This is a genomic window from Gordonia sp. NPDC003585 (assembly GCF_040610755.1).
In the GTDB taxonomy this organism is placed as follows: domain Bacteria; phylum Actinomycetota; class Actinomycetes; order Mycobacteriales; family Mycobacteriaceae; genus Gordonia.
The window spans coordinates 1-57671 of sequence record NZ_JBEXMX010000002.1 but is presented as its reverse complement, the minus strand read 5'-3'; the positions used below and the strand labels follow the sequence as shown (position 1 = coordinate 57671).

The 57671-nt window shown below is 66.6% G+C and carries 46 protein-coding genes, 1 pseudogene and 1 riboswitch (1 of these 48 running past the window's edge); of the genes and pseudogenes, 27 read left to right on the top strand and 20 right to left on the bottom strand.

What is annotated here, in order from left to right; genetic code table 11:
* Positions 1-1129 carry the 5' portion of an FAD-binding oxidoreductase gene (locus ABZW74_RS00800; RefSeq protein ID WP_355272917.1) on the bottom strand. It extends 302 nt beyond the left edge of the window, so only the first 1129 of its 1431 coding nucleotides appear in the window; the start codon lies at positions 1127-1129; its stop codon lies beyond the left edge, outside the window.
* A gap of 277 nt (positions 1130-1406) precedes the next feature.
* Positions 1407-4583: an AAA family ATPase gene (locus ABZW74_RS00795; protein ID WP_355272914.1), complete on the bottom strand. Its 3177-nt coding sequence runs from the start codon at positions 4581-4583 to the stop codon at positions 1407-1409.
* A 126-nt stretch (positions 4584-4709) separates the two neighbouring features.
* Between ABZW74_RS00795 and mug the strand changes: the two genes are divergently transcribed.
* A complete protein-coding gene (gene mug / locus ABZW74_RS00790; protein WP_240857173.1) occupies positions 4710-5288 on the top strand; it encodes a G/U mismatch-specific DNA glycosylase in 579 nt (192 codons plus the stop codon).
* Between the two features lie 65 nt (positions 5289-5353).
* Here the strand turns inward: mug and ABZW74_RS00785 are convergent, their stop codons facing one another.
* Genes ABZW74_RS00785 through ABZW74_RS00770 form a run of 4 tightly spaced genes read right to left on the bottom strand, consistent with a single transcriptional unit; the run spans position 5354 to position 7965 of the window.
* Positions 5354-5650, bottom strand: a complete 297-nt coding sequence (locus tag ABZW74_RS00785) for a DUF503 domain-containing protein (protein WP_240857202.1) — start codon at positions 5648-5650, stop codon at positions 5354-5356.
* A gap of 28 nt (positions 5651-5678) precedes the next feature.
* Positions 5679-6527, bottom strand: coding sequence for a polyphosphate kinase 2 (ppk2, locus tag ABZW74_RS00780; protein WP_240857172.1), 849 nt, complete (start codon positions 6525-6527; stop codon positions 5679-5681).
* Positions 6528-6568: 41 nt separating this feature from the next.
* The gene (locus tag ABZW74_RS00775) at positions 6569-7558 is read right to left on the bottom strand and encodes a malate dehydrogenase (RefSeq protein ID WP_240857171.1); all 990 of its coding nucleotides are present in this window, start codon (positions 7556-7558) and stop codon (positions 6569-6571) included.
* On the bottom strand, positions 7555-7965 hold the full coding sequence (locus tag ABZW74_RS00770; protein ID WP_240857170.1) for an META domain-containing protein: 411 nt from the start codon (positions 7963-7965) through the stop codon (positions 7555-7557). The genes ABZW74_RS00775 and ABZW74_RS00770 overlap by 4 nt, the downstream gene beginning before the upstream one ends.
* A gap of 146 nt (positions 7966-8111) precedes the next feature.
* Between ABZW74_RS00770 and ABZW74_RS00765 the strand changes: the two genes are divergently transcribed.
* The gene (locus ABZW74_RS00765; protein WP_240857169.1) at positions 8112-9242 is read left to right on the top strand and encodes a hypothetical protein; all 1131 of its coding nucleotides are present in this window, start codon (positions 8112-8114) and stop codon (positions 9240-9242) included.
* A gap of 10 nt (positions 9243-9252) precedes the next feature.
* Here the strand turns inward: ABZW74_RS00765 and ABZW74_RS00760 are convergent, their stop codons facing one another.
* On the bottom strand, positions 9253-10824 hold the full coding sequence (locus tag ABZW74_RS00760; protein WP_355272909.1) for a hypothetical protein: 1572 nt from the start codon (positions 10822-10824) through the stop codon (positions 9253-9255).
* Between the two features lie 212 nt (positions 10825-11036).
* On the opposite strand from ABZW74_RS00760, the gene secA2 reads away from it, so the two are divergent.
* From secA2 to gcvP, 9 genes are all read left to right on the top strand, one after another.
* Positions 11037-13580 (top strand): accessory Sec system translocase SecA2, encoded by a 2544-nt coding sequence (gene secA2 / locus ABZW74_RS00755; RefSeq protein WP_240857167.1) that lies wholly within the window; start codon positions 11037-11039, stop codon positions 13578-13580.
* A 75-nt stretch (positions 13581-13655) separates the two neighbouring features.
* Complete coding sequence (locus tag ABZW74_RS00750; RefSeq protein WP_240857201.1) at positions 13656-14258, top strand: CDP-alcohol phosphatidyltransferase family protein; 603 nt, start codon at positions 13656-13658, stop codon at positions 14256-14258.
* A 3-nt stretch (positions 14259-14261) separates the two neighbouring features.
* Positions 14262-14666, top strand: a complete 405-nt coding sequence (gene gcvH, locus ABZW74_RS00745; protein ID WP_240857166.1) for a glycine cleavage system protein GcvH — start codon at positions 14262-14264, stop codon at positions 14664-14666.
* A 28-nt stretch (positions 14667-14694) separates the two neighbouring features.
* Complete coding sequence (locus ABZW74_RS00740; RefSeq protein ID WP_240857165.1) at positions 14695-14910, top strand: hypothetical protein; 216 nt, start codon at positions 14695-14697, stop codon at positions 14908-14910.
* Positions 14907-15356, top strand: coding sequence for a glycogen accumulation regulator GarA (garA, locus tag ABZW74_RS00735; protein WP_240857164.1), 450 nt, complete (start codon positions 14907-14909; stop codon positions 15354-15356). Before ABZW74_RS00740 ends, garA begins: the two co-directional genes overlap by 4 nt.
* 41 nt (positions 15357-15397) lie before the next feature.
* Positions 15398-16081: a MerR family transcriptional regulator gene (locus ABZW74_RS00730; RefSeq protein WP_240857163.1), complete on the top strand. Its 684-nt coding sequence runs from the start codon at positions 15398-15400 to the stop codon at positions 16079-16081.
* Between the two features lie 196 nt (positions 16082-16277).
* Positions 16278-16778, top strand: a complete 501-nt coding sequence (locus ABZW74_RS00725) for a bifunctional nuclease family protein (RefSeq protein WP_240857162.1) — start codon at positions 16278-16280, stop codon at positions 16776-16778.
* A 269-nt stretch (positions 16779-17047) separates the two neighbouring features.
* Positions 17048-17713, top strand: coding sequence for a MerR family transcriptional regulator (locus ABZW74_RS00720; RefSeq protein WP_240857161.1), 666 nt, complete (start codon positions 17048-17050; stop codon positions 17711-17713).
* 79 nt (positions 17714-17792) lie between these two features.
* Positions 17793-17897: riboswitch (glycine riboswitch) on the top strand.
* A gap of 185 nt (positions 17898-18082) precedes the next feature.
* Complete coding sequence (gene gcvP / locus ABZW74_RS00715) at positions 18083-20974, top strand: aminomethyl-transferring glycine dehydrogenase (RefSeq protein WP_355272901.1); 2892 nt, start codon at positions 18083-18085, stop codon at positions 20972-20974.
* A gap of 132 nt (positions 20975-21106) precedes the next feature.
* Here the strand turns inward: gcvP and ABZW74_RS00710 are convergent, their stop codons facing one another.
* The 9 genes from ABZW74_RS00710 to ABZW74_RS00670 form a co-directional block, all read right to left on the bottom strand.
* The gene (locus ABZW74_RS00710) at positions 21107-22297 is read right to left on the bottom strand and encodes a hypothetical protein (RefSeq protein WP_355272898.1); all 1191 of its coding nucleotides are present in this window, start codon (positions 22295-22297) and stop codon (positions 21107-21109) included.
* A 200-nt stretch (positions 22298-22497) separates the two neighbouring features.
* Positions 22498-24693, bottom strand: coding sequence for a malate synthase G (locus ABZW74_RS00705; protein ID WP_240857158.1), 2196 nt, complete (start codon positions 24691-24693; stop codon positions 22498-22500).
* 129 nt (positions 24694-24822) lie between these two features.
* A complete protein-coding gene (locus tag ABZW74_RS00700) occupies positions 24823-25704 on the bottom strand; it encodes a 3-methyladenine DNA glycosylase (protein WP_355272895.1) in 882 nt (293 codons plus the stop codon).
* Complete coding sequence (locus tag ABZW74_RS00695; RefSeq protein ID WP_240857156.1) at positions 25701-26777, bottom strand: hemolysin family protein; 1077 nt, start codon at positions 26775-26777, stop codon at positions 25701-25703. Before ABZW74_RS00695 ends, ABZW74_RS00700 begins: the two co-directional genes overlap by 4 nt.
* Positions 26770-28200, bottom strand: coding sequence for a hemolysin family protein (locus tag ABZW74_RS00690; protein ID WP_355272892.1), 1431 nt, complete (start codon positions 28198-28200; stop codon positions 26770-26772). Before ABZW74_RS00690 ends, ABZW74_RS00695 begins: the two co-directional genes overlap by 8 nt.
* Before the next feature lie 5 nt (positions 28201-28205).
* Positions 28206-29639 carry a GuaB1 family IMP dehydrogenase-related protein gene (locus ABZW74_RS00685; RefSeq protein ID WP_355272889.1) on the bottom strand — a complete coding sequence of 478 codons (1434 nt, stop codon included), beginning with the start codon at positions 29637-29639 and terminating at the stop codon, positions 28206-28208.
* 19 nt (positions 29640-29658) lie between these two features.
* The gene (gene gndA / locus ABZW74_RS00680) at positions 29659-31116 is read right to left on the bottom strand and encodes an NADP-dependent phosphogluconate dehydrogenase (RefSeq protein WP_240857153.1); all 1458 of its coding nucleotides are present in this window, start codon (positions 31114-31116) and stop codon (positions 29659-29661) included.
* A 179-nt stretch (positions 31117-31295) separates the two neighbouring features.
* The gene (locus ABZW74_RS00675; RefSeq protein ID WP_355272885.1) at positions 31296-32246 is read right to left on the bottom strand and encodes a M48 family metalloprotease; all 951 of its coding nucleotides are present in this window, start codon (positions 32244-32246) and stop codon (positions 31296-31298) included.
* Positions 32247-32288: 42 nt separating this feature from the next.
* Complete coding sequence (locus tag ABZW74_RS00670) at positions 32289-32687, bottom strand: BlaI/MecI/CopY family transcriptional regulator (RefSeq protein WP_240857151.1); 399 nt, start codon at positions 32685-32687, stop codon at positions 32289-32291.
* A gap of 346 nt (positions 32688-33033) precedes the next feature.
* Between ABZW74_RS00670 and ABZW74_RS00665 the strand changes: the two genes are divergently transcribed.
* The 9 genes from ABZW74_RS00665 to ABZW74_RS00625 all read left to right on the top strand — a co-directional run bounded on the left by ABZW74_RS00665 (position 33034) and on the right by ABZW74_RS00625 (position 40041).
* Entirely contained in the window at positions 33034-33462 is a 429-nt protein-coding gene (locus ABZW74_RS00665; protein WP_240857150.1) for a PaaI family thioesterase, read from the top strand.
* A complete protein-coding gene (locus ABZW74_RS00660) occupies positions 33459-34727 on the top strand; it encodes an aldolase (RefSeq protein WP_355272881.1) in 1269 nt (422 codons plus the stop codon). Before ABZW74_RS00665 ends, ABZW74_RS00660 begins: the two co-directional genes overlap by 4 nt.
* Before the next feature lie 144 nt (positions 34728-34871).
* Positions 34872-35174 carry an urease subunit gamma gene (locus tag ABZW74_RS00655; RefSeq protein ID WP_240857148.1) on the top strand — a complete coding sequence of 101 codons (303 nt, stop codon included), beginning with the start codon at positions 34872-34874 and terminating at the stop codon, positions 35172-35174.
* 48 nt (positions 35175-35222) lie between these two features.
* On the top strand, positions 35223-35564 hold the full coding sequence (locus tag ABZW74_RS00650; RefSeq protein WP_240857147.1) for an urease subunit beta: 342 nt from the start codon (positions 35223-35225) through the stop codon (positions 35562-35564).
* A 1-nt stretch (position 35565) separates the two neighbouring features.
* The gene (locus ABZW74_RS00645; protein WP_240857146.1) at positions 35566-37284 is read left to right on the top strand and encodes an urease subunit alpha; all 1719 of its coding nucleotides are present in this window, start codon (positions 35566-35568) and stop codon (positions 37282-37284) included.
* A gap of 13 nt (positions 37285-37297) precedes the next feature.
* Positions 37298-37975, top strand: a complete 678-nt coding sequence (locus ABZW74_RS00640) for an urease accessory UreF family protein (RefSeq protein WP_240857145.1) — start codon at positions 37298-37300, stop codon at positions 37973-37975.
* Between the two features lie 42 nt (positions 37976-38017).
* Complete coding sequence (ureG, locus tag ABZW74_RS00635) at positions 38018-38698, top strand: urease accessory protein UreG (protein WP_355272876.1); 681 nt, start codon at positions 38018-38020, stop codon at positions 38696-38698.
* 7 nt (positions 38699-38705) lie between these two features.
* Positions 38706-39413, top strand: coding sequence for an urease accessory protein UreD (locus ABZW74_RS00630; RefSeq protein ID WP_355272873.1), 708 nt, complete (start codon positions 38706-38708; stop codon positions 39411-39413).
* A 460-nt stretch (positions 39414-39873) separates the two neighbouring features.
* Complete coding sequence (locus ABZW74_RS00625) at positions 39874-40041, top strand: hypothetical protein (protein WP_355272870.1); 168 nt, start codon at positions 39874-39876, stop codon at positions 40039-40041.
* Between the two features lie 27 nt (positions 40042-40068).
* On the opposite strand, the gene ABZW74_RS00620 is transcribed toward ABZW74_RS00625, so the two are convergent.
* The gene (locus ABZW74_RS00620; protein ID WP_240857141.1) at positions 40069-41523 is read right to left on the bottom strand and encodes an NAD(P)/FAD-dependent oxidoreductase; all 1455 of its coding nucleotides are present in this window, start codon (positions 41521-41523) and stop codon (positions 40069-40071) included.
* 120 nt (positions 41524-41643) lie between these two features.
* Positions 41644-42267, bottom strand: a complete 624-nt coding sequence (locus tag ABZW74_RS00615) for a GNAT family N-acetyltransferase (protein ID WP_240857140.1) — start codon at positions 42265-42267, stop codon at positions 41644-41646.
* Positions 42268-42412: 145 nt separating this feature from the next.
* Here ABZW74_RS00615 and ABZW74_RS00610 point away from each other — a divergent pair, with 145 nt between their 5' ends.
* The 4 genes from ABZW74_RS00610 to ABZW74_RS00595 are packed head-to-tail and all read left to right on the top strand — an operon-like array spanning position 42413 to position 51629.
* Positions 42413-42862, top strand: a complete 450-nt coding sequence (locus ABZW74_RS00610) for a thioesterase family protein (protein WP_240857139.1) — start codon at positions 42413-42415, stop codon at positions 42860-42862.
* A gap of 12 nt (positions 42863-42874) precedes the next feature.
* Complete coding sequence (gene recC, locus ABZW74_RS00605) at positions 42875-46279, top strand: exodeoxyribonuclease V subunit gamma (protein WP_240857138.1); 3405 nt, start codon at positions 42875-42877, stop codon at positions 46277-46279.
* Complete coding sequence (locus ABZW74_RS00600; RefSeq protein WP_355272865.1) at positions 46276-49704, top strand: UvrD-helicase domain-containing protein; 3429 nt, start codon at positions 46276-46278, stop codon at positions 49702-49704. Before recC ends, ABZW74_RS00600 begins: the two co-directional genes overlap by 4 nt.
* The gene (locus tag ABZW74_RS00595; protein WP_240857136.1) at positions 49701-51629 is read left to right on the top strand and encodes an AAA family ATPase; all 1929 of its coding nucleotides are present in this window, start codon (positions 49701-49703) and stop codon (positions 51627-51629) included. Before ABZW74_RS00600 ends, ABZW74_RS00595 begins: the two co-directional genes overlap by 4 nt.
* A 421-nt stretch (positions 51630-52050) precedes the next feature.
* Here ABZW74_RS00595 and ABZW74_RS00590 read toward each other — a convergent pair whose 3' ends face one another.
* A complete protein-coding gene (locus tag ABZW74_RS00590) occupies positions 52051-52806 on the bottom strand; it encodes a PIG-L family deacetylase (RefSeq protein ID WP_240857135.1) in 756 nt (251 codons plus the stop codon).
* Between the two features lie 211 nt (positions 52807-53017).
* Between ABZW74_RS00590 and htpG the strand changes: the two genes are divergently transcribed.
* The 3 genes from htpG (at position 53018) to ABZW74_RS00575 (ending at position 57327) form a co-directional block, all read left to right on the top strand.
* On the top strand, positions 53018-55021 hold the full coding sequence (gene htpG, locus ABZW74_RS00585; RefSeq protein ID WP_240857134.1) for a molecular chaperone HtpG: 2004 nt from the start codon (positions 53018-53020) through the stop codon (positions 55019-55021).
* Between the two features lie 143 nt (positions 55022-55164).
* A complete protein-coding gene (locus tag ABZW74_RS00580; protein WP_355272860.1) occupies positions 55165-56034 on the top strand; it encodes a hypothetical protein in 870 nt (289 codons plus the stop codon).
* Between the two features lie 114 nt (positions 56035-56148).
* The gene (locus ABZW74_RS00575) at positions 56149-57327 is read left to right on the top strand and encodes a hypothetical protein (RefSeq protein ID WP_355272857.1); all 1179 of its coding nucleotides are present in this window, start codon (positions 56149-56151) and stop codon (positions 57325-57327) included.
* A gap of 13 nt (positions 57328-57340) precedes the next feature.
* Here ABZW74_RS00575 and ABZW74_RS00570 read toward each other — a convergent pair.
* Positions 57341-57671, bottom strand: a pseudogene (locus ABZW74_RS00570) (ATPase); the annotation flags it as partial.

Here is a 57671-nt window from a genome sequence, read left to right as displayed (position 1 = left end):
TCGCGCCGCCGGCGTGCCGGAACTCGGCGAACAGGATGAGCGGCATGGCGCCCGGTCGCGGCAAGACGTTGGAGGTGATCACGTCGATCGCACCGTCGGCGATGTCGTTGCACCACTCCGTCGTCACCATCGCGGGCATCGGGTCGGTCGGATCCATGCTGATGGCGTCTGCGGCGGCGAACGGAAGCTCGCCCCACATGTCGATCTCCGGGGTCTTCCAGCGCCGCCATTCGTCGACGACGTCCTTGCCGGCGTCGATGTCACCCGACCAGCAACCACGGAACATCACGAAGCTCTGTCCACGCAGCGGCTCGGGGACGATGTCGAGCGGCGGGAAGTTCATCAACGTCACCGCCGAGGTCAGCTCGTCCGACTGCGCAGGCGCCCACTCGCGGAAGCGACGCAGCACCGCCGCGGCGTCCGACGCCGGATAGAACAGATTGCCCGCATAGACGGTGGCGACAGGGAAGAGGTCGATCTCCATCGAGGTCACGACGCCCAGGCTGCCGGCGCCGCCGCCCTTGAGCGCCCAGAAGACGTCCGGGTGTGCATCGGCACTGACCTTGAGGGCTTCACCGGCGGGGGTGACGAGGTCGAAAGACCGGACCGCGTCGGAGGCGAGGCCGTAGTGCCGGCCCAGCCAGCCGAAGCCGCCACCCAGGGTGTAGCCGACAGCGCCGACATCGGTGGACGACCCCAGCAGCGGGGCCAGCCCGTGCGCTGCGGAAGCCTCGAGTACCGGGCCCCACTTGACGCCTGCCGCGACGGTTGCGGTGCGGTTGACCGGATCGACGGACACTGAATCCAGGTGCGAGGTGTTGATGAGCAGTGCGCCGTCGGCGGCCGCACCCGGTCCGTGTCCGGTCGCCAGAACCGCCACCCGCAGATCCTCGTCGACCGCGAAACGGACCGCCTCGACGACGTCGAACGGGTTGGCGGGTACCGCGATCACCGCGGGCCGATGGTCGGCGAGGAGATTGAAGCCGCTGCGAGCGGCGTCGTAACCCGGTTCGCCAGGTCCGTAGACCGCGCCGGCGATGCGGTCGCGCAGGTCGGCGAGAACCGAGTTCTGGGTGCGGACGGAGAGGACGGACTCGGGGTTGGAAGGGTTGTTCAGCTCGATCGACATGACGTGGTATTCCTGACGTTGGGGTCGGCCGGCAGGGCCGACGCTGGTTGCTTCTCCGGCTGGTCACCGGCTCGAGAACAACCTTCGCCAACGGTTCTTGGGACGCACTTGTGGCCGACTTGTCTCCCCAAGCCAAGTGGGTGTCGGCCCGCGCAGGGTTGTTCACTCCGACTTGGTCTCCCCACGCCAAGTGGGTGGCGATTCGCGTAGGGGGTGTTCACTCCGACTTGGCCTCCCCACGCCAAACGCCAAGTGGGTGGCGTTCGTCGATTGCCGATCAGCCGGCCGAACAGCCCCAGGAGCTCGCGGTCCGATCGATACGCGTGACGAGCTCGGTGCATTCCTGCCGGACGGCGACGCCCCGTGCCCTGGTCAGGAGTGTGCTGATCGACGGGTTGTCTGCTCCGCGCGCCCGTTGGAGAGTGGCGTCGACGAGTAGTCGATGGGCGTCGGCGTAACGCTCGCCGGTGATATCCGCAAACGACTCGGCCTCCGCCAGCACGGCGCCGGCGTCGATCAGGCGATCGGCCGCGACCAGCATCTCCGCATAGAGCCCGTACCAGAAGCCCGCGCCGGTCCGTGCCTGGTCGTTGGGTGTGGTGAGCCGGTCGATCGCGGCCAATGCCTCCTCGACGTCACCCTGCATCGCGCGCGCCCACCAGTACATGTGCTCACCGCCGTTGCGCAGATACTCGAGGGGGCCCTGGCCGCTCGCGTCCAGAAGGCGTCGGCCTGCATCGGCGGCCCAGGAGGTGTCGCCGATCATCGCCGCCGCGCTCGCGGCGAAAATCGCAACGCCCAGCCGCCCCACCGGATCGGTCTGGCGCAGGTCGATCGCCCGGAACTCCTCACGCCCGGTCGTCGCGTCCACGTGGAGCGTCGCCGCCCAGGCGCGAAAGCCACGGGCGAGGATCATCTGGTCGGGTCGGATCCCGTCCACGTCGGTATCGAGCGGTGCGTAGCGTTCCAGAAGCCGGTGTGCCGCACCGATGTTGCCGCGGTTGAACTCATCGATCGCACTGACATGCATGGCGAGATGGACGACGGTCGGGTCGTCGGAACCCTGCGCCCTGCGTCGCAGATCCTCGGCGAGCCGATGTCCGGTGGCGACGTCGGCGATCTGGAGGTGCGCAGCGCATCGCGCGTAATCGAGATTGGCGAGAAGCCGCTCGTCGCCGAGTCGTTCGGCGAGCTCGCGCGCCCGTTCGGTGAGTGCGTGGTCGGCCGAGAAGTATCCGTTCTGTGCGACGTCGGCGGCGAGTCGCATGGTGATGGCCGACATCTCGGCCTGTTCGTCGCCGATCGCGCGGGCGAGGGTTGAGCTGTCCGTCAGATTCCGGACGGCGCCCTCGAAATCGTATGTGCGCAGATTGAGTTGTCCCGCGGCGAGCAGTGCGGCGGACGTTCGTGCGCGGTCTGCGAGTGGTCCTGCCGCCCACAGGTGCCGTGCCACTCGCGTGATGCGGTTCGGTGAGCCGGTGCGATCGAGTGCGTCGGCGACCGCGAGGTGGATTCGACGGCTCCTGACCGAGCCGATCCCCGCGACGATCGCCTCACGGATGAGGTCGTGGGTGAAGGAGAATCCGAACGGATCGTCTGGGTCGCTCTCGATCACGCCCGCGGCCGTTGCCACTTCCAGCGACTCGAGCGTGCCGTCGATCTCCCGGCCGGCGGCATCGGCGAGCAGGGCCACATCGACACGACTGCCGATCGACGCGGCCACATCGAGCAGAGTTGCAGTGTCGGTGGGCATGTCGCGCACGCGTTGCCGCACCACGTCACGGACTCCCGAGGGCACCGCGTTGTCGGCGATCGATCCGCGGTCGGCGAGGATCAGCGCGAGCTCACGGACGAAGAAGGCATTGCCGCCGGTGCGTTTGGCGATCGAATCCACGGTGTTCACCGTCGGCCATTCCCGGGTCTCGCGGCGGATCAACTCGGAGATGTCGTCGGCTCCGAGCGCACCGACCTCGAGGCGACGGTGTTCGGGTAAGCGAGCGAGGGTTGCCAATGTCTGTTCGACGACGGGTCGCAGTGACGCTGCGCTGCGGACCGAGGCGAAGAAGGTCACCCCGGACGTCCGGCGGTTTGCCATGTGCGCGAACAGTTCCAGGGACGCGCCGTCGGCCCACTGCAAATCGTCGAGCACGATGATCAACTGCCTGCGCTGGGCGACTTGGTCCAGTAGATCTGCGGCCTGATCGTAGAACTGGAATCGTGCGGCCGCGTCGGGCATTTCGCGCGGCGGCGGGATCACGTTGGCGCCCTGGGTGACCATCCGGCCCAGATCGCTGTCGAGGAGGACGGGCAGATCGTCCGGATCCAGCCGCGCAAGGACCGACGACAGGATCTGGACCCACGGCCACATCGACGGCGCCGCCACGTCTTCGACGCAGCGTCCCCACAGCACGCTCAGGTCTGCGGCATGCAACGCGCGCTTGGCGGCTTCATCGATCAGCGCGGTCTTGCCCGCGCCGGGTTCCCCCTCGACGACCACCACGCCGCCCGGCCCGGCCAACGACATCAGGACGGCGCGGTGCAGGGCCGCGAGTTCGTCGGTGCGACCCACCAGATTCGACGCCGCCGGGGTCGCTGCCGCGTCGCCCTCCGCATCGTCCGGTTGGGCGGTCGGGACCGCCGAATCACGGGACTGTGTGGCTGGGCTGGGCGTCGAGGATACCGGCGCGTCGAGATGTGGTGCGTGGTCGAGGATGTCGCGCTCGAGTTGACGCAGGCGCGGACCGGGATCGACGCCGATCTCGTCGGCGAGGATGCGTCGCGCCTCGGCGATGGCGCCCAACGCGTCGGATTGCCGCCCGAGCCGATAGCGTGCGGTCGCGAGCAACACCCACAGACCCTCATCGAGAGGCGAGCGCTGCAACGCCTGCTCGAGTTCGGATAGAAGGAGCCGGTGGTCGCCGATCGCCATCCGGGCCTCGAAGGAGAGTTCGCGTGCGGCGTCGACCAACCGCTCGAGGTGTGCGGCGGCCTCGTCGCGGAACCCGAGACCCTCGAATTCGGGTAGCAGGGGACGATAGTCGGCGAGGACCTCGCGCAGCAGGGCCGCCGCGCCGGCCGGGTCGTCGTGCCGGAGGAGTTCGCGTGCACGCGTGATCCGGGTGACCAGGTGCCGCACGTCGACCTGGTCGTCGTCGGTGGGCAGGCTGTAGCCCGAACCATGGGTGAGCAATACGGTGGACGGTGCGCGCGGTTTGCGATCGGGTTCGAGTGCCTTGCGCAGACCCGAGATGTACGCCTGCAGAGACACTTCCGCCCGATCCGGGGGAGCGTCGCCCCACACGCCGACGATCAGGCGGTCGGCACTCACCGGTGCGCCCTCGGCCAGGATCAGTTGGGCAAGCGTCATCCGCTGTTTGCGCGTGCCGAGTTCGACGGCCGCGGCATCGATCTGCGCGCCGAGTCCGCCGAGAACTGTGTACGAGGGCCGGGTCATCGCCGCTGAGTGTAATCCCGCCGGGCACTCGGGCATACCCGACGAAGTGCGGCGGTGCTTCTGAGGTGGTGCCGGGTGACGTAACGTCCGAGTGAGAGGACACCGACTGCGAAGAGGGTTGAACGAGTGGGTTTCACGCGGGCCGAACTGCTCGCTCATACGGGTGAGGAAGTCGACGACCTGGTCGGCGACGACTGCCGGCTGCTCATGGTCGGAATCAATCCGGGACTGTGGACAGCAGCGACCGGGGCTCATTTCGCACGGCCGGGCAACCGGTTCTACCCCGCGTTGGTGCAGGCCGGCATTGTCGACCGTCTGATCGACGCGTCGCACGGGTACTCCGACGCGGACCGAGGGCTCCTCCTTGACCGCGGCGTCGGTATCACGAACATCGTCGCGCGAGCCACCGCGACCGCAGCCGAGCTGACCGCCGCCGAACTGCGCGAGGGCGGTGAGCAGTTGCGTCGCAGGATCGCGCAGGTCGCCCCGCGGGTGGTGGCGATCCTCGGAATCACGGCCTACCGCACCGCCTTTGACGATCGGCGCGCGGTCAGCGGACGACAGGACGGGGCGTTGGGTGGCGCGCAGCTGTGGGTGCTGCCCAATCCGAGCGGTCTCAACGCGCACGAAACGGTGCAGAGCCTTGCCGCCGCATACCGGGAGGCGGCGGTCGCCGCGGGGATCGTGTCCGCCACCGTCGGCTGAGGTCGCCCCGGAGCGGTAGGAGGGTTCGCTTCGCTCGCACCTCGGGAGTGGTGAGCGGCCTCGAGTCAAACGTCGGCCGCATTGATGACGCGTCGGCGTGCGGACAGCAACTCGACCTCCGGGCGAGCAGCTGCATGCCGTTCGACGGCATCGAGTACGTCCACCACGTGAGCGCGATCAGCGGACACGACAGCGACGCCGATCAACGTTCGGCGGTGAACGTCGAGGTGACCGACCTCGGCCGCGGTGATCTCGAACCGACGCTTGAGTTCCGCGACGATCGGGCGGATCACCGACCGTTTGTGCTTGAGCGAGCCGACATCGCCGAGCAGGTAGTCGAACTCGCAGAAGCCGACCCACATGCCGTCGAATCCGTGGGCACTCACCGGTTCAGTGGTCACCGCCGAGAAGTTGGTCGACGTGATTGGGTACGTACTTCGACAACGACCGCGGCGGGCGGTGATAGTTGCCGCTCTCGATCGGGTGCTTGGGCAATGTCACCTCGGGTCGGGGTACGGCGTGATAGTCGATGGTGGACAGCAGGTGCGAGATCATGTTCAGGCGGGCGTGCTTCTTGATGTCGGATTCGACGACGTACCAGGGACTCATCGCGGTGTCGGTGTGCACCATCATCTCGTCCTTGGCGCGGGAGTACTCCTCCCAGCGGTACACCGACTCGAGGTCCATCGGACTGAGCTTCCACTGACGCACCGGGTCGGTCATCCGCGAGCGGAAGCGTCGGAGTTGCTCCTCGTCGGAGACCGAGAACCAATACTTGCGCAGCAGGATTCCGTCGTCGATGAGCATCTGCTCGTAGATCGGGGTCTGACGTAGGAAGCGAGTGTGCTCCTCGGGGGTGCAGAAGCCCATCACCTTCTCCACTCCGGCACGGTTGTACCAGGATCGATCGAACAGCACGATCTCGCCGGGAGCAGGCAGGTGAGCCACGTAGCGCTGGTAATACCATTGTCCGCGTTCACGATCGGTCGGGGCAGGCAACGCCGCGACCCGTGCGATGCGAGGACTCAGGTACTCGGTGATGCGTTTGATGGTGCCGCCCTTGCCGGCTGCGTCGCGTCCTTCGAAGATGACGACGATGCGTGCACCGGTCTCTCGGACCCACTCCTGCATCGAGACCAGTTCGGTCTGTAGCCGGAAAAGTTCGGCCTCGTAGATCTTGTTGGGGATCTTCGCGGGTTTCGAGGTGTCCTTCTTGGAGCCGCTGCCCTTTTTTGCCATGGAGCGAGTTTAGGCGCTCCGGCGCGGATCCGGTGTGGGAGTCAGCTATCCGCGAGTGCAGCCACCGCGTCGAGCTCGGACTGCAACTCGGCAACCGAGCCGTCGATGCGCGCACGGGAGAACTCGTTGATGTCGAGACCCTCGACGATCTCCCACTCGCCGTTCACCGCGCGAACCGGGAACGAGCACACCAACCCCTCGGGTACGCCATAGACACCGGGGGAGGGCAGCGCTGCCGACGTCCAGTCGCCGTCCGGTGAACCCAGCACCCAATCGTGGACGTGGTCGATGGCTCCGTTGGCGGCCGAGGCGGCCGACGATGCACCGCGTGCCTCGATGATCGCCGTACCGCGTTTGGCGACGGTCGGGATGAAGTCGTCGACGAGCCAGTCGCGGTCTTCGGCGATCTCGGCGCCGGTGCGATCGCCCACCCGGGCGTGGAAGATGTCGGGGTACTGGGTTGCGGAATGGTTGCCCCACACCGAAACCCGACTGATCTGGGCCACCGGTGTGCCGGTGTGCCGGGCGAGCTGGGCGATGGCGCGATTGTGGTCGAGGCGGGTGAGCGCCGTGAAACGTTCCGACGGAACGTCGGGAGCGTGAGCGGCGGCGACCGCTGCGTTCGTGTTCGCGGGATTGCCGACCACGATCACGCGGATGTCCTGCGCAGCAACGTCGTTGATCACCGCCCCCTGGCGGGCGAAAATGTCGGAGTTGGCGGCCAGCAGGTCGGCTCGTTCCATGCCCTTGCTGCGCGGCTTGGCGCCGATCAGCAACCCAAAATTCGCCCCGTCGAAGGCGCGTCGAGCATCGTCGGTGATGTCGATCGATGTCAGGAGTGGGAAGGCGCCGTCCTCGAGTTCCATCGCGGTGCCTTCGGTCGCCGCGATGGTCTGCGGCAGTTCCAGCAGGCGCAGCGCAACGGGTTGGTCGTGACCGAGCATGGCGCCCGCGGCAACCCGGAACAGCGCGGCGTAGCCGATGCTGCCCGCGGCACCCGTCACGGTGACGACGGCAGGTGCTGGTGTCATGAGTCTCCTTCGGTGAGCAATACCTGATTGGTCGGACCCGTCAGCACCAGCGCTTGGCCCACGGAATACCAGTTCAACGGCGCCTTGGTGAAGTTCGCGAGCCACGCGTCGGCGCCGGCCCGCGGGCCCGGGCACGCCATGCGGGTCGACATCAGCGGCCCGATCCGCATCGTGGATCCTTCGATCCGCACCGAACCGATGTGTCGATTGCAGCCCGCAGTGAGCGCGATACGCCCAGCACTCGGGAAGTCGATGACGAGCGGTCCGCCCCCGGGGATGGGAGTGCCGGTGACGGCCGTCGATGAATAGTGCTTGCCGAGCAGGGGAGCCGGCGCAGCGTGCGCGCCACCGGATCCGAACGCGCCGAACGCGAGGGCGGCAAAGCCGAGACAGAAGGCCGCGAACAACGAGGCACCAGGACGGGCGCTGCCACGTAAGCTGGGGCGGCGCCGGACTCGATGGGATCGGGCATGCCGAGTTTGCGCGCGGAGACTCACGGAAACAACGGTAGCCGACCGCTTCGGCCGAGGTGAGGGTGAGCGGAGGTACTCGCATGGTTTCGGTCACTTGCCGCACTGAATACCTGACAAATCGCCATCATCGGGCCGCCTCGGCGGCCTGGTTGTCGATGCTGCTCGGGTTGTTCGCGCTGGTGATCCTCAATATTGCGAATGTGTCCGGCATCGTCACGGCGACGGTGGTCGCGGCGTTGATCGCCGTCTCGCTGGGTGTCGCTGCGTTCGGTCGCCTCGGTGACCGGGGAGCGGTGTTGCTCACCGTCGACGACGACACCGTGTACGTCGGCGACGAGGATCATCAGCTCGCCGGCTACCCCCTGACCAGTCTGGTGTCGGTGAGCCTGGGAGGTCCGGCAGACACCACCACCGCGGGATCGTCCGGCGATGGCCGCGATCTGCGGGTCCGCGGGGCGAAACATCTGACGATGGTTTTCGACGTCGACGGCAAGGACACCTGGAAGGTTGCCGTGATCGACTCGGATCCGGCGGCGGCAGAGGTGATCGGGCGGCTACGAAAACAAGCACCCGAGAGGGTTGCGTCCAAGCAGCGGACGGAGAAGAAGCGGGAATCCGGGAAGGCCACGTCTGGCGAACAGGAGTTCGACCAGAAGGACACGCCCGGACCGCGGATTGCCGATGCGGGCACCGACGAGGCTGCCGAGAGGCTCTGGGAGGAGGCCACTCGGCGTCACGACAAGGTCCTGAGCGACTACGCCGCTTACGAACTCGACCCCGCGGCCCTCTTGCGCTATCCGGCGATCACGGACGTGACCGTCGAGACGACCCAGAACTTTCACCTGGCGCTCGACGACGCGACCGCCCTGCGCACCGATCGCTATCCCGGCAGTCGATCCCGTGCCGACGCCTATCAGCAGTCGGTGGCCGCATTGCGTCGCGCCTGGATCGCCTGTGAGGCCTACGGAAAGAAGGTCGGTTCGGGCTATCTCGAGCCGGGCGACCAGGAAGATCTCGACACCGCGCTCAAGCTGTACCGGCATGCCGCCAGCAGCACCACACCGGCCGAGCAGGCGACCTACTACGGGCGGGTCCGTGACATCGTCACCTCGATGGCCGACCGAGGCGGGTTGCGGCCTCCGGAAGCCGCAGTCGAAGAACTGAAAGCCGTCACGCGCCGTGCGATCGAGGCCGGCGAGCCAACACACTAATGTCGCGACACTAGAACGCCTCGTCGTGCAGGAACTTTCCCTGAGTGGAGTAAATCCCTTCGGCCGCAGCGACATTGGCGATCTTGACGCTGATTGCCCATTGGCTGGGTGGCCCGCCCGCCTCCTGTGCGTCGTCGGCGTCGAAGAAGGGCGGGTCGTGCATTTCGATATCGATCGCGTCCTGGTCGTAGGGCGGAACCTGCCCGCGTGCGATCGCCTGACCGCGGACGGATTCGAACACCGGCAGCGAGACGTCGGTGAAGGCGAAGCCGTCAGTTGAGTTCCGACCCTCGTACTCGGTGAGTTCCGGGAACCGTCCGGGAGCGATCTCGAGGTCGCCGTAGCGGGTGGGCATCCTGTATTCGACGCGGACGCCGCCGCTGTTGAATGCGCTTCCCACATAAGGGGTTCCAGGTGCGAACGATCGAATCTTGAACTGCGTCAGCACCGGATCGTCGAGCGGTATGCGCGCATTGAGCAGTGCCGCCCGCATGAGCTCGAACGAGCGGGCGAAATCGGTGGGGTCGAAGAATTCGGCGACGGTCCCGTCGGGCGTTGCCTGCATGGTGACGCCGGAGATTCCGATCTTGGTGTTGCCGTCGAAGTCCGCGTTGATCAGCACCGGTCTGATGGTGTCGCCGTTGCGGGGCCGTTCGATGTCGATGCTGCTGATCTCGGTGTCGCCGCCGAACCGGGAGATCTGGCGCGTCATCGTGTTCACAACCGACGTGAGGTCGGTCGACGAGAGTTCGGCCGCGGTGAAGGTGCTCGGCTTGCGGCGGGTGTCGGTGGTCGGCGACTTTCGAGCCGCGTCGATCCAGATGTTGGTCGTCTCACCGGTGTTCGGGTCGAAGACGGTTGCATAATCCGAACTGGGGGTGTCGTAGAGGCGGATGCTCAGGATGTTGTCGGCACCGGACTGTCCGAACTCGTCGGTGATGGTTTCGAGCGCTGTGCGTAATTGCGATGTGTAGTCGGATTTCTCGTCGCCGAGGTCGAGGGCCTTGGTGATCGACGGAAGCTTGGCGTCGACGTGCCAGGCCTGTCCCACACCGAACAGGAGAGCGAGCAGGGCGACGACGGTGACGGCGGGGTAGATGACGGCCCAGCGTCCGGGCTGGTCGTCGAACTCGGGCACGTCGTCGCCGCTCCGACGGGCGGGGAGTTCGCCGGGCGGCATCGTGGTGAAGGGTTGGGCGGTCAGGGCCTGGAAATGGCCCTTGGACATCGAGGTGATCCAGCGGGCCTCGTATTCCGTGTCGTCGCGCGGGGTCACCGTCGCGCTCACCATCGTCGGTTGCAGGTCCTCGGTTGCCAGACTGCTGCGGGTGAGCGCGTGCACGTGGACCGCCACCGCATTGCGATCAGGGCCCCGGCGGAAGATCCCGAGCTCGGAGATGCGCGACGGTCGAGGGCCGATCGCGACACCGAGGAACACCAGCGGTACGCCGATGAACAGTGCCACCCACCAGGCGTTGAACGCGCCCAGCCCGATGCCCAGCGCGATGAGCAAGCCGGCGATCGCGGCGCGAACCACCCGAACTGTGGTCCGTTTCGATGGTGTCGCTGGTCTCGCTGGCATCGAACCCCCTCCAAGGGCAGGCGCTGGGAACGGTCTCGTCGCCGCAATCGCGCCGCCGGATACCCACGGTGCAGAGGAATTCTAATGTCGCCGACGAGCACTGACCAGCGGCCGCGTACCGTTGACGATGTTCTCGTCGCGGCTCGTGTCGCATGACACCGGCGCCGCAGGTGGGTTGCAGATGGCCGACGATTGATCAGGAGAAGTGTTCGGTGGGAAAGCTGACCAACAGCATGTGGCGACTGCTCGGGGCGCAGTCGACACGCAACCAGTCGAAGTCGGTGGGCGTGATCAAGGACGCCGAGACCCATGCCGACTGGGCTGCCGACCTCGACGACGACGATTTCGTGCGCGAAGTGGAGAAGCTCGAAATCGCGTCGAACGACCGCGATCGGGCCAAATTCCTGGCGCTGGCGCGGGAGGCCGCGGACCGTTCCATCGGCCTGCGACCGTTCGATGTGCAACTCCAGGGTGCGCTCCGCCTCCTCGAAGGCGACGTCATCGAGATGGCAACGGGTGAAGGCAAGACGCTGGCCGGTGCGATCGCCGCCGTCGGTTACGTCCAGCTCGGCCATCAGGTGCACGTCATCTCGGTGAACGACTACCTGGCCACGCGCGACGCGGACTGGATGAAGCCGCTCTTCGAGATCTTCGGGATGACTGTGCATGCGGTCTCGGAGAACTCCACGCGCGAGGAACGCAAACGCGCCTACAACGGCGACGTCACCTACGGGTCGGTCAACGAGATCGGGTTCGACGTCCTGCGCGATCAGCTGGCCCTCACCTCCGACGACCTCGTCTCGCCCAAGCCCGACGTCGCCATCATCGACGAGGCCGATTCCGTCTTGGTCGACGAGGCCCTCATCCCGCTGGTGCTGGCCGGATCGACGGAGACCGAGGTGCCCGACGAGGCGATCCACGACGTCGTCTCCCGTCTGAAGAACAAGCACTTCGACGTCGATTCCGACGGCCGCAACGTGACGCTCACCGACGAGGGCGCCGAGTTCGTGGAGGCCGAACTCGGTGGTATCAATCTGTACGACGAGGAGCATGTCGGCACGACGCTGGTGCATGTCAACGTCGCGATGCACGCCCACTATCTCCTCGAGCGCGACGTTCACTACATCGTGCGCGACGGCGGAGTGCACCTGATCAATGCGTCGCGTGGTCGTGTGGCGCAACTCCAGCGCTGGCCCGACGGAGTGCAGGCCGCGGTCGAGATCAAGGAGGGGCTCGCCCAGACCGGTGACGGTGAGGTCATCGACACGATCACCGTGCAGGCGTTGGTCGGCCGTTACCCCAAGGTGTGCGGCATGACCGGTACCGCGGTGGCCGCCGGCGAGCAGTTCCGTCAGTTCTACGAACTGCGCATCTCGCAGATTCCGCCGAACTCCGAGAACATCCGTGACGATCTGCCCGACCGCGTGTACGACACCAAGGCGAACAAGGTCGAGGCCATCGTCGAATACGTCAAGGAGATCCACGAGACGGGGCAGCCGATCCTGATCGGCACGCACGATGTCGCGGAGTCCGAGGAACTCGCCTACTTCCTGGACAAGGCGGGCGTGTCCTCGGTGGTCCTGAACGCGAAGAACGACGCCGAGGAAGCGAAGATCATCGCGGAGGCCGGCACCAAGAATGCGGTGACCGTGTCCACACAGATGGCCGGTCGAGGCACCGACATCCGGCTCGGCGGCTCGCACGACGACGAGGAGGCACGCGACGAGATCGTCGAACTCGGCGGTCTCTGTGTCATCGGCACCGGGCGCCACGACACGGAGCGCCTCGACCTTCAGTTGCGTGGCCGCGCGGGACGACAGGGCGACCCGGGGGTGTCGGTGTTCTTCTCGAGCCTCGAAGATCCCGTCGTCACCCGAAACCTCGCATTCAAGCGTGATCCCGTCTCGCCCAACGACGATGGCTCGATGGGTGGCAAGGGTATCGACCTGATAGAGCAGGCTCAGCGTGTCGCCGAGGGCGTGATGCTCGAATTGCATGCCAACACATGGCGATACAACAAGCTGGTCAATCAGCAGCGCGAGATCGTGGTCGAGCGCCGGATGAAGGTGCTGACCACCGACACCGCGATCGACGAACTCGCCGACCTCGAGCCCGAGCGTTATGCGGAGCTGAGCGGCGAAAAGGTCGAGGACAAGAAGGCCGACGTGGATTCGACGGCCGACGTGGATTCGAAGGCTGACACGGACTCGAAGGCTGACACGGACGGCAAGGCCGACGAGGAAACGAAGACAGACGCCAAATCCGACGACTCGTCTTCCGGCGCCGACGATTTCGTGACCGTAGATTCCCAGAGCGCAGATTCCCAGAGCGACGCCTCCGATGGCGACGCTGCCGACGAGGAGAAGTCAACGCCGGCTGCCGAACCCGTGGATCGTGACGTACTCGCTCAGGCGGCGCGCGAGATCATGCTCTACCACTTGGACCGGGCGTGGGCCGATCACCTCGCGTTTGTCTCCGATGTGCGCGCCAGCATCCACCTGCGGGCCATCGGCAAGGAGAGTCCGCTCGACGAATTCCACCGCCTCATCCTCGCCGAGTTCGCCGACCTGCCCGCCAACGCGGTCACCGAGGCGCGCAAGACGTTCCTGGAGGCGGAGATCACGAACGACGGGGTCGACCTCGGGACCGCGGATCTCCACCGCTCACTGACCACCTGGACCTACATGGTCCACGACAACCTCTTCTCGTCGGGCGGCGCGAAGACTCTGCAAGGCATCATCGGAATCTTCCGGTGACCGCTGCGAAGGTCTGAAATCTTGTCCGACACTGCGCCGGACACGGGCGTCCCCGACGAGGCTGCGCCCGACGGAATTGTCCCCAACAGGATTGTCACCGTACCCAACGCGCTGAGCGTGTTGCGGCTGCTGTTGATCCCGGTGTTCGTCTGGCTGCTGTTGGTCGAGGAGGCGGACGGCTGGGCGTTCGCGGTGCTGATGTTCTCCGGTTTCTCCGACTGGGCCGACGGCAAGTTGGCGCGGTTGCTGAATCAGTCGTCGCGGATCGGGGCTCTCCTGGACCCGGCGGCGGATCGGCTGTACATCGTGATCATCCCGGTCGCGTTCGGCATCCGGGAGTTCTTGCCGTGGTGGCTGATCGCCGTGATCGTGCTTCGTGATGTCGCCCTGTTCGCCACCGCGCCGTTGCTGCGAAGCAGGGGGATCCTTGCCCTGCCGGTGCTCTACATCGGCAAGGCGGCGACCTTCGCGCTGATGAGTGCGTTCCCGTGGATCCTTGCCGGCCAGTTCGATTCGGTGGTCGGCACGATCTGCTATCCGATCGGGTGGGCATTCATGATCTGGGGTGTCGCGCTGTACCTCTGGTCGTTTGCCCTGTACGCCTATCAGACGATCCTCGTCTTGCGGCGGATGCCGGCCCACCGCACTACAGTTCCTACCGAGGAGAAAGGTGTTTGAGACGTGACCGATAGCAAGGTACCCGAAGTCTTCCGCTACACCGCAGAACACGAGTGGGTGGAGAAGAAGGGGCCGACGCTTGTGCGAATCGGTATCACCGACTTCGCCCAGGACGCGCTCGGCGATGTGGTCTTCGTGCAGCTGCCCGAGGTCGGCGCTGTCGTCGAGGCAGGTGAATCCTTCGCCGAGGTCGAATCGACGAAGAGTGTTTCCGACATCTTCGGTCCGCTCGACGGCACCGTCTCGGCGGTGAACGACGAACTCGACGCATCACCCGATCTGGTCAATTCTGACCCGTACGGCTCGGGTTGGCTGGTGGAGATCGAGGTCGCTGACGAGGCAACTCTCGCCGAGGCGCTCGACGCCATCCTCGATGCGGCGGGATACCGCGCCGTCATCGAGGGATAACGACCGTGGCGAGTGCCTCGGTGAGGATATGATCGTCGGTGCCGGAGACGACTCGCCTGCCGGTGCGATCGGCGTGACCGGTACGGTTGTTTCCGGACGATCGCGGGCGAGTGAAGAACATGCCGGTCGCGTGAACGCACCGATGTTCCAGGCCGAACTGGAGCGGACGGGTGCAGTGAACCGGGCCCCCTCGGTGATGGCCGAAGATCGGGTGGCACCGATGATGACGAAGGAGAAGCGGTGAGCGATAACGACAAGGACTTCGAGGCTCCGGTGGAAACCACCTCGGTATTCCGCGAGGAGTTCATCAATGAGCTCGATGCGAGTGCGCCGACCTCGAATGAACCCGCCGACACCGGGGTCGAACGACTCTCGCCCGGGACGGCGCTGCTTGTCGTCAAGCGTGGGCCCAATGCGGGTTCGCGCTTCCTGCTCGACCAGGCGACCACGTCCGCCGGCCGGCATCCCGACAGTGACATCTTCCTCGACGATGTGACCGTGAGTCGCCGTCACGCCGAGTTCCGCCTCGGCGACAACGAGTTTCAGGTCGTCGACGTCGGCAGCCTCAACGGCACCTACGTCAACCGTGAGCCGGTGGACACCGCATCCCTGAGCAATGGGGACGAAGTGCAGATCGGCAAGTTCCGCCTGGTGTTCCTCAGCGGCCCACGCGACGAAGCGGGCGCCTGACCGTCGTGACGGCCTCTTCGGCTCGACGGTCAGAGGGATCGATGTCCATCGGCGCGGTCCTCGCGTTGCTGCGCGACGATTTCCCGGACATCACGATCTCGAAGATCCGATTTCTGGAATCGGAAGGGTTGATCACCCCGGAGCGTGCCCCGTCCGGATATCGCCGATTCAGCGAGGCCGATTGTGAGCGGCTGCGATTCGTGTTGACGGCGCAGCGCGACCGGTACCTTCCGCTGAAGGTGATCAAGGAGCAACTCGACGCCATCGACTCCGGCGACGGCACCGAGTCGGGGCCGACGCGTTTGCTGACGTCTGCGCGAGGTGCGGTCGCCCCGGCAACCGATTTCGGTTCGCGGGGTGGTCGGGTGTCGCGGGAATCGTTGATCGAACGGACCGGCGTGGATTCGGCCTTCGTCACCGAATTGCAGCGCAATGGACTGTTGACCGCCGGACCGGCGGGGTTCTTCGACGAGGACGCGGTTCGTCTCGTGGAGGCCGCGGCTGCTCTCGCCAGCTACGGGCTCGAGACCCGGCATCTGCGGGCCTTCAAGGTGTCTGCCGACCGCGAGGCCGGTTTGGTTGCGCAGATCGCGAGTCCCATTGCGAAGGGCAAAGGGACAGGTGCGCGCGACCGTGCCGAAGAACTCGTGCGGGAGATCGCGGCGCTGTCGGTCACGCTGCATACCCAACTCGTCAAGGCGGCTGTGCGCGGAGCGCTGGATTGACAGCTGTGCGCGGAGCGCTGGATTGACAGCTCGGCGCGCAGCGCTGGATTGAGCCCTGGGAGTCTCATCTTCTCGATGGGGTTCGGTGGCGCCTCAAGTCGGCCGCCGCATCGTGGCGTTGCGGTGTAGCGTCGGGGGAAACCAAAAGTACTGATGCTTCTCAAGTGACGTCCACGTCGACACGGAGGTGGTGGGAATGAGCGAGATGCGAGTGGTGGGTATCCGGGTGGAGCCACCGCAGAGCCAGCCCGTGTTGTTGCTGCGCGAGGTGGACGGTCAACGGTATCTGCCGATCTGGATCGGGCAGAGTGAAGCGGCGTCGATTGCGTTGCGGCAGAAGGGTATCGAACCTCCGCGGCCGCTGACGCACGATCTCATCGTCAACCTCATCAACGATTTCGGGCAGACGCTTCTCGAAGTCCGCATCGTCGACATGCAGGAGGGCACCTTCTACGCGGAGATGGTCTTCGCCGGGGATCTTCGGGTGTCGGCGCGGCCGTCGGATTCCATCGCGGTGGCGATGCGTGCGGACGTGCCGATCATCGCCGACGAGGAGGTGCTCGCCGAAGCCGGACTCCTCATCCCCGATGAGGAATCCGACGAGGAGACTCCCGCCCCGAGTGACGACGAGGTGGAGAAGTTCAAAGAGTTCCTCGACAACGTCTCGCCCGACGACTTCAAGGCCAGCGGCGCCTGAGCTTCCGGGATCGTGCGGCCGAGCGGTCACAGGTAACGGAACGGGCAACGCGAGGTCACCATTCGCGCCGATCTCGAGTTGACGTCGAGTGTTCGGGCGCGTCGCATTGATCCGTCGACCGCATAGGACATACCGTCGAGGTCAACATCGCCTGATTCGACAGGCGAGGTAGAGATGATCGGGTGCACGGGTACCCGCACCGCGTAGAGTAGGCGCTGGTGCCGGGGAGTTCCTGACGGTCCGATCCGAGCGTTGCGAGGGAGTCTGAAGTGGGCGATCAGCCGGTCGACAACGATGCCACGTCACAGGATCAGAGCACGCTGCCAGGTATCGATGACCAGCCGGCGCAGACCCAGGTGAGCCCGAAGCAGACCGCGACCCAGGGCAGTCTCGATGACATCGCGCCCGGGCTGTTCCCCAACGACACCGTTCCCGACGAGCTGATCGGCTATCGCGTGCCGAGTGCATGCCAGATCGCCGGGATCACCTACCGGCAGCTCGACTACTGGGCGCGCACCTCACTTGTCGTGCCGTCGATCCGCAGCGCCGCCGGCTCCGGCAGTCAGCGGCTGTACTCCTTCAAGGACATCCTGGTCCTCAAGATCGTCAAACGGCTGCTCGACACCGGTATCTCGTTGCAGAACATCCGGGTCGCCGTCGACCACCTGCGCCAGCGCGGGGTCGAGGACCTCGCCCGGATCACCCTGTTCTCCGACGGCACGACCGTCTACGAATGCACGTCGGCCGAAGAGGTGGTGGACCTCCTCCAGGGCGGCCAGGGCGTCTTCGGCATCGCGGTCAGCGGTGCGATGCGGGAGCTGACCGGGACGATCGCCGATTTCCCGGGTGAGCGTGCCGACGGCGGTGTGAGCGAGCCCGCCCCGGAAGACGAGCTGGCTGCCCGGCGCAAGAGCCGCGCGCGTCGCACCGGCTAGTCCTTCACACGAGTGCGACGAGCGGCACACGAGTCGAGGACGTGTGTGTCGTTGATCATGGCCTAAACTGGACACGCGTCGCTGCATCACGGGAGAGCGTCACCGGATCACTGGTCCAGGGTGGCCGCCGAAGGAGCAATACCTCCTCGTCAAACTCTCAGGCACCCAGGACCGTGGTGTTGACGGCGTCTCTGGAAAGTGACGGCAGTGCTCGTCCGCCCACGGTGAAAGGTCGTCGATCGCGAATCGGTGACCGAATCTCTCAGGCGTCGGGGTCGGTGACGACCCGTTGACATGACAGAGGGGGAGGGCCAGCCCACCGGTTGGGCACAACGATGCCGACCGGAACTGTGAGAGGTTGACCCGACCATGAGCGCATCGCCATCCGAGTCGTCCGACAGCCATGTTTCCGCCTTCGTCGATCGCCACGTCGGTCCGGATGCCGACGAAACACAGCGCATGCTCGCCCTCATCGGCGTCGCGTCCCTCGACGAACTCGCCGGGCAGGTGGTGCCGGCGGTCATCACCGACGACACCGAGGCCGATGCCCTGGCCGGGTTGCCCGCACCGATGAGCGAGACCCAGGTGACCGAACGGCTGCGCGGCCTGGCGGAGACGAACACGGTCGCCCGGTCGATGATCGGTCTCGGCTACTACGACACCCATACGCCGGCGGTCATCCGCCGCAACGTGCTCGAGAATCCGGCGTGGTACACCGCGTACACGCCGTATCAACCCGAGATCAGCCAGGGTCGGTTGGAGGCGTTGCTGAATTTCCAGACGATGGTCGCCGACCTCACCGCCATGGAGGTCGCGGGAGCGTCGATGCTCGACGAGGCGACCGCGGCGGCCGAGGCGATGACCCTCATGCGCCGCGCGGGCAAGTCGAAGTCGAACCGGTTGGTGGTCGACGCCGACCTGTATCCCCAGACGCGTGCGGTCATCGACACCAGAGCCGAACCGCTCGGTATCGACGTCGTCGAGGCGTCTCTGCATCCCGGGTTGCCCGATGGTGGGCTGCCCGACGGTGAGTTCTTCGGGATCGTCCTGCAGGTGCCCGGTGCTTCCGGGCGGATCGTCGACGCCGCGCCGATCATCGACGCCGCGCACGACCGGGGTGCGCTGGTGGCGGTGGGAGCCGATCTTCTGGCGCTGACCCTCATCACGCCTCCGGGCGAGCAGGGCGCCGACGTCTGCTTCGGGACCACCCAGCGATTCGGTGTGCCGATGGGCTTCGGCGGTCCGCACGCCGGATACCTGTCGGTCCACACGCGCCATGCCAGGCAACTGCCCGGACGGCTGGTCGGTATCTCCAAGGATGCCGATGGCAACCTCGCCTACCGGCTCGCCCTGCAGACACGTGAGCAGCACATCCGGCGCGAGAAGGCGACAAGCAACATCTGCACCGCGCAGGTCTTGTTGGCTGTCATCGCCGCGATGTACGCGTCGTATCACGGTGCCGAGGGTCTGCGCGCGATCGCCCGACGAACCCACGCCAATGCCGCGCGTCTCGCCGACTGCCTCGCGGCCGCAGGGTTCGCGATCGCGCACGCGTCGTTCTTCGACACGATCGAGGTCCGCACGCCCGGGCAGGCCGACGCTGTTCTGGCACAAGCGAAGCGCCACGGCATCAACCTGCGCCGGGTGGATGGCGACGTCGTCGGGATCGCGTGCGACGAGACCACCACCGATACCGACATCGCCGCGGTGCTCGATGCCTTCAGCGCGGCATCGGTGCAGCCGAGGGGCTTCGCCGCTCCGATCGAGACGCGCACCTCGGAGTTCCTCACCCACCCGGCGTTCAATCGGTATCGCACCGAAACCGCGATGCTTCGCTATCTGCGCGCCCTGTCGGACAAGGACATCGCGCTCGATCGCAGCATGATTCCGCTGGGGTCGTGCACCATGAAGCTCAACGCCGCCACCGAGATGGAGCCGATCACCTGGCCCGGATTCGCCGGTCTGCACCCGTTCGCACCGAGTGCAGACACCGCCGGCGTCCGCGAGCTCATCACCACCCTCGAGGACTGGCTGGTGGCCGTGACCGGCTACGACCGCGTCAGCCTGCAGCCCAACGCCGGCTCCCAGGGGGAGTATGCGGGGCTTCTCGCCATTCGTGGCTACCACCGGAGTCGAGGTGAGGTCGACCGCGACGTCTGCCTGATCCCGTCGAGCGCACACGGCACCAATGCGGCGTCGGCGGTGATGGCCGGTATGCGCGTCGTGGTGGTCGCATGCCGCGAGAACGGCGATGTCGACCTCGACGACCTGACGGCCAAGATCGCGGCAAATGAGGGTCGCGTGGCGGCCATCATGATCACCTACCCGTCCACTCACGGTGTCTTCGAACACGACATCCGCGAGATCTGCGCGGCGGTCCACGACGCGGGCGGTCAGGTGTATGTCGACGGAGCCAACCTCAACGCGCTGGTCGGCGTGGCACGGCCCGGCCACTTCGGTGGCGACGTCAGTCACCTGAATCTGCACAAGACGTTCTGCATCCCGCACGGCGGGGGCGGACCGGGTGTGGGACCGGTGGCGGTGCGTGAGCACCTGGCCCCGTTCTTGCCGGGGCATCCGCTGGCGCCCGAGCTGCCGGGCGACATCACGATCTCGGCCGCGCCGTACGGGTCGGCGTCGATCCTGCCGATCACCTATGCGTATATCGCGATGATGGGTGCGGCGGGGCTGCGTCGGGCCACGATGACCGCGATCGCCTCCGCCAACTACGTCGCCGCGCGCCTCGGTGAGTACTTCCCGGTGCTCTACACCGGCGACCACGGCTACGTCGCACACGAGTGCATTCTCGATCTGCGTGGAATCACCAAGTCGACCGGCGTCACCGTCGACGATGTTGCGAAACGTCTCGCCGACTACGGTTTCCACGCACCGACGATGAGCTTCCCGGTGGCCGGAACGCTGATGGTGGAGCCGACGGAGAGCGAGAATCTCGACGAGATCGACGCCTTCTGCGACGCGATGATCGCCATCCGCGCGGAGATCGACAAGGTGGCCGCGGGCGAATGGGATGTCGAGGACAACCCGTTGCGAGGCGCTCCGCACACGTCGGAATGCCTCGTCGGAGAATGGAATCACCCCTACTCCCGCGAGGTTGCGGTCTATCCGCAGGGCCTGCCGTCGGCCGGCGCACGCGCCAAGGTGTGGCCGTCGGTGCGCCGCATCGACGGCGTGTTCGGCGACCGCAACCTCGTCTGCAGTTGTCCGCCGATCGAGGCGTTCAGCAGCACCACCGCTCCCTGAGATGGTCGGCGCGCCAAGCCTTTCCGCTGCCTGAGGTGCTCGAGGCGCCAAGCCGAGAGCCTCGAAGGCTGGGCGAGATGACAATGTCGTTTCGCCAGTGGTTTCGACACGACGCCTCGCGCCGGCGACGCGTCAGGCCGGTCCGTAGACGAGTCGGTTGATGGCCACGATCGCGCCGGGTTCGGGGCTCGGCATCGGGCTGGGGGTGCGCGGGAACGTCACCGTCGCGGTCGCGGCGGGCAGTGGTGCGTCCCCACGGAATCCGAGCGCGGTCAGCAGTCGCAACTGGTCGGGCTGGGCGGCGAACTCGACGAAGTCGGCGACGGTGTCGGTGGCCACGTCCGACACCCGGTCGTCGGTGAGTCGCACCACCGGGTAGTCGGCCACCGGAGTGGGGCCGGTCGGCAGGAGTTCGGCGAGACGGGCCTGCGCGTCGTTGCGGGTCTCCTGATAGAGCTTCTGTTCGGTGATCGGCACCGCGTGGATGCGGGTCGACGATGGGTCTCCCGACCCCTCCGCGATGACGCGGGCGGCCCCGGCCGGGGTTCCGTCGGGTGACAACGGTGCGCCCTCGAGCAGGGCTTGCACGCTGAATCGCACCCGCTCCGATGCCGCATCCTGCGTGGTGAGCGCGCCGGTTGTCCGCGTCACCTGGGCGGCCACCGCCTGCGCGGCGAGCGCACTCGAGTCCGATTGCCGCTCGGTGGGCATCGCCATGCGCAGCGATCCCCAGCCGGGCAGGCCGACGTCGGCGAGGCTCGCGTCGCGGCGCTGCAGGGTGGGCAGCTGCGACCAGTCGAGCTTTCCGCCCAGCTGCTGGTTGAAGGCGGGGGACACCGCCAGCACCACCGGGGAGGTGACCAGCGAGCGGGGAGTTCCCTCGATCGCAGTGGGTTTCACGGCCGACAGGTTGGCCGCCCACACCGACGACTGCGGAATCCACGCTGCCGGGTAGGTCCCCATCGACGCGTCGTCCCACGTTCCGGCGAGCGCATCCGCGGTGATCTTCGCGTCGGCGTCGGGACGAATCGTGACAGTCACACAGTGATCGCGCACCACGGGGTTGGTCTTGGCATAGTTGGCCGCGATCTCGGTCAGTCCGGGTGCGAGGTCGGCGTCGGTGCGGATGGTCACCGTCTCCCGGCCCTCGACGCAGGAGCCGGCTGCCTCGTCGGCCTCCCGATCGATCCGGTCACCGAGATGCTGCCAGGCCACGATGATCGCGGCGACGAGAATGATCGACAACAACGCGAAGACCAGTCCCCGGCTCACACCCCGGCTCCGGATCCCGCCACCGCTGCCGGTACTCCGATGATGCGCCAAGGTCGGTGCCCCTCCGTGCTGTCGTGCCGGTCTCGATCGGTCGGTGACCGCGACACGAACACGCACAGCGTGCGAGACCCATCACACACGCAGAAGCGGTCACCAGGGTCTGACGATACCGCCCCGACCGCCTACCGCGGGGATGCGCGGTAGGCGGCCGGGGCGTCGTCTATCGTCTCGGAGACTTCCGGGCCGGGTGATCAGACCGTCGCGGCGGCCTTGAACTCGCGGCGACGGCGATGCAGGATCGGCTCGGTGTAGCCGCTCGGCTGCTTCGCACCCTCCAGGATCAACTCCTTGGCGGCCTGGAAGGCGATGCTCGAGTCGAAGTCGGGAGCCATCGGCCGGTACTCGGGATCACCCTCGTTCTGCCGGTCCACCACCGGCGCCATCCGCTTCAGGGCGGCCACCACATCGTCGGCGGTGACGATGTCGTGGTGAATCCAGTTCGCGAGCAGCTGGCTGGAGATCCGCAGCGTCGCCCGATCCTCCATGAGCGCGATGTCGTGGATGTCGGGAACCTTCGAACAGCCCACGCCCTGGTCGATCCAGCGCACGACGTACCCGAGGATCGACTGACAGTTGTTGTCGAGCTCCTCTTTCTTCTCCTCGTCGGTCCAATCCGTCTTGGGCGCAAGCGGAATGGTGAGGATGTCGTCGACCGACGCCGGATCGCGCTTGGCGATCTCGTCCTGGCGCTCGAAGACGTCCACCAGGTGGTAGTGCATGGCGTGCAGGGTCGCGCCGGTGGGCGACGGCACCCACGCGGTGCTGGCGCCGGCCTTGGGCTGACCGATCTTCTGCTCCACCATGTCGGCCATCAGATCGGTCATGGCCCACATGCCCTTACCGATCTGCGCGCGGTGCTGCAGCCCGGCGTGCAGACCGATGTCGACGTTGGAGTCCTCGTAGGCGAGCATCCACTTCTGCTGCTTCATCTCGCCCTTGCGGATCATCGCACCGGCCTCCATGGAGGTGTGGATCTCGTCGCCGGTGCGGTCGAGGAAGCCGGTGTTGATGAACACGACACGGCTTTCGGCCGCCTTGATGCAAGCCTTCAGATTCACCGTGGTGCGGCGCTCTTCGTCCATGATGCCGACCTTGAGGGTGTTCTCGGGCAGACCGAGGACCTTCTCCACTCGGCCGAACAGTTCGACGGTGAAGGCGACCTCGTCCGGGCCGTGCATCTTCGGCTTGACTATGTAGATCGATCCCGTACGCGAGTTCTGGACACCGGCGTCGGTCGACAATCCGTGAACGCCGATGAGCGAGGTGAACAGCGCATCCTGGATGCCCTCGCCCACCTCGTTGCCGTCGGCGTCGAGGATGGCGTCGTTGGTCATCAGGTGACCGACGTTGCGGACGAACAGCAGGGACCGTCCGTGCAGGTCGAATCCGGTGCCGTCGGGTGCGTTGTACTCACGGTTGCCGTTGAGGACACGCGTGAAGGTCTTGCCGCCCTTGGTGACCTCTTCGGACAGGTCGCCCTTGTTGAGGCCCAGCCAGTTGCGGTAGCCGAGCACCTTGTCGTCGGCGTCGACGGCGGCCACGGAGTCCTCGAAGTCCATGATCGTCGTGATAGCCGACTCCATAACGACATCCTTGATGCCCGCTGGATCGGTCTTGCCGATCGGCGAGGTCGGGTCGATCTCGATGTCGAGGTAGAGACCGTTGTTGCGGAGCAGGATCGACGACGGTGAGGTCGCATCGCCGCGGTAGCCGGCGAACGCCGACGGATCGGCGAGCGTCGAGGTGGTGCCGTCGGCCAAGGTGACCTGAACCGACGCGGCATTGTCGGCGCTGCCGGCACTGGTGATCGCGAAACCGGTGACGTCGGTGTAACTGCACTGCTCGAGCGGAACTGCCTTGTCGAGGAAGTCCTTCGCGTACGCGATGACCTTGTCGCCGCGAACAGTGTTGTAGGTCTTGCCCTTCTCGGCGCCGTCGGTCTCCGGGATGACGTCGGTGCCGTAGAGCGCGTCGTACAGCGAACCCCAGCGCGCGTTGGACGCATTGAGTGCGAACCGCGCGTTGAGGACCGGCACGACGAGCTGCGGACCCGCGGTCTCGCTGATCTCGCGGTCGACGTTGGCGGTGCTGATCTGGAAGTCGGCCGGCACATCCACCAGGTAGCCGATGTCGGTGAGGAAGGCCTTGTAGGCGTCGAAGTCCAGGTCACCCTTGTGGTCGCGGTGCCACTGGTCGATCTTGGCCTGCAGGTCGTCACGTACGGCGAGCAGCTCTCGGTTGCGCGGTGCGAGGTCGGCGATGACCGCAGCCGCACCCGACCAGAAGGCGTCCTTGTCGACCCCGGTACCCGGGAGGGCCTCGTTGTTGATGAAGTCGTAGAGAACGGAAGAGACCTGCAAACCGTCGACGGTGATCCGGTCGGACATGTCAGCCTTTCTGCGCAATCTCATCGCGGTCGGACCGTGGGCAAAGGCGTCCGCCTCGGTCCGGGCGAGGAGTATCGGTGTATTCGATCGTAACCATGCTACTCGTCGGTAACGGGCGTCTTCACCTGGCTAACCGGTTAGGTGACCTGCTACACGCTCACCGAGCAGAGCACGTCCGCGTTCGACGACAGCGGCCCGAACCACCGCGCCCCGCTCGGCGATCGCGGTCTGCTCGCGGGCATAGGCAGCCCGACCCTCGGGTGTTTCGATCGCGACCGGCGGGTAGCCGAACTCACGCAGGTCGTATGGGCTCGCTCGCATGTCGAGTTCGCGGGCCGACAACGCGACCTCGAACGCATCGAGGGTCAGTTCCGAAGGCAGAAATGGAGTCATCGTGAGGCAAGCCCGATAGAGGTCCATCGTGGCGTGCAGGCATCCCGGCTGTTCGTGTGTGGCCTGCGTGTCTCGAGACAGCGGCGCCGCGTTGCGGGGTCGGGCGTCGTCGGTGAAGAACCGGAACGCGTCGAAATGGGTGCAGCGCAGTGGCATCGACTCGACCACCGAATCGGTGCCGGCACTGCCGAGCCGAAGCGGGACGGCGTGCCGGGTGGCGTCGGTTCGGTAGACCATCGCCCACTCGTGCAGGCCGAAGCACCCGAAACGGGGGGATCGGCCCGCCGTGACCGCCAAGAGTTCGACGGTTGCGCGGATCTTCTCCGACCGTCGGACGAGGTGGTCGGGATAGGCGGTGACGCCACCATCCACCCGGTGGTAGCCGCGCAACGCCAGGTACTCGTCGGCGTCGCACAGCACGGTGTCGAGGCCGGGATGCCACCGCTGGACGTGCGCCGGACGCGACGAATAGTAGGTGAACAGAAAATCGAGCACGGGATGCTTGACCCCGCTGCGCCGCGCACGCAAGTACGGCCCGACGAGCCGCTCGACGCGGTCGGCGTAAGCGTCACGACGAGCGTGCCACTGAGCGGGCGTGAGGATGGCCGGGGCGTTCACACGCGATGCGTCTCGTCCCGAACGGTCCCGACGAATTCCTCCACGAGGTCGGCGAGCGCGACGACACCGATGGTGCGCCCACTCTCGTCGACGACCGCGCCGAGGTGCGAACTCGTCCGCCGCAGTGCTCCGGTGGCCTCGTCGAGCGGGGTGGTCGACGAGATCACCGGCAGCGGTCGGATCTTGTCGACACCGATGATCGTCTCCGGTCCGATGCGCTCGTCGAGGATGTCGTCGAGCACGTCCTTGAGATGGAGATACCCGGTGAAGGTGCCGTCGGAACCGCGCACCGGGAATCGGGAGAACCCGGTGTCGCCGACCGCCTTCTCGATCGACCCCAGGGTCGGTCCGGTACCGCCGGTCGCGGCATCGCGTTCGATCTCGACGCTGCGCATCTTGTCGAGCGGGATCATCACCTCGGCCACCGCGCGGCTCACCGAGCTGAGTGCACGGGTGAGCCGTTCGTGTTCCTCGGCGTCGATGAGTCCCTCTTCTTCGGACTCGCTGAGCATCTGGGCGAGTTCGCCGGTCGAGACGGTGGCGTCGAGTTCGTCCTTCGGCTCGACGCGCATCAGCCGCAGCGAGGAATTGGCCAGCCAGTTGTAGAACCCGATGAGCGGACGCATGATCCGGATGAACCCGAGATGCGGCGGAACCAGCCACATCGCTGCGGTTTCGGGTCCAGCGAGCGCGATGTTCTTGGGCACCATCTCCCCGAGCAGGATGTGCAGCACCACCACCAACGACAACGCGATGGTGAACGCGATGGGATGCAGCAGCGCGGTGGGCACGTGGGCGAGATGCAACGGCTTCTCGATGAGGTGTGCGACCGCCGGCTCGGCGACCCGGCCGAGCAGGATCGAGCAGATCGTGATGCCGAGTTGCGCACCGGCCAACATCAGTGACAGGTGTTCACCGGCACGAATGACGGTGCGAGCGCGCGTCTTCCCGCTCTCCTCGAGCGCCTCGAGGCGGTCGCGCCGGGCCGAGATCAGCGAGAACTCGGCGCCGACGAAAAACGCGTTACCCGCGAGCAGCGCGACCGCGAGCAGGACACCCCACACGTCACCCATCGGCACTCACCCCTCGCTGGGCCGGTGCGGAGACCTCGACCGCTGATTCGCCATCCGAGATGGGCTGCAATGAGACGACGTCGACCCGCCGTCCGTCCATCTGCCGGACGGTCGCCCGCCACCGGGTGACAGGTCCGTCGGGAAGGTCGTCCTCATCGTCGTCGTGATCGTCGACACCGGCCGTGCGGTCAGGGAGTTCGACCGTGTCGCCGGCCTCCGGGATCCGGCCGAGTACGAACATCACGAGACCGCCGAGCGTGTCGTAGGGGCCGTCAGGAGCGTGATACCCGACCGCGTCTGCTACTTCGTCTATCCGGAGCAGGCCCGCGCAGAGATACCCCTCACCCTCGACCTGGACGTCGGCTCGTTCGTCGTCGTGTTCGTCGGTGACGTCGCCGACGATCTCCTCGATCAGGTCTTCGGTCGTCACGATGCCTGCCGTACCGCCGTACTCGTCGATGACCACACACAGCTCCATGCCGTCGGCGCGGATCTGTTCCATCAGCGAATCACCGTCGAGGCTTGTCGGTACCCGTGGCACCGGGCGGGCGATCGAAGCGATCTGTGTGGTCGCCTGCTCTTCGGGCGCGACGGTGAATGCCTGCTTGATGTGGACGACGCCGACCAGATCGTCGAGGTTCCCGTCGATGACCACCGGGAACCGGGAATGACCGGTCCGGGACGCCGCGACGACGAGGTCGCGCACGTTGTCTGCCTGGTCGAGGCAGACAACGGTGACCCGCGGCGTCATCAGGTCCTCGGCAGTGAGTTCGCCGAACCGCAACGAACGGTCGACGAGTGTCGCCGTGTCGGCGTCGATGGCGCCGGCGCGTGCCGAGTTGCGAACGAGCGACACCAGTTCCTGTGGGGATCGTGCCGAGCGCAATTCCTCGGCCGGCTCGACGCCGAGACGCCGGACCAGCCAGTTCGCGGACCCGTTCAACCCGTTGATGGCCCAGCGGAAGGCTGCCGAGAACAAGGTCATCGGTCCGGCTGTGTACCGGGCCACCGCGAGTGGTTTGGCGATCGCGAGGTTCTTCGGGATCAGTTCGCCGAGCACCATCGACAGCGAGGTCGCGATGATCAAGGCGAGTGCCAGCGCGATACCCGCCGCCACCGAGGGTCCCAGACCTGCGGACTCGAGTGCCGGCGTGAACAGCGTCGCGAGCACCGGTTCGGCGATGTAGCCGGTGATCAGGGTGGTGATGGTGATGCCGAGTTGGGCACCCGACAGTTGAAACGACAGGCTCCGATGCGCCCGGTCCACCATGCGTGACCGGCGGTCACCGCGGGTGGCCACATCGTCGGAGATGGTCGATCGCTCCAGCGCGGTCAGCGAGAACTCGGCCGCCACGAACAGTGCCGTTCCGAGTGTGAGCGCAACAAAGCCCACCAGGCCGGCGACGTAGAGAACGATGTCCATGGGGCTCACCAGCCGCCCGGCAGAGGGCGTCCTTCGGCGAACCCGGCAGCGGATTGCACCCCGAGGACGACCTTGTCGTGCAGTTCGACGAGGTTGTGTGCGCCTGCGTAGGTGGCGGCGCTGCGCACGCCCGAGCAGATGTGATCGATGAGATCTTCGACGCTGGGGCGTTCCGGGTCGACGCGGATTCGGGAACTCGAGATGCCCTCCTCGAACAGGGCCTTGCGTTCCCGGTCATAGGCGCTGTCGTTGGCGGATCGAGCCGCGACCGCCCGCTTGGACGCCATGCCGAAGCTGACCTTGTAGAGACCGTCGGCGTCGCGTTGCAGTTCGCCGGGCGACTCGAACGTACCGGCAAACCACGACCCGACCATGACGTTCGACGCTCCGGCGGCCAGCGCGAGTGCCACGTCGCGCGGATGTCGGATACCGCCGTCTGCCCATACGTGGGCCCCGTGATCCTTTGCCGCACCGGCACATTCGGCTACGGCTGAGAATTGCGGCCGACCCACTCCGGTCATCATCCGCGTCGTGCACATTGCACCGGGCCCGACCCCGACCTTCACGATCGAGGCACCGGCCTTGATGAGGTCCGCCGTGCCCTCTGCCGACACCACATTGCCCGCCGCTATCGGAACGCCGAGATCGGCGGCGGCGATCGCGTCCAGGGCGGCGAGCATCTTCTCCTGGTGGCCGTGCGCGGTGTCCACCACCAACAGATCGGCCCCGGCGTCGACGAGTGCTCGAGCCCGGCCCGCAACGTCACCGTTGATGCCCACGGCCGCCGCGATCCGCAGCCGTCCGTGAGTGTCGACATTGGGGCGGTAGATCCCGTGTCGTAGCGCACCGACCCGGGTGAGCACTCCGGCGAGTGTGCCGTCCGGATGGACCAGCACCGCCAGGCCGAGATGCAGGTCGCCGAGTGCGTCGTACACCTCACGGCCCGGGGTGTCCACCGGCAATGTCACCATCGTCGGTTCCAGCACGTCGCGCACCCGGGTGAACCGGTCGATGCCGGCGCACGCCTGTTCAGTGACGATGCCGATCGGTGTGCGCTCTGCCACGACGACGGCCGCGCCATGGGCGCGTTTGGGCAGCAGAGCCAGCGCGTCGGACACCGAATTGTCGCCGGTGAGGACGACCGGGGTGTCGGCGACGAGGTGCCGGGACTTCACGAACGTGATCGACTCGGCCGCGGCCGCCAGCGGCAGATCCTGGGGCAGGACAACCAGACCGCCGCGCCGCGCAACGGTCTCGGCCATTCGCTTGCCGGCGACCGCGGTCATGTTCGCGACCACCAGCGGGACCGTCGTCCCGGTGCCGTCGGACGTCGAGATGTCCACGTCGAAGCGTGAGGTGACATCCGACCGGTTGGGCACGATGAACAGGTCGTCGTAGGTGAGGTCGTGGGTGGGCGCGTGGCCGGAGAGGAAACGCACGATCAGGTGTGACCCGCCGTCATTCGGATACTTCCGATCGGTCGCCGCTCCACAGCGTGTGGAAGGTGCCCGGCTTGTCGACACGCTGGTAGGTGTGTGCGCCGAAATAGTCGCGCAGCCCCTGGGTGAGGGCGGCCGGGAGGCGTTCGCTGCGCAATCCGTCGTAGTAGGAGAGCGACGACGCGAACGCGGGCACCGGGATTCCGAGGGTGGTGGCCGTCGCAACCACCCGGCGCCAGCTGTCGATGCCGGCCTCGACCGCATCGCGGAAGTACGGCGCGAGCAGCAGGCTCGGCAGGTCGGGGTCCTCGGCGTAGGCCTCCCGGATGCGGTTGAGGAACTGGGCACGGATGATGCAGCCGCCGCGCCAGATCGTGGCGAGTGACCCGCGGTCCACGTCCCAGCCGTATTCGGCACTGCCGGCCGCGATCTGGTCGAAGCCCTGTGCGTAGGCGACCACCTTGGACGCGTAGAGCGCCGCCTTGATGTCGTCGACGAACGCGGCACTGTCGGTCGGGGTGCCGCCGAGATCACCTGCGGCCAGACCGCGTGCGGCCTCGCGCTGAGCTGTCGAGCTCGACAGCGCACGAGCGAACACTGCCTCGGCGATTCCCGTCGTCGGGATGCCGAGGTCGAGTGCGGACTTGACGGTCCATCGGCCGGTGCCCTTCTGGCCGGCCGCGTCGACGATGACGTCGACGAGCGGCTTGCCGGTCTCGGCGTCGACCTGGCTGAGCACCTCGGCGGTGATCTCCACGAGGTAACTCTCGAGCTCGGTGGTGTTCCACTGCCGGAACACCTCGGCGATCTCCGTCACGGGCAGGTCCAATGCTTTGCGCATCAGGTCGTAGGCCTCGCCGATCAGCTGCATGTCGGCGTACTCGATGCCGTTGTGCACCATCTTGACGAAGTGGCCGCTGCCGTCGGGGCCGATGTGGGTACAGCACGGTTCACCGTCGACGTGCGCGGAGATCTCCTCGAGCAGCGGGCCGAGCGACTTGTACGATTCGGCCGGGCCGCCCGGCATGATCGACGGGCCGTTGAGGGCCCCCTCCTCACCACCGGAAATGCCGGCCCCGACGAAGTGCAGTCCCCGCTCGGCGAGTGCGGCTTCGCGACGGATGGTGTCGGTGTAGAGCGAGTTGCCGCCGTCGATGATCACATCGCCGGGTTCCATCACGTCGGCGAGTTCCTCGATGACGGCGTCGGTCGGCGCGCCTGCCTTGACCATGATGAGGGCGCGGCGCGGCCGTTCGAGTGCCGCGACGAACTCGGCCATTGTCTCGGTGCGGACGAAATCGCCGTCGCCGCCATGGTTTTCGATGAGCGCATCGGTCTTGGCGATGCTCCGGTTGTGTAGGGCCACGGTGTACCCGTGACGGGCGAAATTCCGCGCGATGTTCGAACCCATGACGGCCAGTCCGGTGACGCCGATCTGGGCCCGGGCAGACGATGACGATGACTCGACGTTGTTCATGGGCTCAAGCCTATTGCCTCGGCCCGACACGCGGCCGACTGAGTCCCGGTGAGGCCTGGGATTGTGGAGCCGGGTGGTGCCCGTCCTGCGGCTGACTGAGTCCCGGTGAGGCCTGGGATTGTGGAGCCGGGTGGTGCCCGTCCTGCGGCTGACCTGCGAGCCTCGGCGCCTCCGCCCTGTCAGGCGGCGGACAGCAAGCGGGTGAGTTCGGTGAGCCAGGGGATGGCGACCGCGAGCGTCGGGACCACCAGAATCGAGGCGGCAACGCAGTAGGCGAGCACTGCCACTGCGCGCGCGGGCCGGTCGTCGGCGAGCCGGTGCACCCGAGCCAGCGTCGTCGGACCACCCACGGCCATGGCGCCGCGGGGAGCAACGGCGTCGGCACAGGCGACGAGAGCTCGACCTAGCGTGGTGGGGGTGGTTGCCCGGACCGCCTGGTCGTCGGCCAGCGCCTCGACGAGCAATTGCACTGCTCCGAGCGCCGAGCTGCTGCGCACGAACCGCGGGAATGCCTCGTGAAGTGCGATGAACGCTTCCAGGACCAGGTCGTGACGGGCGCGCAGATGTGCGCGTTCGTGCGCGATCACCGCGACGAGTTCATAACGGGTGAGTCGGTGCACCACACCCTCGGAGATGACGACGCGTTGACGCAAACCCGGCAGGCAGTAGGCGAGTGGCTGCTCAACGTCGATCATCCGGACGTCGCGGGCGTGCAGCGGATCGGATGCGTCACGTCGATCGCAGCGATCGAGGATGTCGATGAGTTGGCGGTGGGAGGCACGCCGAGCTCGCGTGCGCAGGCCGACACGAATTGTGGTGAACGCCAGTCGCGCCCCGATGAGCAGGGTCAGTGCGAACACACCGACGTATACCGCCCACAGCGGCAGACCGATCCGCTCGATCTCGTGCAGCGGATGTGTCGTCGGGGTGCCGTCCGGGCCGGGTGCGAGCAGATTCGCCGCAATCGCCAGACCACAACTGAATGCCGACAAGACGGCGGCCAGCGCGATCGCCTGCCATAGCGTCATCGCCGCACGTGGTGCGCGGACCGGCCACTTGGCGCGCGAGAGCGCCTCAGGGGCAGGGCCGACCAGCACCAAGGTGAGGATGCCGAAAAGCAGGGCGGTCATCTGGCGGTCCTAGCGGTGGGCTGTTGAGGTACTGGGAAAAATCTAGCCGTTTTCCGGAGCTCCGCGTGCGGCTTCGAGTTCATCGAGCGCATGGCGGAGCGCGGCGGCCTCATCGGCGCCGACGCGACCGACGAACGACACCAGGGCGGCGTGGCGGGATCCAGGAGCATCGGCTTCGCTCAACGCGTCGACCATGAGGCTGGCGACGAGGTCCTCGCGCGGATGGGTCGGGACGTACTTGTGGGCCCGGTCGTCACGGATCTGGGTGACCAGATTCTTCTTCGCAAGGCGCTGCAGCACCGTCATGACGGTGGTGTACGCCAGCGAGCGATCGCGCGACAGCGTGGCATGCACCTGACGCACGGTTTGCGGTGTGGAACTCGCCCACAACGTGTCCATGACGGCACGCTCCAGATCGCCCAAGCCATTCATCCTTCGCATTTTACTGTCGTATCTCCTACTCGCCGCATTCGCGGTCAAATCCGGTGCCTGACGTGGGTGTCGGGACCGATCTCGACTCGCCTTCCGAACCGCCCTTGACAGTATTGGTAAGGCTATCCTACATTAAGAGTCACGTCGGACCGCGCGAGTGTCCTGAGGGCTGCAGAGACCCCCGGTCCACGCCACGGTAGGCCCCACGTTTCATCCGAAACGTGGGGCCTACCGGTTTCTTGAGGCCGTTTTCCATGGTCGGGAACTCAACGTCGGAGCCGGCATGGACGTTCCCCGCTCATTCACGTTCTCGGCCCTTTCACGTTCTCGACACAGTCGTGACAGGGTTGGACTCATGACAGTGGATACAGAGAAAGCCGTGCGGGAGTCGATCGGTCGCGGCCTCGATGCCGTTTTGGGCCTGACGCCGGTCGAGGTCGGCGCCGACGGGATTCACGCGACGCTCGAGATCACCGAAGCGCACCACCAGCCCTTCGGGATCGTCCACGGCGGCGTCTACTGTGCGGTCGCCGAGAGTGTCGCGAGCATGAGCGGGTACTTCTGGTTGCAGGAAGCCGGGATCGGCGGCACCGCAGTCGGGGTGAACAACAACACGGACTTCCTCCGGTCGATCAGCTCCGGTGTCGTCACCGCACGTTCGGCACCGATCCATCGTGGCCGCCGCCAGCAGTTGTGGGCTGTCGAGATGACCGATGAGCGTGACCGGCTGCTGGCTCGAAGCCAGGTTCGTCTGCAGAACATCGAGCTGCCCTCCGAGGGATGACCGGGGTGAGTGAACCGCGACCAGACGCCCATCGAGGGCTGCGCGCGGACACCCGATCGGCGGTCGAGACGATCCTCAACGATGTCGACGCCGACCTCGATCGCCTTTTCCCCGGCGACGACGCGGTCTCTCAACCGATCCACACGGTGTATGTGTCTGCCGCCGACGCCGAGGCCGGCACCCCCGCCACGTGGGGTGTCGAGGCACTGGCGATCGCCGACGCCGCCGCGGCCTCCCTCGGCGGTCTCGCCACGGCCGAGGTGATCGACCTCGCTCGCGCGCGACTGCGGTCCAACCCGATCGTCGATCTGCGCATCGACCTCGAGGACGGATACGGCCGACGACCCGACGCCGTCGAGGATGCCGACGCACGGCGTGCCGGCGAGACGCTGGCCGCCTGGGTCGCCGACCGCCCACACACGCCCCGGGTCGCGGGGATCCGCGCGAAGGGCCTCGGCGCGCTAGAACGTGCGCGTGGGATCAGGACCCTGGAACTGGTGCTCGACGCCGCGGGAGGGGTTCCGGACGGTTTCGTCTTCACAGTGCCCAAGCTGCGCGACGTCCGTCAGGTGGACGCCGTCAACCTGATCTGCGCGGATCTCGAACGCGCCCACGGGATTTCCGATGGCACGCTCCGTTACGAGCTTCAGGTGGAGATCCCGCAGGCGGTGCTCGGTGCCGACGGTCGGGCGACAGTCGCCGAGGCGATTCATCGGGGCCGGCCCCGAATCAGCGGCGTGCATTACGGCACCTACGATTACAGCGCCGCGTGCGGCATCGTCTCCGCGCAGCAGTCGCTGGCCCATCCTGCAGCCGACCACGCGAAGTCCGTGATGCAGGTTGCCGCGGCGCAGACCGGGGTGTGGGTGAGTGACGGCTCCACCCAAGTGGTCCCGGTGGGCGACCCCGATCAGGTCGCCGCGGCGCTGTCGCGCCACCACGCGCTGGTCACCAGGTCGCTGGAGCGGGGTTTCTACCAAGGCTGGGACATGCACCCGGGCCACCTGATCACCAGATGGATGGCGGTGATCGGCTTCTTCCGCACTGCGATGCCGACGGCCGCGGCACGGCTCCAGGCCTATTTCGAACGCAGTTCGGGCGAGGTGATGGACGAGCCGGCAACCGCGATGTCGCTTGCCCTCGTCGTCGGCCGGGGAGTGGCTGCCGGAGCCTTCACCCCCGATGAGGTCGCCGCGATCGCGCCGCTGTGCACTCCGGCGCGTCTCGCTGAACTGCGGTCGCAGGGTGGCGCCCTCGCCGACTGACTCGCATGCACGTCCGCCGGGATTCGGGCCGAACCGCTCACCGAGCCATGACGCCGACTCCGTGGCAGGATGACTCCATTGCCCACCTCTGCCACCGCGGAGTGCGGGCCGACGCAGTGTCCGGCGGGAACAGGAGAGATATCGGTGCGACTGTCGCCGCATGAACAGGAACGTCTGCTGATCTCGTATGCGGCGGAACTGGCCCGACGACGACAAGGTCGGGGCCTCAAGCTGAACCATCCTGAGTCAGTCGCGATCATCACCGACCACGTCCTGGAAGGGGCGCGAGATGGCCGGTCGGTGGCCGAGCTGATGAGTTCCGGACGCGAGGTCCTGCGCCGCGAGGACGTCTTGGACGGAGTGCCGGAGATGCTGCACGACGTGCAGGTCGAGGCGACATTCCCGGATGGCACCAAGCTGGTCACCGTGCACAACCCGATCGACTGACCGTCGACGTCGACACATGCGAGGCAACACCGAGGCGAGGAGGCGTTGATGGCGGGATCGCAACCGGCGGAGAGGATTTCATCCGTGATACCCGGCGAGGTGATCGCTGCACCCGGCACGATCGAGCTTAACGAGGGTGCACAGGGCGTCACCCTCGCGGTGGTCAACACCGGCGATCGGCCGGTCCAGGTGGGCAGCCACGTTCATTTTCCGCAGGCCAACGCGGCGCTCGACTTCGACCGCGCCGCGGCTCGGGGTTGTCGGCTCGACATCCCGGCGGGCACGGCGGTGCGCTTCGAGCCCGGCATCGAGATGACCGTCACGGTCGTACCGCTCGGTGGTACCCGAGAGGTCCACGGGATCTCGCTCGACCCACCGGGAAGGATCTGACGTGGCGACACTCGACCGCGGGCGGTATGCACAGTTGTTCGGCCCGACGACGGGCGACCGTATTCGCCTCGCCGACACCGATCTGCTGATCGAGGTCACCGAGGACCGCAGCGGCGGACCGGGCCGGGCCGGCGAGGAGGCGGTCTTCGGCGGCGGCAAGGTGATCCGGGAATCGATGGGGCAGAGCCGGGCCACCCGCGCCGACGGCGCCCCCGACACCGTCATCACCGGCGTCGTGATCCTCGACCACTGGGGAATTATCAAGGCGGACTTGGGTATTCGTGACGGACGCATCGTCGCGATGGGTAAGGCCGGCAACCCCGACACCATGGACGGGATTCATCCAGACCTGGTGATCGGACCGTCCACCGAGATCATCGCGGGCAACGGCAAGATCATCACCGCCGGCGGGATCGACTGCCATGTCCACTTCATCTGTCCGCAGATCATGGACGAGGCACTCGGCAACGGGATCACCACGCTCATCGGCGGCGGCACCGGACCCGCCGAGGGCAGCAAGGCGACCACAGTGACCCCGGGTGCGTGGCACCTGAGTTCGATCCTCGCCGCGACCGACGGTTGGCCGATGAACATCGCGTTGCTGGGTAAGGGCAACACGGTGAGCGCGGAGGCGATGCACGAGCAGATCAGGGCCGGCGCATCGGGTTTCAAACTTCACGAGGACTGGGGGAGTACCCCGGCAGCGATCGACGCCTGTCTGCGGGTGGCCGACGAGACCGGGGTCCAGGTCGCGCTGCACTCGGACACGTTGAACGAGGCGGGGTTCGTCGAGCAGACGCTCGGCGCGATCGCGGGGCGTTCGATTCACGCGTATCACACCGAGGGTGCCGGTGGCGGTCACGCGCCCGACATCATGACGGTCGCCGCTTACCCCAACGTGCTGCCCAGTTCCACCAATCCGACCCGGCCGCACACCGTCAACACGCTCGACGAGCACCTCGACATGCTCATGGTGTGTCACCACCTCAATCCGACCGTGCCGGAGGATCTTGCGTTCGCGGAGAGCCGGATTCGACCGTCGACCATCGCCGCCGAGGACTTGCTGCACGACCTCGGGGCCATCTCGATGATCGGCTCGGACGCACAGGCGATGGGGCGGATCGGTGAGGTCGTGTTGCGTACCTGGCAGACCGCCCACGTGATGAAGCGCAAACGCGGTTCCTTGGCCGGCGACGGCGCGGCCGACAACACCCGCGCTCAGCGGTACGTGGCGAAGTACACGATCTGTCCGGCGATCGCGCACGGGTTCGACGACGAGATCGGGTCGGTCGAGGTCGGGAAACTCGCCGACCTGGTGCTCTGGGATCCCGCGTTCTTCGGCGTGCGTCCGGACGTGGTGATCAAGGGCGGCGCGATTGCGTGGGCGGCGATGGGCGACGCCAACGCCTCGATCCCGACACCGCAACCCGTCTTTCCCCGTCCCATGTACGGGGCGGCGCCCAAGGTCGCCGCGGCCACCTCGGTCAGCTTCGTCGCACCGGGATGCGACGACGACCTCGCCGGCCGAATCGGCCTCGACCGTCGGCTCGTCGCGGTGAAGAACACCCGCTCGACCGGCAAGGCGGACATGCCGAACAACGATGCGTGCCCGACCATCGAAATCGACCCCGACACCTTCACCGTGCGCGTCGACGGCGAGGTGTGGGAATCCGAACCGGTCTCCGAATTGCCCATGGCCCAACGGTATTTCCTCTTCTGAGTCCCGATCCGACATGACTTCCGCAAACGCATCTCGCGACACCGGCCGGTACGACAACTCGCCACTGGCGATGATGCTCACGCTCGCCGACTCGCGACTGCCGGTGGGTGGCCATGTTCATTCCGGCGGGGTGGAACAGGCCATCAGCGATGGGCACATCCGCACCGTCGACGACCTCTCGCGCCATCTGCACCGTCGGCTTGCGACCACCGGCCTGGTCGCCGCGTCGATCGCGGCGGCGGTGGCCGACGCGACCATGGACGTCCCCACCGCGATGCGTGAGATGGACGCGCGCACACCGTCTTCCGCCGCAAGGAAGGCGTCCTACGCGCAGGGCCGCGGGATGCTGCGACTGGCCCGCCGAATGTGGCCCGACACCGAGTGGGCCGAGCACACCCCGCGCACCCATCATCCGGTGATCGTCGGCTCGATCGGATCCCTGTGTGCGCTTTCGGGTTTCCACACCGCGCTGATCCTGGCGTACACGACCACCAGCGGGGCGGCCACCGCCGGACAGCGTCTGCTGGCGCTCGACCCGGCTGACGTCGCACTCGTCATCGCCGATCTGGGTGTGGCCTGCGAGCGCATCGCGGCGCAAGCAGCTGTCGAGCCGGCCGACCTGTCCGACCCTACGATGGACGTGTTCGCCGAACGGCACGAGCGTCGCGCCATGCCCCTGTTCACTTCCTGACCGAGTCTCGACCGACGGACAACCAACGCAGAGGAGAACCCCATGCCCCCGCATCTGATGGATGGCCAGCCGCATTCGCACGACCTCGACCGCCCCCGGCGACGTCGCGAACCCGGTGAGGCGCTGCGCGTCGGGATCGGCGGTCCCGTCGGCGTCGGCAAGACCCATCTCGTGGCGGCATTGTGCCGCGAACTCCGCGACCAACTGTCGGTAGCCGTGCTCACCAACGACATCTACACCACCGAGGACGCCGACTTCCTCCGACGGCACGCTGTGCTGCCCGACGAGCGGATCGCCGCCGTCCAGACCGGCGGTTGTCCCCACACCGCAATCCGCGACGACATCACCGCCAATCTCGACGCGATCGACGACCTCGTCGAGAAGAACCCGCCGCTCGATCTCATCCTGGTGGAGTCCGGCGGCGACAATCTGACCGCGACCTTCTCCACCGGGCTCGTCGACGTCCAGATCTTCGTGATCGATGTGGCGGGCGGCGACAAGGTGCCGCGCAAAGGTGGTCCGGGCGTGACCTACTCGGACCTACTCGTCATCAACAAGACCGACCTCGCCGAGCGGGTGAATGCAGACCTCGACGTCATGCGCACGGATGCCCAACGGGTCCGTGAGGGACGGCCGACGGCGATGATCTCGTTGACCGAGGACCCGACCGCGGGCGACGTCCTGGCGTGGGTCCGGACGCAACTCGCCACGGTGTCGGCCTGAGGGGATCATGCAGACCGAGGTGACGATCACCGCCCGGCCCGACAGGTCACCGCGGATCACCGCAACGGGCGCGATCACGGTGCGTCAGACCGGTCGTCACACCATCCACCTCGTCGGTGCAGCGGCCACCCCGCTCGGTGGCGACGACATCTCCGTGCGGGTAGAGGTCGCCCCGGGCGCCCACCTCGAGGTGCGTTCGGTCGCCGCGACGATCGCGTTGCCATCGGTCGGGCGTGCCGATTCGACCGCCCGTTGGGAGTTGACGGTCGGCGAGGGTGGCCTGCTCGTCGTCGACCCGGAACCGACGATAGTTGCTGCCGGTGCGCAGCACAGGTCCCGGACGATCGCCCATCTTGCATCCGACGCCGCCGTCGCGATCCACGAACGCGCGCAGATCGGTCGGCGATCGGTGGATCGGCAAGTGGTCGATGCGGGTGGTTCGTGGCAGGGCGCTCTCACCGTCGACCTCGACGGTGACCCGCTACTGCGTCATCAGACGGTCATCGGGGAACATCCCGGGGTCCCCACCACGCACCGGGCATTCGGAAGCGTGTTCCGGTTTCCCGACACCCGCGGCGACGACGTCGACCCGAACGAATTCGTGGCGCGCCTCTCCCTCGCCGGTGGCGGCACCCTGACGACAGCGCTGGCCGACACCGCCGCCCGGTGCCGGACACTGTGCGACGCCCTAGACACCCGAGCCGTCCTCACCTGACCCGGCATCCAGCCTTCTGACCTGCGGAAACGCGACACCCTCACCGCTCCCTGAGGTGCGAGCGGAGCTCGAAGGGCCTGGCGAGCCGACGACGTGGGTCGCTGACCCGAAGAGTTAGGTGACCAGCCTTCTGACCTGGGGGAACAGGATGCCCTCGTGCCAGCAAAATCTAGGGGAAGAGTTTCTTCCCCGGGTTTCACAGTCGTCCGCCAGAAATTTCCGGGGGAGGACACCAAGGGTAGGGGACGAACTCTCTTCCCCTAGTTTATTGGGGGCGCGTGTGCCTGCATTGCGTTCGACGCAGGGCGAAGACCGCCGATCGGTGACTTAGATCGGGCCTGTCAGCGTCGGCTTCCGGCATATTCCCGAGGACCCCGCTGCGGGGCCCGATCTCAGCCATCCGACGCGGCGACCGCTCGATTCGGGTAAGAGTTGCCGACCGCAGAGTCGCCTGGTGGGCATGTCGCAATTGCAGAAACCGCGTGTCTGGTCAGAAACCCGGGCGCACCAGCGGTTTCTGGCCACACCGAAGGTTTCTGGCGACGATTGCGGTTTCGGCGACGGGGCCGCACTCTCCACGATCGCCGACGACGTCGGCGGGTGGGTCGCTGACCCGAAGTCCTGGTGACTACCTTGCTGACCAGTGTGGACCGGATCAGCTGGCCTCGGCTTTTTCCTCAGCCGGCTTGGACTCATCGGCTTTCTCGGGTTCCGGGGTCGCCCCGGCCGATTCCGCCTCGGTCTCCTCGATCGACTTCTTCTCGAGTTCACTGAGCTGGCCGATCGCGGTACGCGCGTAGACCTGCTGTTCGGTGACGGCCAGCTGCGTGCGGCCCTTGGTGGTGAACGCGAAGAACCAGTTGACGAGCGTGTTCAACCGGTTCCGGAAGCCCACCAGGTACACGAGGTGCAGGGCCAGCCAGCCGAGCCACGCGAAGTAGCCCTCGGTCTCGAACTTCTTCTTGGTGCCCGGGATCGGGACCTGCATCACCGCGCTGAACCGGGAGATGGTGGCCATCGAGCCCTTGTCGTAGTAACTGAACGGCTTGCGCTCGTCGGGGGTGTGGCCCTTCAGCTCGGCCTTGATCGCGTCGGCCGCGTAGCGTCCGCCCTGGATTGCGCCCTGCGCCACGCCGGGCACGCCGTCGACGGCCATCATGTCGCCGACCACGAACACGTTCGGGTGACCCGGAAGTGAGAGGTCGGGCTGCACCTTCACGCGGCCCGCACGGTCGAGTTCGACGCCGGATTGCTCGGCGAGCTGCTTGCCCAGCGGGCTCGCCTGCACGCCGGCCGACCACACCTTGCACTGCGATTCGATGCGACGGGTGGTGCCGTCCTTCTCCTTGACGACCAGGCCGTCGTAGTCGAGATCGACGACCATCGCGTTGAGCTGGATCTCCACACCCATGCGCTCGAGGCGTTTCGCCGCCTTGCCGCCCAGCTTCTCGCCGAACGGAGGCAACACCGCGGGCGCTGCGTCGAGCAAGATCACCCTCGCCTCGGTGGGGTCGATGTTGCGGAACGCACCCTTGAGGGTCTTGTCACTCATCTCCGCGATCTGACCGGCCAGTTCGACGCCGGTCGGCCCGGCACCGACCACCACGAAGGTCAGCAGCTTGGCGCGTTCGGCGGGATCGTCGGAGAGCTCGGCCTGCTCGAATGCGCCGAGAATGCGGCCGCGCAGTTCGAGCGCATGGTCGATGGTCTTCATACCGGGTGCGAACTCGGCGAAATGATCGTTCCCGAAGTACGACTGGTCGGCTCCGGCCGCAATGACGAGGTCGTCGTAGGGAGTGACCGTGACTCGCTCGAGTAGCCGCGACGTGACCGTCTTGGCCTCGAGGTTGATCTCGAAGACATCGCCGAGGTGTACCCGGGTGTTCTTCTGCTTGCGCAACACGACGCGGGTCGCCGGTGCGATCTCACCCTCGGCGACGATGCCGGTCGCCACCTGGTACAGCATCGGCTGGAACAGGTGGTGGGTCGTCTTGGCGATGAGGGTGACGTCGACATCGGCCTTGCCCAGTCGCTGGGCAGCGAACAGACCGCCGAAGCCGGAGCCGATGATGACCACACGCTTACGGGAGTGCGGGGTTGGGCTGCTCACGAGAACATCTCCTCTGGCTCGAATCGTGGGACTCGATCGTCGCGGGCGGATCCGTCGCGATCACGCCGCACAACCACTAACGGTAGTCAATGATGCTGGGTTGTTCGCGTCGAGCACCACTCAGGCGGTGAGGTCGGTCGAACCGGACCATCGCGAGGTGAAGAATGTCCACTGGGCCCGGACGATCTCGTACTCGACTTCGGCCTGATCGAAACCGCCATCGGCCAGGAAACCCAGGACCGACGGGGGTGGGGACAGCTCGTCGAAACGCTCGTCGGAGACATGGATGGCGGCGAGGCTCATGCCCAGCTTCTCCATCACGCGTCGTGAGCCCACGTTGATCGCCATGGTCCCGGCGAAGACCCGTTCTGTCCCGAGGTGGCCGAAGGCGAAGGCGAGAACCGCACGCGACGCCTCGGTCGCAAGACCTCGGCCCCATGCCGCACGTCTGAGCCGGTAGGAGAGCTCCAACTCGGTGCGGTTGCTGTGGCGTGGCGTCCGCAACGACACCCACCCCAGGAACGACGACGACGCCGGATCGACGATCGACCACATTCCGGTCCCGTGCGCGACGCGTTCTGCCTCGGCACGAGGCAGCACCCATTCCTCGATCACCGCGCGGGACGTCGGTACACCTGCGCTGACATACCGCATGACCTCGGGATCGCCGTCGAGGTGAACCAGATCCTCGACGTCGTCGGGGCCCAACGGTCGCAGGCGGGTGCGCGGCGTGTCGATGTTCACGTTCGTCCCCTGCCCTTGATGCTCCCCGCGCGTGAGTGTACGACCTCGTGAGACGTTGTGACCCGTCGTTCGCGTACGGGTGTGTCGGACTGCTGGTGTCGGGGTTGGTGCGATCGTGTCGGCCGACGTCGCTAATGTGCCAAGGGTGGCCGACGACTACCACCTCGACATTCCGCTGCAGCTGCGCTGGGGCGACATGGACATCAACAACCACATCAACAACGTGCAATTTGCGCGCTTGTTCGAAGAAGCTCGGGTCCGATCGTTCGCGGACTGGCTTCCGCAGCGGCCCGAGGGTTTCTCGATGCTGGTCGCGAGGCAGGACATCCAGTTCTCGGCACCTCTGGAATACACGGCCGAGCCGATCTGCGTGCGCAGTGCGGTGAGCCGAGTCGGTACGTCGTCGTTCGTTATGGCGCTGCGCCTCTTCGACGATCGGGGAGTCCTGTGCGCCTCTGCGGAGACGACGATGGTCGTCATCGATCCCGCATCCGGCCGACCGAAACCGATTTCGGACGATATGCGCGAGATGCTCGGCGGCCGTCTCGGAGAGCCGGTGGCCTTTCACGCGAGCCGGTCCACGACCGTCAACTGACCGCCGACGAACATGCTGTTTCTGCACCGCGCGGAGCGAACAGACACCCTGGCCGACGCACTGGCCGATCTGATCGCAACACCCCTCGCCGACCCCATGCAGGCGGAGATCGTGTCCGTGCCTGCGGTCGGTGTCGAGCGGTGGCTGCAGCAGCACCTGGCCCGCCGCCTCGGCTGCGGACCGTCGAATGCCGACGGCATCGCGGCCAACATCGACTTCTCGTCACCCTCGCACCTGGTGGACACGATCGTCGCAGCGGTACAGGGCGACGCGGCAACCGAACCTCGGTTGCCGGTCGACGAGCCGTGGCGTGCCGCAGCCCTCGTCTGGCCGGTCTTGCGAGTGCTCGACCGCCGGATCACCGACCCCGCGCTGGCCGTGATCGCGCGACACATCGGCGCAGGCGACGACGCCTCGCCCCGCGTCGGACGCCGGTTCGCCACTGCCCGGCACCTGGCCGATCTGTTCGAACGCTACGGACGTACCCGGCCGTCGATGGTCGCCGCCTGGGCGAACGGACGCGATGAAGACGGCGCCGGCGGCCCCATCGCGTCCGACCTCAAATGGCAGCCCGACTTCTGGCGCGCTCTGCGTGACGAGATCGGCCGGCCGCATCCCGCGGAATCGTTACCGCAACTGTGTGAACGTCTCCGCGACGATCCGGCCGCGGGTGGCCTGCCCGAGCGGTTCTCGATCTTCGGTCCCACCCGGATCACCGAGGAGTTCCGTCAAATCATCGTCGCGGCCTCGCATCACCACGACGTGCACCTGTTTCTGCCCCATCCGAGCCCCGCACTGTGGGACGCACTGGCAGCGGTCGTCGATCCGGACGCCACAGCACCACCACGACGCACCGACCGTCCCGAGGTGCCGGTCGGGCACCCGCTGCTCGCGAGCCTGTCGCGCGACGTGCAAGAACTGCAGGCCCGGTTGCTCCCGTCGGCCGATGAGGACATCTATCATGCCGCACGCAGCGCAGCACCCCGGACACTGCTCGGCGCCCTGCAAACCGGCCTTCGCGACGATCGGCTCGAAGATTCTGCAGTACAACCGGATTCGTCGGTGGAGATTCACGCATGTCATGGTCCCGAGCGTCAAGTGGAGGTCCTCCGCGACCGCTTGCTGCATCTTTTCGCCGCCGACCCGACCCTGCAGCCTCGCGATGTTCTCGTCATGTGTCCCGATGTCGAGACCTTCGCGCCACTCATCCGCGGGGCCTTTGGACAAGCAGGCTTGTCGCATCCCGCATTCGCGCTGCGCGTCCGACTCGCCGACCGCACGATCCGCCGTGTCAATCCCATCCTCGACGTCGTCGCCGCGGTCGTCGAGCTTGCGGCCAGTCGAGTGAGAGCGGGAGAAGTCATCGATCTCATCGGGCACGAGCCCGTTCGGAGGCGGTTCGCCTTCACCGACAGCGAGGTGGACCGCCTACGAGAATGGTTGGCCACCGGGAACATTCGATGGGGGATCGACGTCGATCAGCGTGCTCGGTTCGGCCTGGCCGGATTCGGGCAGGGCACGTTCGAATCGGGCCTCGACCGGATCACGCTGGGCGCAGTGGCCGAGGAACAAGACGGCGAGTGGTTGGGCACCGCGCTGCCGCTGGCCGGGGTGGAGAGTACCGAGATCGACCTCGCCGGCCGGTTCGCGGAACTGATGGCACGCCTGTCCGCGGTTCTGGACGAACTGAGCGGAAGCGCTCCGGCAGCCCGATGGCGCGAGGCGCTCATCGACATCGTGGACACCATGACGACGACCGACCCTGTCGATGATTGGCAACGCGCACAAACGATCCGGCTGATCACCGAGGCATTCGGCGAAGACCGCGACAGCGACAACGGGGACGCGGCAACGCTGCTGCGCCTGCCCGATGTACGCGATCTGATCTCGGCCCTGGTCGCCGGACGACCGACGCGATCCAATTTCCGCACCGGCGAACTGACGGTCTGCACGATGGTGCCCATGCGCTCGGTACCGCACCGGGTCATCGTGCTCCTCGGCATCGACGCCGAGGTCTTCCCCCGTGTCCAACGAGTCGACGGCGACGATGTCTTGGGCACAGATCCGCTTGTGGGCGAACGCAACCCACGCGACGAGGACCGCCAGTGCTTCCTGGACGCGATGTGCGCGGCAGGCGAATCGTTGCTGGTGTTCTACAGCGGCGCCGACCCGGTGTCGGGCCGACGCATCCCACCTGCCGTCGTGGTGAGTGAGTTGGTGGACACCGTCTCGACGCTGATCGACGCCGATGAAGATCCGGTCCGGCATCACACGCTTCATGGATTCGATCGGCGCAACTTCATCGCGGGTGCGCTGCCGGGTGTCGCCGCGCCGTTCAGCCACGATGCCGCCCTGCTCGAGGGTGCCCTTGCCCTGCGCAACCCGACCGAGGCGACCCGCCCGATGGCAGCGGCCGAGCCGCTCGACGAGGCGGCCGCCGATCCGGCGGAGACCGACATCGATCTCGACGCCCTGATCGACTTCCATGTGGATACGATTGCCGGCTTCCTGCGGCAGCGTCTGGGCACCCGAGTACCGAGAGAAGAACGCGCACACGACGATCAACTCGACGTCGCACTCGATCCGCTGGAAGCCTGGGGTATCGGCGACCGGTTCCTGTCGCGGATGCTCACCGGCGCGACCATCGAGGAGTGCCAGGCCGCGGAACTACGACGAGGTACGTTGCCGCCCTTCGCATTCGGAACTCGAACCCTGTCTCGGATCTCTCAGGTCGCGCAGAATCTGCATCAGGCCGTCGCGGATGTGCGTACCGGATCACCGGCGATGCTCGACATCGACGTCACGCTGCCGGACGGGCGCCGAGTATTCGGAACGGTCCCGAATGTGTTCGGGACGCGACTCGTCACGGCCACCTACTCGCGGCTGAAGGCGAAAGCTCTGATCACCGAATGGATTCGGATCGTCGCCGTCGCTGCCGGTGCGGCGTCGGGCAGTGTTCCCGCGGGACGCATGACCACCGGAATCGTCGTCGGACGCGCCGTCGGCGGTGCAGGTGCCGCCCGCGTGACCTTCACCCCGCCTGACGACGCCGTCGCGACTCTGCACGATCTCGTCCGGATTCGCGACGAAGGGCTGCGCACGCCGCTGCCGCTGCCGCTGGACGCGGCGCAGGCATTCGCCCAGCACGACGCAGGCGGCCGCCGACGTGAGTGGGGACTGCGTGCGGCAGAACGAAGCTTCGCCGATCGCTATGGTGCGCATCGCGATCCGAGTGTCCGGCTGGTCCTCGGCGGGGACGTTCTGGCGACCGTCGCCTTCGATGACGTGATCGTGCGTCGTCCTGCGGACGCAACGGTTGCCGACGCCCTCGACCTCGACCCGGAGGAACCGCTGTTCTGCGGTCTCGCCCGCCGAATCTGGCAGCCGCTGCTCGAGCGCGCGGAAGGGATTCGATGAACGTCCCGGCCCCCTTCGACGTCACCGAGAGTCTGCCCGATGCCACCACCGTCCTCGAAGCGAGTGCGGGCACAGGCAAGACGTACGCGATCGTCGGACTCGCAGCACGACAACTTGCCGATGGCGTGCCCATCTCCCGGATGTTGCTGGTCACCTTCAGCCGTGCGGCGACCGCCGAACTGCGGGAACGCATGCGCGAACGCGTTCGTGGTCTCCTCGACAGACTCGCCGATCCCGAGGCCGCACGCTCATCTCCTGATCCGTTGGAACGTTTGCTTGCGACCGGAACGGAAGACGCCGTGCGATCGCGCCGTGACAATCTCGTGCGGGCATTGTCGGATTTCGATGCGTCCACCATCGCGACCACTCACACCTTCTGCAATCGGATGCTGGAAACCCTGGGCTTCCTGGGCGAACGCGAAATGGTTTACCAGATCGTCGAAGAGGTCGACGATCTCACCGACGAGGCCGCTCTCGATCTCTACCTACGCGGGTTCTCGGCAAGCGACGCACCGGAATTCACCTTCGAGCAGGCCACGAACATCGCGCGGTCGGCCGTGCGGCAGCCTGCCGTGACCTTGGCCCCCGACCCCACCGAACTCGACACCGGCCGGGCGGCCGGACGAGTAGCGGGGATGCGCGTCCGATTCGCGACCAAGGTGCGTGAGATCGTCGAATCCCGCAAACGGACGTCGCGGTTGCGCACCTACGACGATCTGCAGACCATCCTTCACCGGATCATCACCGACAAAGACGTCGGTGAAGCAGCGTGTCGCCGCATCCGGAACTCATTCGACGTGGCTCTCGTCGACGAGTTCCAGGACACCGACCCCCTGCAATGGGAGATTCTCCGGCGATGCTTCCACGGGACCCGCACGTTGATCCTGGTGGGCGATCCCAAGCAGTCCATCTACGGCTTCCGCGGGGCAGAGGTGCTGAGTTACCTCTCCGCGGTCCGATCGGCGGACACCCTGCGAGTCCTCGACACCAATCGACGGTCGGACGGGGCACTGGTGTCGGCGCTGTCCACCCTGTACGGCGGCGCGACGCTCGGCCATCCCGACATTGTCGTGCGCCCCGTCGAGGCCGCCTTTTCCGGCTCCCGTCTGCACTCTGCGGCGAGCGCCGTGTGCCCGTTGCGGATCCGGGTGTTCACCCGGCAGGACTTCAGCTCCCTCAACTCTTTCGGAGTGCCCTCCGCCCCGAACGCGCGCAAAAGCGTCATCGTCGACGTGGCCGACGACATCACCGCCACACTGACCGCCGGACTCACCATCGAGGTGGAGGGCGAGCGACGGCCGGTCGAGCCGGGCGACATCGCGGTTCTCGTCCGCTCGAACAAAACCATCGAGCCGTTGCAGGCCGAGCTCGCCCAGCGCGGGGTCAACGCCGTCATCGGGTCGGGGTCGACGGTGTTCCAGACGATCGCTGCACAACACTGGTTGTGGGTGTTGCGTGCGATCGAGCAGCCCTCGCGCCCTGATCGGGTGCGCTTGGCGGCACTCACCCCGCTGCTCGGGTGGACCCCACAGCGGCTGGCGCACGACGCCGAAGCGGGTACCGCCGAACTCGGTTCCGAATTCGCCGCACTCGGTCACCTCCTGACGCAGGCGGGCTTCGCTGCGATGGCCCAGCGGCTGATCGCCGCGCAGCAGGTGTCCGCACGGGTACTCGGAATTCACAACGGTGAGCGGCTGCTGACCGATCTGCTGCAGGTGTCGGCGCTGTGCAACCGGCACGTCGTCGAATCCGGCGAGGGGATCAGCGGTCTCGTCGAATGGTTGACGGACCGGATCGCCGACACGTCACGCCGGCAGCGCCACGAGGATCAGAGTCGCCGCCTCGATCGCGACACCGATGCCGTCGCGATCATGACCGTGCATGCCAGCAAGGGTTTACAGTTCCCGATCGTGTACGCGCCGTTCGGGTGGGACGGAACGTGGATCGACGACGACGGCGACCTGACCTACCACGACGACGACGGCGACCGGATGCTCGACGTCGGAGGACCCGCGGCGCCGGGTCGAAACGACCGGCGAGCACGGTATGCGTCCGAGGTCGCCGGGGAAGATCTCCGACTGCTGTACGTGGCTCTCACTCGCGCGCAGTCGCAGGCGGTCCTCTGGTGGGCTCCCACCGCGACCACCCCGACTGGCCCGCTGCATCGGTTGATCTTCGGCCGTGCGGACGCGGGCCGCGACGACGACGGTCACACGACGGAGCCGACCTGGACCGTCGCGCAGTCCGTGGACGTGCCCGACGACCATCAGTGTGTGGCCGTGATTCGGGAACTCGCGCAACGTAATCCGTTGATCGAGGTGTCCCCGGCGGGTCGGCCGACGGGTGTCGAGCGATTGCCCGACGCCGATGCCGAGCCCGAACCCGACCTGGCGGTCGCGGCGTTCGAGCGACCGATCGATCAGGAGTGGCGCAGGACCTCGTACTCGGCGATCGTCGCCGCGGTGGGACACGCCGACGTGCCCGCGCCGATCCCGCACGGGAGTGCCCAGGTGCAGGCCGCGATCCAGACCGGCAGCGAAACCGACGGCGCCCGCCTCGACACGGCTCTTGACGACGAACCGGTTGCCGCAGACCTCGATTACACGGCGGAACCCGAGTTCGCTGACACGACCGCACTGCCTGGAACGCCTTCGCCGATGTCCGGTCTGCCCTTCGGCGCGAGCTTTGGCACCCTTGTCCACGAGGTACTCGAGTACGTCGACACCTCGGCGCCGGACATGCGTGCGCATGTTCGCGAGTTGTGTGCGCGTTCGGCGGATGTGCGGGGCGGCGCCGTCGATCTCGACGTGTTGGCGAACGCCCTGTCCGGTGTGCTGACAACTCCGCTCGGCTTCGGCGATCTGTGGTCGATCAAACCCCGAAACCGGTTGTCGGAATTGGATTTCGAACTCCCGCTTGGTTCCGGGGAAACGGCCGACGGTGGTACCACCGTCGGCGCGATAGCCGACCTCATAAGGCGTCATCTCGCCGCTGACGACCCGCTGCGGCCGTATTGTGAAGTGCTGGGACAGCTTCCGCGGCACCGCCTGCGGGGGTATCTGACCGGCAGCATAGATTCGGTGCTGCGCACTCCCGACGGCCGGTTCGTGGTGGTCGACTACAAGACAAACCGACTCCGACCGGGTGACCTCGTCGTGGAAGACTTCGATTCCGACGCCATGGCCGCCGAGATGATCAAGTCCCACTACCCGTTGCAGGCTCTCCTGTATTCAGTTGCGCTGCATCGATATCTGCGATGGCGACTCGCCGATTACCGACCTGCAGACCACCTCGGTCCGGTCCAGTACCACTTTGTCCGCGGAATGGCGGGTCCCGACACCCCGCCTGGCTGTGGTGTGTTCGAGTGGAAGCCAGCCGTGCAGTTGATCACCGACATCTCCGACGCATTGGCCGGTGACCGATGAACGGGGGCGCATCGGCGTCGCACCACGACCAGCGCGCACGCTCTACCGGCGACCTCACCCGGGTCGTCGGCGCGCGCGGCATCCTGGGTCGCTGGAACGACGCAGGTGTGCTCGCCCCAGCCGACGTGCACATCACCGAGCGCCTGGTTCGAATGTGCGGAGAACGACTCTCGGACCCCGCGCTTCTCGGCACCGCGCTGGCGATTCGGGCAGTCCGACTGGGCTCCACCTGCCTCGCCCTCGACCGACTCGACGATATTCCCGACGATCCGTCCCTCGCACTGCCACCCCGAGAAGAGTTGATCACCGAGCTGCTCGACAGTCCGCTGGTGGTCGGTACCGACGCTGGTCCGCTCCGACCGTTGGTGCTGATGACCTCCGACGACGGCCCACTCCTGTACCTGCAGAAGTACTTTCGTCAGGAACAAGCAATCCGGGACATCCTGCACACGCGATCACAGAGTGCGCCCGAGGTGGACCAGACACAATTGCGCACAGCCGTCGGCGAGGTGTTCGGTAAGCCGGATTCGTCTGATCACGAGGCCGGCGACCTGCAACGGCACGCGGCTGTCGTGGCGGCCACGCGCTGGACCACGATCCTGGCCGGTGGGCCGGGAACCGGCAAAACCTACACCGTCGCAAGAATTCTCGCCGTCCTGCGAATGGTGCACGGCGGTGGACTCCGGGTCGGCTTGTGCGCGCCGACCGGCCGTGCCGCCGCACAACTCCAGGCATCGGCGTCTCTACGAGACGATGGCCTCCCGTCGGGTGCTCCACCACAGGCGGTGACGGTGCATTCGCTGCTGGGGTGGTATCCCGGCTCGAATCCGCGGTTCGGTCGGGGACACTCGCTTCCCCACGACGTGATCGTGGTCGACGAGACCTCGATGCTCTCGATGACGGCGATGAGCCGCGTCCTCGAAGCGGCGCGGCCCGACGCACGGGTGATCTTCGTCGGCGACCCGCACCAGCTGGCCTCCGTGGATGCCGGTGCGGTTCTCGCCGACCTCGTGGAACGAACCGGCGCCGCTGACGGGCCAGACAACGAGGTCGGTGACGGAGTCATCACGCTGCGCCGCGAGTACCGTTTCGCCGGCGGGATTGCCGAACTGGCCGCGGCGGTGAACGCCGGTGATGCGTCGCGGGTCCTCGACCTGCTCACCGACCCCGGGCTGGCCGACATCGAACTCGTGGCACCCGACGCACTCGAGGCCACACGGCACGACGTCATTTCGTGGGGCGACGAATTGCGTACCGCTGCGCTGGCCGCCGACGCGGATGCGGCGGTCGACGCGCTCGATTCACATCGGGTTCTCTGCGCTCACCGGGAGGGATTCTGGGGGGTCCGCGGCTGGTCGCGCCGGATCGCCGAATGGCTCGGACACGCCGATGGCGACGGCGTCGGATGGTATGCGGGACAACCGATCCTGGTGACCGCCAACGATCGGCAGACCAGGACGTTCAACGGCGACACCGGTGTGGTCATCGTCGACCCGGGAACCCCTGGCCCGCTCGCTTCGCTCCCGGCGCCGGGTACATTCGGCCCGCTCGCTTCGCTCCCGGCGCCGGGTACATTCGGCCCGCTCGCTTCGCTCCCGGCGCCGGACCGTTCCGACGCGTTGCGGGTGGCCTTCCGACGCGGCAGCGAGATCCGGATGCTGCATCCCACCGCTCTCGCGGAGGCAACCACGGTGCACGCGATGACCATTCACCGCAGCCAGGGCAGCCAGTTCGAGCGGGTGACCGTGGTACTGCCGCCGACGGGTTCGGAACTGCTCACGCGGGAACTCCTGTACACCGCCATCACCCGGGCACAGAAGGCCGTCCGCATCATCGCGACGCCCGATGTGGTTCGAGCGGCGGTGGATCGGCGGGTGCAGCGGGCCAGCGGTCTTCGCTCGCCGGTCACGCCACTGACTCGATGAGTTCGGTGACTAGCGCTCTGACCTGCACATAAGCGTCCACCACCCCACCGCTCGCTGAGGTGCCCGAGGCGCCGGCCGAGGGATACCTCGAAGGGCAGGCGAACAGGCCACGTCAGCGAGGCGCCGGACCACTGAAAGTAGGGGAAGGTTCTTCCCCTACTTTCTGCCCCTGCTTGTTGAGTCGTCCGCGAGAAAATTCGCGGGGAGGACTCCAGGGATAGGGGACGAGTTTCTTCCCCTATTTTTCGTGGATCATCGTCGCCGCGCCGCGCTCCACGGCCCTCTTCCCGCCTCCACGATCGCCGCCGCAGGCGGCGCGTGGGTCGCTGACTCGTTGAGTTCGGTGATGGGCTAATTGACGTCGGGTGTGTGGTCGTGTGAGCGCCGAGCGTGCTTCCCAAGTCGACGATCGTCAACGCGATCAGACCAGGTCGCACCCACCGGGTACCAGGTCGCGACGTTGATAGTTCTCCGATCCGAGCAACCGCCCGCGGATGTCGTCGGGCAGCGACATGAACATCGCGATCGTTCGGCTGCGGTCGATCTCGGTGCGGTGGGCGGAGATGGCTGCCGACTTCTCGGCGAGGAAGTCGGTCACGTCGATCGAGACGTCGATCGCGTCGGCGGGAGTGCCGGGCAGCTGTTCTCGTGGCACTGTCGGAAACAGCAGCGCCGCTATTTCCTCGATCATCCACTCGGCGATGGTGGCGAAGTACAGCGACTTAACCTGCCAAGCCGGACCGGAGCGTCGGTACAAGGTGCCGCACGCGGCAGCGTCGGCCGCGGCGCACGCGAGGCGGTGCGCGTGGACATGGTCGGGATGTCCGTAGATCCCGAACGCGTCGTAGGTGACGATCACGTCGGGCCGGAGTGCGCGAATGTGTCCGGCAAGCGCCCGAACCTGTTCATCGAAGGGAGAGAAGCAGAACCGCTGTGTGTCGGGGGCGGACTCCGGGACACGGTCGTCGGCATATCCGAGCATGATGGGGGGTCGGGGCATCTTCAGCGCGGTGACCGCGTCGAGGAGTTCTCGGGCCCGCCGGGTTCCGTCGGCCCAGGTGCACATCACCAGATCCACCTCGCCACCTGCACTCGCGTGACGTGCGATGAGTCCCCCGGTCCACATCGATTCGTCGTCGGGGTGCGCGTGCACGCAGAGCAGTCGAGGTGCGCCCATCCACCTGGCTTCCTGTTCGGTCGGCCCGGCCTGCAGCGGCGAACGGAGCCGAGTAGCACCTTCAGGGTAACGGGTGATGCGACGGCCAGTCCTGGTTGTTGTGACGGTGCCGTGAGTCGGTTCCGGTCGTCTCGGTAAAGTCGGAACCCGTCAGATAGGAGTCATCGTCGACGGCTCGGGCGGCGATGAGCGGTACAGGTGGAGGTCGGAGATGACGACTCGGTCAGAGGTTCACGAATTTCAGGCGGAGACCCGGCAGTTGCTGGATCTCTTGGTGCACTCGGTCTATTCCAACAAGGACAGCTTCCTGCGTGAGCTCGTCTCCAACGCGTCAGATGCGCTGGACAAGGTTCGCCTGGAGTCACTGCTCGATTCGGACCTCGACGTCGACACCACCGATCTGCACATCACGCTCGACCCCGACGCGCAGGCACGCACCCTGGTGGTGTCCGACAACGGCATCGGCATGTCGCGGGAGGACGTGATAGGCCTGATCGGCACTCTCGCGCGGTCGGGCACCGCCGAGTTGCGGCGCACGCTCGCCGAAGCGAAGCAGGAGGGTGACACGGGGGCGGCCCAGGAGCTGATCGGCCAGTTCGGTATCGGCTTCTACTCGACCTTCATGGTCGCCGACAAGGTGACCCTCGTGACGCGCCGTGCGGGGGAGTCGGTCGGGACCCGCTGGGAGTCGGCGGGTGATGGCACTTACACGATCGACGATGTCGACGACGCCCCGCAGGGCACGTCGGTCACGTTGTCGCTCAAGCCGGTCGACACCGACGACCACCTGTACGACTACACCGACAAGGCCAAGCTCCGTCAGCTGGTCAAGAAGTACTCCGACTTCATCGCGTGGCCGATCCGGATGGACGTCGAGAAGACCGTCCCGATCGCGAAGGACCCCGACGCGGAGGATGACGCCGACGCGGACGATGCGCAGGAGCCGCAGACAACCACGGTGACCGAGACCGAGACCGTCAACTCCATGAAGGCTCTTTGGTCGAAGTCGCGGGACGAGGTGTCCGACGACGAGTACCACGAGTTCTACCGGCATGTGGCCCACGCGTGGGACGAACCGCTCGACATCATCACGCTGAAGGCCGAAGGCACCTTCGAATACCAGGCGCTGCTGTTCATCCCGAGCCAGGCGCCCTTCGATCTGTTCATGCGTGAACGCACCACCGGAATTCACCTGTACGTCAAGCGCGTCTTCATCATGGACGACTGCGCCGAACTGATGCCGGAATATCTGCGGTTCGTCAAGGGTGTGGTCGACGCGGCCGATCTGTCGCTCAATGTCTCGCGGGAGATCTTGCAGCAGGATCGGCAGATCCGGGCGATCCGTCGTCGCCTCACCAAGAAGGTGATCTCGACCGTCGGCGACATGCGCGCATCCCGGCCCGACGACTACCGCACCTTCTGGGAGAACTTCGGCCGCGTCTTCAAGGAGGGGCTCGTCAACGACGTCGACAACCGGGATGCCCTGCTGAAGGCGTCGGCGTTCGAATCCACCCATTCCGAGGACGAACTGACGTCGCTGGCCGACTACGTGGGCCGGATGCGCAGCGGCCAGGACACCATCTACTACATGACGGGTGAGTCGCGACAGCACATCGTGAACTCTCCGCACATGGAGGCGTTCAAGGCCAAGGGCCTCGAGGTGCTGGTCCTGCACGACCCTGTCGACGAGATGTGGGTGACCGGCGGCGCGGAGTTCGAGGGCAAGACGTTCCAGTCGGTGGCCAAGGGCGCCGTCGATCTCGACGACGACTCCGACGAGGCGGATTCGTCGGCCAAGGAAGAGCAGAACAAGACCTTCGAGGGCCTGCTCGACTGGCTGGGGTCCACCCTGTCCGACGACATCAGCGAGGCGCGCCTGTCGACCCGGCTCACCGAGTCCCCGGCGTGCCTGGTCGGCGACACCTTCTCCATGTCCCCACAACTGGAGAAGCTGTATCGCGCTTCGGGACAACAACTTCCGAAGTCCAAGCGCGCACTCGAACTCAATCCCGACCATCCGCTCGTGGTGGGGCTCAACAACGCCTATGCCGGCGGTGAGCCGACCGAGCTCGCGGACACTGCCAAACTGATCTACGGCATGGCGTTGATCGCGGAGGGCGGCGAACTCGACGATCCCGCGGAGTTCGCCAAGTTGCTCGCGGCGCAGCTCACCGGCTCGGTGACCGGGGCCTCGACCGCCGGCTCCGACTCCTGAGCGCACCCGAGATCCCACCGACCACCGACCCTGTCGCATCGCGACGGGGTCGGTGGTTTGTCGGTTCGAGGCCCGTCGTTCTCGGGATCGCAATCGGTGTCACGGTTCTTGTGGTGCTGGCTCTGGTCATCACCCTCGTGCTCGTGACCAGGGACGATCAGCGATCCGACGGGATGCCGCGCTCGCCGGGCGATGCGGTACAAGGTTACCTGCAGGCGCTGGCCGACGCCGACGCCGACCGGGCCCGCGCGGTGACGACGCCCGCCCCGTCGACTGCGCTGCTCGGCGGCGACGTGCTGCGCCGACAGCGTGACCTCGCCCCGATCACCGACATCGTGGTGTCCGAACCAGTGTCCGACGGCGTCGTAAGCGCCCGCTACCGCATCGGCGATCGCCTCGCGGAGGTCGGTTTCCGTACGGTGGCGGCCGGCGGCGGCTGGCTGGTGTCCGACGGTGTGCTCGAACTACGTGTGGCCCCCACGCGCGTTCCGCACCCGACGCTCTTCGGCACCGAGATCACCGCGAACGTGCCGGTGTACGTCTATCCCGGACCTCGCGAGTGGGGCAGCAGAGATCCCTACGTGGGCGCGAAAGATGCTGACGGCCAACCATTTCCGGTAGGGCCTCAACCACCGTCGACCGTTCGCCTCGATCCGGAACTCACGGCCGCCGGGCATGCCGCCGTCAGCGAGGCCGTGCAACGTCATCTCAACTATTGCGCGGGTTCTCGAGAACCGGATGCTGCCGTGGACCGACCGGGGTGCCGGCAGCACCTCAATCGTTCGGCCGTGCCCGGCACGGTGCGGTGGACTGCGCCCAGCGATACGACCGGATTGTTCCGGACACTTTCGACCGCGTCGGTGACGACGGTCGATGTGGCGGGAGCGGTGTCCTGGCAAGCGACCTACACCCCGTCCTACGCCGCCGACACAACACGGACCGCGGTCAACGACGACTACCTCGTCGGCTCTGTTGATCTGACCGCGAAGCCACCCTTGTTCACCGAGGGATAGCGAGCATCGCTCGCGTGACACGCCCGCCGTCATTCGGTCGGGGGGTGCCGAGGTGAAGGGGAGGTACGCGTCAGTTATCGTGGCACGATTGCTGATTGCGAGGGGGAGTGTGGCATGACGAATTCAGGTGGATACGGCGGCGGATTCCAGCCGGTCGACGGCGGGTACGGTCCATCCGGTGTACCCGGCCAACCGCAGCCCGGGTACCCGAACGCGGGTCCGACCCAGCAGTACCCGACGGCTCCCCAGTATCCGGCCGGACAGCAATACGCGGCCACCGCCACTCATGGTGTCGCAGGCCCCGGTTTCGGTCCGCCCGCCGGGCCCCCACCGCCGCCCAAGTCCAACAAGAAGATGCTGGGCTTGATCATCGGTGGCGTGGCAGCGCTGGTTGTGGTCGTTCTGGTCGTGGTGACCCTGGTCCTCGTGCTCGGCGGCGGCGAGGACAAAGCCGGGTCGGCCAAGGAAGCGGTCAGCACCTACCTGCACGCTCTTGCCGACGGTGACGCCGAGAAGGCACTCAGCGTGGTCAAGACCCCGCCGACCACCACACTGCTGACCAACGAGGTACTCAAGCGCCAGCAGGACATCGCGAAGATCACCGACATCAAGGTGTTCGACAGCAACGGCGGCCTGGTCAAGGCGACGTACAAGTTCGGCACCAAGAACGCCGACGTCGACATCCTGGTCAGCAAGTCCGGTGGCGAGTGGCAGCTGACCAACGGTGCGCTGGAGATCAACACCACCTACCTCCGGATTCCGCAGCCGACGTTGTTCGGGGTCGATGTCTCGAACGACAGCAAGGTGTACGTCTTCCCGGGCCCGCTGGTGTGGGGTTCGAAGAACCAGTACATCGCCGTGAGCAACCCCGCCTCGGGCGATTTCCCGCTCGGACCTGAGGGCTACGTCTCGATCAGCAGTACCGAGGTCAAGGCGACGCTGAGCGAATCCGGAAAGACAGCCGTCTCGAACGCGGTCAACACCTACCTCACCAACTGCGCGGGATCGCGTCAGATGGATGCATCCATCGATAAGCCGGGTTGCGAGCAGGAGTCCTACTCGGGCGCCAAGCCCGGTACCGTCCGCTGGACCAAGCCCACCGACCTGTCGCGCCTCGATGCCAGCCTGGGTTATGACAACGACCTCAAGGTGAGGGTGTCGGGCATCGTCGAGTGGGGACTCACCTATGTGCCCACCTACGACGACGCTCCGCGCAACACGACGTCGAGCGACTACATGAGCGGCAAGGTGGACCTCACGCAGAACCCGCCGACCTACACTGCCGGGTCCTGAGTGGACAGGACCACTAAGCTGCAGCCCGCGCAACGGACGCGGTGAGGGCATGTTCGGGAGGAAGCGCCAGTAGTAGGTCGACGCCATCGAGACTGGTGCCCAGCGGGGCGCCAACGGTGGCGCCGGGTGCTCGCCGGATCATCTCGTCGGCAAATGTCTCGCGGATGAGGTCGTTGTGCGACAGCACATTTCCCATCCAGCTGATCCGTGCATCCCGCCCGGACGACCATCCGCTTCGGTGCAGTGCGGCCGACGCGGAGGTCGCCAGTTCGGCGGCGGCCCGGCGACAGATGTCGATGGCCGTCGCATCGCCGCCGCGTGCCGCGTCGTCGACCTGCGTGGCG

Coding starts and splice junctions, on each gene's coding strand:
- ABZW74_RS00795 (WP_355272914.1), bottom strand. CDS start 4,583: ATGACCCGGCCCTCGTACACAGTTCTCGGCGGACTCGGCGCGCAGATC.
- ABZW74_RS00785 (WP_240857202.1), bottom strand. CDS start 5,650: ATGTGGGTCGGCTTCTGCGAGTTCGACTACCTGCTCGGCGATGTCGGC.
- ppk2 (WP_240857172.1), bottom strand. CDS start 6,527: ATGGCAAAAAAGGGCAGCGGCTCCAAGAAGGACACCTCGAAACCCGCG.
- ABZW74_RS00775 (WP_240857171.1), bottom strand. CDS start 7,558: ATGACACCAGCACCTGCCGTCGTCACCGTGACGGGTGCCGCGGGCAGC.
- ABZW74_RS00765 (WP_240857169.1), top strand. CDS start 8,112: ATGGTTTCGGTCACTTGCCGCACTGAATACCTGACAAATCGCCATCAT.
- ABZW74_RS00760 (WP_355272909.1), bottom strand. CDS start 10,824: ATGCCAGCGAGACCAGCGACACCATCGAAACGGACCACAGTTCGGGTG.
- ABZW74_RS00740 (WP_240857165.1), top strand. CDS start 14,695: ATGATCGTCGGTGCCGGAGACGACTCGCCTGCCGGTGCGATCGGCGTG.
- ABZW74_RS00730 (WP_240857163.1), top strand. CDS start 15,398: ATGTCCATCGGCGCGGTCCTCGCGTTGCTGCGCGACGATTTCCCGGAC.
- ABZW74_RS00725 (WP_240857162.1), top strand. CDS start 16,278: ATGAGCGAGATGCGAGTGGTGGGTATCCGGGTGGAGCCACCGCAGAGC.
- gcvP (WP_355272901.1), top strand. CDS start 18,083: ATGAGCGCATCGCCATCCGAGTCGTCCGACAGCCATGTTTCCGCCTTC.
- ABZW74_RS00705 (WP_240857158.1), bottom strand. CDS start 24,693: ATGTCCGACCGGATCACCGTCGACGGTTTGCAGGTCTCTTCCGTTCTC.
- ABZW74_RS00695 (WP_240857156.1), bottom strand. CDS start 26,777: ATGGGTGACGTGTGGGGTGTCCTGCTCGCGGTCGCGCTGCTCGCGGGT.
- ABZW74_RS00690 (WP_355272892.1), bottom strand. CDS start 28,200: ATGGACATCGTTCTCTACGTCGCCGGCCTGGTGGGCTTTGTTGCGCTC.
- gndA (WP_240857153.1), bottom strand. CDS start 31,116: ATGAACAACGTCGAGTCATCGTCATCGTCTGCCCGGGCCCAGATCGGC.
- ABZW74_RS00675 (WP_355272885.1), bottom strand. CDS start 32,246: ATGACCGCCCTGCTTTTCGGCATCCTCACCTTGGTGCTGGTCGGCCCT.
- ABZW74_RS00670 (WP_240857151.1), bottom strand. CDS start 32,687: ATGCGAAGGATGAATGGCTTGGGCGATCTGGAGCGTGCCGTCATGGAC.
- ABZW74_RS00665 (WP_240857150.1), top strand. CDS start 33,034: ATGACAGTGGATACAGAGAAAGCCGTGCGGGAGTCGATCGGTCGCGGC.
- ABZW74_RS00660 (WP_355272881.1), top strand. CDS start 33,459: ATGACCGGGGTGAGTGAACCGCGACCAGACGCCCATCGAGGGCTGCGC.
- ABZW74_RS00650 (WP_240857147.1), top strand. CDS start 35,223: ATGGCGGGATCGCAACCGGCGGAGAGGATTTCATCCGTGATACCCGGC.
- ABZW74_RS00640 (WP_240857145.1), top strand. CDS start 37,298: ATGACTTCCGCAAACGCATCTCGCGACACCGGCCGGTACGACAACTCG.
- ureG (WP_355272876.1), top strand. CDS start 38,018: ATGCCCCCGCATCTGATGGATGGCCAGCCGCATTCGCACGACCTCGAC.
- ABZW74_RS00630 (WP_355272873.1), top strand. CDS start 38,706: ATGCAGACCGAGGTGACGATCACCGCCCGGCCCGACAGGTCACCGCGG.
- ABZW74_RS00625 (WP_355272870.1), top strand. CDS start 39,874: ATGTCGCAATTGCAGAAACCGCGTGTCTGGTCAGAAACCCGGGCGCAC.
- recC (WP_240857138.1), top strand. CDS start 42,875: ATGCTGTTTCTGCACCGCGCGGAGCGAACAGACACCCTGGCCGACGCA.
- ABZW74_RS00600 (WP_355272865.1), top strand. CDS start 46,276: ATGAACGTCCCGGCCCCCTTCGACGTCACCGAGAGTCTGCCCGATGCC.
- ABZW74_RS00595 (WP_240857136.1), top strand. CDS start 49,701: ATGAACGGGGGCGCATCGGCGTCGCACCACGACCAGCGCGCACGCTCT.
- ABZW74_RS00590 (WP_240857135.1), bottom strand. CDS start 52,806: ATGGGCGCACCTCGACTGCTCTGCGTGCACGCGCACCCCGACGACGAA.
- htpG (WP_240857134.1), top strand. CDS start 53,018: ATGACGACTCGGTCAGAGGTTCACGAATTTCAGGCGGAGACCCGGCAG.
- ABZW74_RS00575 (WP_355272857.1), top strand. CDS start 56,149: ATGACGAATTCAGGTGGATACGGCGGCGGATTCCAGCCGGTCGACGGC.